The 56,697-nt window shown below is 57.7% G+C and carries 54 protein-coding genes, 4 tRNA genes and 1 other RNA gene (2 of these 59 only partly in view); 25 read left to right on the top strand and 34 right to left on the bottom strand.

What is annotated here, in order from left to right; genetic code table 11:
- A protein-coding gene (locus NQF86_RS07700) for a class I SAM-dependent methyltransferase (protein ID WP_266117036.1) crosses the window boundary here: on the bottom strand, window positions 1-418 show its 5' portion. 257 nt of this gene lie to the left of the window's left edge; only the first 418 of its 675 coding nucleotides appear in the window; it begins with the start codon at window positions 416-418; its stop codon lies off the left edge, out of view.
- Window positions 419-551: 133 nt separating this feature from the next.
- Between NQF86_RS07700 and dapF the strand changes: the two genes are divergently transcribed.
- From dapF to ftsY, 3 genes are read left to right on the top strand one after another with little or no spacing between them, the layout of a single operon-like run.
- Complete coding sequence (dapF, locus tag NQF86_RS07695; RefSeq protein WP_266117035.1) at window positions 552-1,361, top strand: diaminopimelate epimerase; 810 nt, start codon at window positions 552-554, stop codon at window positions 1,359-1,361.
- Window positions 1,358-2,572, top strand: a complete 1,215-nt coding sequence (locus NQF86_RS07690) for a MiaB/RimO family radical SAM methylthiotransferase (protein WP_266117034.1) — start codon at window positions 1,358-1,360, stop codon at window positions 2,570-2,572. The genes dapF and NQF86_RS07690 overlap by 4 nt, the downstream gene beginning before the upstream one ends.
- 44 nt (window positions 2,573-2,616) lie before the next feature.
- Window positions 2,617-3,531, top strand: coding sequence for a signal recognition particle-docking protein FtsY (gene ftsY / locus NQF86_RS07685; RefSeq protein WP_266117033.1), 915 nt, complete (start codon window positions 2,617-2,619; stop codon window positions 3,529-3,531).
- 292 nt (window positions 3,532-3,823) lie between these two features.
- Here the strand turns inward: ftsY and NQF86_RS07680 are convergent, their stop codons facing one another.
- The 8 genes from NQF86_RS07680 to NQF86_RS07645 all read right to left on the bottom strand — a co-directional run bounded on the left by NQF86_RS07680 (window position 3,824) and on the right by NQF86_RS07645 (window position 11,208).
- On the bottom strand, window positions 3,824-5,113 hold the full coding sequence (locus NQF86_RS07680) for an adenylosuccinate synthase (protein ID WP_266117032.1): 1,290 nt from the start codon (window positions 5,111-5,113) through the stop codon (window positions 3,824-3,826).
- A 48-nt stretch (window positions 5,114-5,161) separates the two neighbouring features.
- The gene (locus NQF86_RS07675; protein ID WP_266117031.1) at window positions 5,162-6,307 is read right to left on the bottom strand and encodes an ATP phosphoribosyltransferase regulatory subunit; all 1,146 of its coding nucleotides are present in this window, start codon (window positions 6,305-6,307) and stop codon (window positions 5,162-5,164) included.
- Entirely contained in the window at window positions 6,304-7,470 is a 1,167-nt protein-coding gene (locus NQF86_RS07670) for a phosphoserine transaminase (protein WP_266117030.1), read from the bottom strand. The genes NQF86_RS07675 and NQF86_RS07670 overlap by 4 nt, the downstream gene beginning before the upstream one ends.
- A gap of 188 nt (window positions 7,471-7,658) precedes the next feature.
- Window positions 7,659-7,743: transfer RNA gene (locus NQF86_RS07665), tRNA-Leu, on the bottom strand.
- Between the two features lie 106 nt (window positions 7,744-7,849).
- Window positions 7,850-8,761, bottom strand: coding sequence for an N-acetyl-gamma-glutamyl-phosphate reductase (gene argC, locus NQF86_RS07660; protein WP_266117029.1), 912 nt, complete (start codon window positions 8,759-8,761; stop codon window positions 7,850-7,852).
- 48 nt (window positions 8,762-8,809) lie between these two features.
- A complete protein-coding gene (locus tag NQF86_RS07655; RefSeq protein ID WP_266117028.1) occupies window positions 8,810-9,319 on the bottom strand; it encodes a GNAT family N-acetyltransferase in 510 nt (169 codons plus the stop codon).
- 21 nt (window positions 9,320-9,340) lie between these two features.
- Window positions 9,341-11,020: an energy-dependent translational throttle protein EttA gene (ettA, locus tag NQF86_RS07650; protein WP_266117027.1), complete on the bottom strand. Its 1,680-nt coding sequence runs from the start codon at window positions 11,018-11,020 to the stop codon at window positions 9,341-9,343.
- A gap of 114 nt (window positions 11,021-11,134) precedes the next feature.
- Window positions 11,135-11,208: transfer RNA gene (locus NQF86_RS07645), tRNA-Ile, on the bottom strand.
- 203 nt (window positions 11,209-11,411) lie between these two features.
- Between NQF86_RS07645 and ppa the strand changes: the two genes are divergently transcribed.
- On the top strand, window positions 11,412-11,936 hold the full coding sequence (gene ppa / locus NQF86_RS07640) for an inorganic diphosphatase (RefSeq protein WP_266117066.1): 525 nt from the start codon (window positions 11,412-11,414) through the stop codon (window positions 11,934-11,936).
- 139 nt (window positions 11,937-12,075) lie between these two features.
- Here the strand turns inward: ppa and NQF86_RS07635 are convergent.
- Together NQF86_RS07635 and NQF86_RS07630 are read right to left on the bottom strand one after the other, a co-directional pair.
- Window positions 12,076-12,150 (bottom strand) — tRNA-Gly (locus NQF86_RS07635).
- Between the two features lie 38 nt (window positions 12,151-12,188).
- A tRNA-Gly gene (locus NQF86_RS07630) sits at window positions 12,189-12,263 on the bottom strand.
- A 175-nt stretch (window positions 12,264-12,438) separates the two neighbouring features.
- Between NQF86_RS07630 and NQF86_RS07625 the strand changes: the two genes are divergently transcribed.
- The 3 genes from NQF86_RS07625 to NQF86_RS07615 all read left to right on the top strand — a co-directional run bounded on the left by NQF86_RS07625 (window position 12,439) and on the right by NQF86_RS07615 (window position 14,366).
- Complete coding sequence (locus tag NQF86_RS07625; RefSeq protein WP_266117026.1) at window positions 12,439-13,359, top strand: tetratricopeptide repeat protein; 921 nt, start codon at window positions 12,439-12,441, stop codon at window positions 13,357-13,359.
- Between the two features lie 80 nt (window positions 13,360-13,439).
- Window positions 13,440-14,117 (top strand): LON peptidase substrate-binding domain-containing protein, encoded by a 678-nt coding sequence (locus tag NQF86_RS07620; protein WP_266117025.1) that lies wholly within the window; start codon window positions 13,440-13,442, stop codon window positions 14,115-14,117.
- A 66-nt stretch (window positions 14,118-14,183) separates the two neighbouring features.
- The gene (locus NQF86_RS07615) at window positions 14,184-14,366 is read left to right on the top strand and encodes a Trm112 family protein (protein WP_266117024.1); all 183 of its coding nucleotides are present in this window, start codon (window positions 14,184-14,186) and stop codon (window positions 14,364-14,366) included.
- 107 nt (window positions 14,367-14,473) lie between these two features.
- On the opposite strand, the gene NQF86_RS07610 is transcribed toward NQF86_RS07615, so the two are convergent.
- Window positions 14,474-14,872 (bottom strand): hypothetical protein, encoded by a 399-nt coding sequence (locus NQF86_RS07610; RefSeq protein WP_266117023.1) that lies wholly within the window; start codon window positions 14,870-14,872, stop codon window positions 14,474-14,476.
- Between the two features lie 64 nt (window positions 14,873-14,936).
- On the opposite strand from NQF86_RS07610, the gene NQF86_RS07605 reads away from it, so the two are divergent.
- The gene (locus tag NQF86_RS07605) at window positions 14,937-15,599 is read left to right on the top strand and encodes a fused DSP-PTPase phosphatase/NAD kinase-like protein (RefSeq protein ID WP_266117022.1); all 663 of its coding nucleotides are present in this window, start codon (window positions 14,937-14,939) and stop codon (window positions 15,597-15,599) included.
- A gap of 12 nt (window positions 15,600-15,611) precedes the next feature.
- Here the strand turns inward: NQF86_RS07605 and NQF86_RS07600 are convergent, their stop codons facing one another.
- From NQF86_RS07600 to NQF86_RS07560, 9 genes are all read right to left on the bottom strand, one after another.
- A complete protein-coding gene (locus NQF86_RS07600; protein ID WP_266117021.1) occupies window positions 15,612-16,067 on the bottom strand; it encodes a helix-turn-helix domain-containing protein in 456 nt (151 codons plus the stop codon).
- Between the two features lie 101 nt (window positions 16,068-16,168).
- On the bottom strand, window positions 16,169-17,647 hold the full coding sequence (gene lnt, locus NQF86_RS07595; protein WP_266117065.1) for an apolipoprotein N-acyltransferase: 1,479 nt from the start codon (window positions 17,645-17,647) through the stop codon (window positions 16,169-16,171).
- Window positions 17,648-17,717: 70 nt separating this feature from the next.
- Window positions 17,718-18,587: a GNAT family N-acetyltransferase gene (locus NQF86_RS07590; RefSeq protein WP_266117064.1), complete on the bottom strand. Its 870-nt coding sequence runs from the start codon at window positions 18,585-18,587 to the stop codon at window positions 17,718-17,720.
- 89 nt (window positions 18,588-18,676) lie between these two features.
- Window positions 18,677-19,210 carry a Fur family transcriptional regulator gene (locus NQF86_RS07585; protein WP_266117020.1) on the bottom strand — a complete coding sequence of 178 codons (534 nt, stop codon included), beginning with the start codon at window positions 19,208-19,210 and terminating at the stop codon, window positions 18,677-18,679.
- A 92-nt stretch (window positions 19,211-19,302) separates the two neighbouring features.
- A complete protein-coding gene (locus tag NQF86_RS07580; protein ID WP_266117019.1) occupies window positions 19,303-19,725 on the bottom strand; it encodes a MucR family transcriptional regulator in 423 nt (140 codons plus the stop codon).
- Between the two features lie 450 nt (window positions 19,726-20,175).
- Window positions 20,176-20,697, bottom strand: coding sequence for a ribosomal protein S18-alanine N-acetyltransferase (gene rimI / locus NQF86_RS07575; RefSeq protein ID WP_266117018.1), 522 nt, complete (start codon window positions 20,695-20,697; stop codon window positions 20,176-20,178).
- The gene (gene tsaB / locus NQF86_RS07570) at window positions 20,694-21,377 is read right to left on the bottom strand and encodes a tRNA (adenosine(37)-N6)-threonylcarbamoyltransferase complex dimerization subunit type 1 TsaB (RefSeq protein WP_266117063.1); all 684 of its coding nucleotides are present in this window, start codon (window positions 21,375-21,377) and stop codon (window positions 20,694-20,696) included. The genes rimI and tsaB overlap by 4 nt, the downstream gene beginning before the upstream one ends.
- Window positions 21,377-21,997 (bottom strand): malonic semialdehyde reductase, encoded by a 621-nt coding sequence (locus tag NQF86_RS07565; RefSeq protein WP_266117017.1) that lies wholly within the window; start codon window positions 21,995-21,997, stop codon window positions 21,377-21,379. The genes tsaB and NQF86_RS07565 overlap by 1 nt, the downstream gene beginning before the upstream one ends.
- 6 nt (window positions 21,998-22,003) lie before the next feature.
- The gene (locus tag NQF86_RS07560; protein WP_266117062.1) at window positions 22,004-22,567 is read right to left on the bottom strand and encodes a NifU family protein; all 564 of its coding nucleotides are present in this window, start codon (window positions 22,565-22,567) and stop codon (window positions 22,004-22,006) included.
- Window positions 22,568-22,747: 180 nt separating this feature from the next.
- On the opposite strand from NQF86_RS07560, the gene fbaA reads away from it, so the two are divergent.
- The gene (gene fbaA / locus NQF86_RS07555; RefSeq protein ID WP_266117061.1) at window positions 22,748-23,878 is read left to right on the top strand and encodes a class II fructose-bisphosphate aldolase; all 1,131 of its coding nucleotides are present in this window, start codon (window positions 22,748-22,750) and stop codon (window positions 23,876-23,878) included.
- Here the strand turns inward: fbaA and NQF86_RS07550 are convergent.
- Together NQF86_RS07550 and thyX are read right to left on the bottom strand one after the other, a co-directional pair.
- Window positions 23,875-24,192 (bottom strand): hypothetical protein, encoded by a 318-nt coding sequence (locus NQF86_RS07550; protein ID WP_266117016.1) that lies wholly within the window; start codon window positions 24,190-24,192, stop codon window positions 23,875-23,877. The two genes, fbaA and NQF86_RS07550, sit on opposite strands and share 4 nt — an antisense overlap.
- A gap of 2 nt (window positions 24,193-24,194) precedes the next feature.
- A complete protein-coding gene (gene thyX / locus NQF86_RS07545) occupies window positions 24,195-25,100 on the bottom strand; it encodes an FAD-dependent thymidylate synthase (RefSeq protein WP_266117060.1) in 906 nt (301 codons plus the stop codon).
- A 134-nt stretch (window positions 25,101-25,234) separates the two neighbouring features.
- On the opposite strand from thyX, the gene ssrA reads away from it, so the two are divergent.
- The 3 genes from ssrA to NQF86_RS07530 all read left to right on the top strand — a co-directional run bounded on the left by ssrA (window position 25,235) and on the right by NQF86_RS07530 (window position 27,417).
- Window positions 25,235-25,554, top strand: a transfer-messenger RNA (tmRNA) gene (gene ssrA, locus NQF86_RS07540).
- Between the two features lie 118 nt (window positions 25,555-25,672).
- A complete protein-coding gene (locus tag NQF86_RS07535; RefSeq protein WP_266117015.1) occupies window positions 25,673-26,305 on the top strand; it encodes an SspB family protein in 633 nt (210 codons plus the stop codon).
- 14 nt (window positions 26,306-26,319) lie between these two features.
- Entirely contained in the window at window positions 26,320-27,417 is a 1,098-nt protein-coding gene (locus NQF86_RS07530; RefSeq protein ID WP_266117014.1) for an AbrB family transcriptional regulator, read from the top strand.
- A gap of 117 nt (window positions 27,418-27,534) precedes the next feature.
- Here NQF86_RS07530 and NQF86_RS07525 read toward each other — a convergent pair whose 3' ends face one another.
- Window positions 27,535-28,398, bottom strand: coding sequence for a hypothetical protein (locus NQF86_RS07525; protein WP_266117013.1), 864 nt, complete (start codon window positions 28,396-28,398; stop codon window positions 27,535-27,537).
- An 81-nt stretch (window positions 28,399-28,479) separates the two neighbouring features.
- Entirely contained in the window at window positions 28,480-28,698 is a 219-nt protein-coding gene (locus tag NQF86_RS07520; protein WP_266117012.1) for a hypothetical protein, read from the bottom strand.
- A gap of 306 nt (window positions 28,699-29,004) precedes the next feature.
- Between NQF86_RS07520 and NQF86_RS07515 the strand changes: the two genes are divergently transcribed.
- Window positions 29,005-30,168, top strand: a complete 1,164-nt coding sequence (locus NQF86_RS07515) for a transglycosylase SLT domain-containing protein (RefSeq protein ID WP_407652890.1) — start codon at window positions 29,005-29,007, stop codon at window positions 30,166-30,168.
- A gap of 23 nt (window positions 30,169-30,191) precedes the next feature.
- Window positions 30,192-30,779 carry a DUF1643 domain-containing protein gene (locus NQF86_RS07510; protein ID WP_266117010.1) on the top strand — a complete coding sequence of 196 codons (588 nt, stop codon included), beginning with the start codon at window positions 30,192-30,194 and terminating at the stop codon, window positions 30,777-30,779.
- A 24-nt stretch (window positions 30,780-30,803) separates the two neighbouring features.
- On the opposite strand, the gene dld is transcribed toward NQF86_RS07510, so the two are convergent.
- The 9 genes from dld to NQF86_RS07465 form a co-directional block, all read right to left on the bottom strand.
- A complete protein-coding gene (gene dld, locus NQF86_RS07505) occupies window positions 30,804-32,519 on the bottom strand; it encodes a D-lactate dehydrogenase (RefSeq protein ID WP_266117009.1) in 1,716 nt (571 codons plus the stop codon).
- Window positions 32,520-32,695: 176 nt separating this feature from the next.
- Window positions 32,696-34,579 carry a DNA mismatch repair endonuclease MutL gene (mutL, locus tag NQF86_RS07500; protein ID WP_266117059.1) on the bottom strand — a complete coding sequence of 628 codons (1,884 nt, stop codon included), beginning with the start codon at window positions 34,577-34,579 and terminating at the stop codon, window positions 32,696-32,698.
- A gap of 71 nt (window positions 34,580-34,650) precedes the next feature.
- Complete coding sequence (locus NQF86_RS07495) at window positions 34,651-35,160, bottom strand: DUF3035 domain-containing protein (protein ID WP_266117058.1); 510 nt, start codon at window positions 35,158-35,160, stop codon at window positions 34,651-34,653.
- 103 nt (window positions 35,161-35,263) lie between these two features.
- A complete protein-coding gene (gene lspA, locus NQF86_RS07490; protein ID WP_266117008.1) occupies window positions 35,264-35,797 on the bottom strand; it encodes a signal peptidase II in 534 nt (177 codons plus the stop codon).
- Window positions 35,794-38,763, bottom strand: a complete 2,970-nt coding sequence (gene ileS / locus NQF86_RS07485) for an isoleucine--tRNA ligase (protein ID WP_266117007.1) — start codon at window positions 38,761-38,763, stop codon at window positions 35,794-35,796. Before ileS ends, lspA begins: the two co-directional genes overlap by 4 nt.
- 71 nt (window positions 38,764-38,834) lie before the next feature.
- Window positions 38,835-39,767 carry a bifunctional riboflavin kinase/FAD synthetase gene (locus NQF86_RS07480; protein ID WP_266117006.1) on the bottom strand — a complete coding sequence of 311 codons (933 nt, stop codon included), beginning with the start codon at window positions 39,765-39,767 and terminating at the stop codon, window positions 38,835-38,837.
- 45 nt (window positions 39,768-39,812) lie between these two features.
- Window positions 39,813-40,100 carry a twin-arginine translocase TatA/TatE family subunit gene (locus tag NQF86_RS07475; RefSeq protein ID WP_266117005.1) on the bottom strand — a complete coding sequence of 96 codons (288 nt, stop codon included), beginning with the start codon at window positions 40,098-40,100 and terminating at the stop codon, window positions 39,813-39,815.
- Window positions 40,101-40,204: 104 nt separating this feature from the next.
- Window positions 40,205-40,708, bottom strand: a complete 504-nt coding sequence (locus NQF86_RS07470) for a CHAP domain-containing protein (RefSeq protein WP_266117004.1) — start codon at window positions 40,706-40,708, stop codon at window positions 40,205-40,207.
- A gap of 70 nt (window positions 40,709-40,778) precedes the next feature.
- Window positions 40,779-41,384 carry a regulatory protein RecX gene (locus NQF86_RS07465; protein WP_266117003.1) on the bottom strand — a complete coding sequence of 202 codons (606 nt, stop codon included), beginning with the start codon at window positions 41,382-41,384 and terminating at the stop codon, window positions 40,779-40,781.
- Between the two features lie 91 nt (window positions 41,385-41,475).
- Here NQF86_RS07465 and NQF86_RS07460 point away from each other — a divergent pair, with 91 nt between their 5' ends.
- The 11 genes from NQF86_RS07460 to NQF86_RS07410 form a co-directional block, all read left to right on the top strand.
- Window positions 41,476-43,104 carry a D-aminopeptidase gene (locus NQF86_RS07460; RefSeq protein ID WP_266117002.1) on the top strand — a complete coding sequence of 543 codons (1,629 nt, stop codon included), beginning with the start codon at window positions 41,476-41,478 and terminating at the stop codon, window positions 43,102-43,104.
- Window positions 43,105-43,325: 221 nt separating this feature from the next.
- On the top strand, window positions 43,326-44,501 hold the full coding sequence (locus NQF86_RS07455) for an aspartate aminotransferase family protein (protein ID WP_266117001.1): 1,176 nt from the start codon (window positions 43,326-43,328) through the stop codon (window positions 44,499-44,501).
- A 12-nt stretch (window positions 44,502-44,513) separates the two neighbouring features.
- Window positions 44,514-45,482 (top strand): ornithine carbamoyltransferase, encoded by a 969-nt coding sequence (gene argF, locus NQF86_RS07450; RefSeq protein ID WP_266117000.1) that lies wholly within the window; start codon window positions 44,514-44,516, stop codon window positions 45,480-45,482.
- An 84-nt stretch (window positions 45,483-45,566) separates the two neighbouring features.
- A complete protein-coding gene (gene hslO / locus NQF86_RS07445; protein WP_266116999.1) occupies window positions 45,567-46,538 on the top strand; it encodes an Hsp33 family molecular chaperone HslO in 972 nt (323 codons plus the stop codon).
- Window positions 46,539-46,543: 5 nt separating this feature from the next.
- Window positions 46,544-47,608, top strand: a complete 1,065-nt coding sequence (locus NQF86_RS07440) for a hypothetical protein (RefSeq protein WP_266116998.1) — start codon at window positions 46,544-46,546, stop codon at window positions 47,606-47,608.
- Window positions 47,595-48,446 (top strand): hypothetical protein, encoded by an 852-nt coding sequence (locus NQF86_RS07435; RefSeq protein ID WP_266116997.1) that lies wholly within the window; start codon window positions 47,595-47,597, stop codon window positions 48,444-48,446. Before NQF86_RS07440 ends, NQF86_RS07435 begins: the two co-directional genes overlap by 14 nt.
- A 141-nt stretch (window positions 48,447-48,587) precedes the next feature.
- Complete coding sequence (locus tag NQF86_RS07430) at window positions 48,588-49,367, top strand: gluconate 2-dehydrogenase subunit 3 family protein (protein ID WP_266116996.1); 780 nt, start codon at window positions 48,588-48,590, stop codon at window positions 49,365-49,367.
- Window positions 49,368-49,373: 6 nt separating this feature from the next.
- A complete protein-coding gene (locus NQF86_RS07425; RefSeq protein WP_266116995.1) occupies window positions 49,374-51,167 on the top strand; it encodes a GMC family oxidoreductase in 1,794 nt (597 codons plus the stop codon).
- Between the two features lie 59 nt (window positions 51,168-51,226).
- A complete protein-coding gene (locus NQF86_RS07420) occupies window positions 51,227-52,540 on the top strand; it encodes a c-type cytochrome (RefSeq protein ID WP_407652889.1) in 1,314 nt (437 codons plus the stop codon).
- Between the two features lie 273 nt (window positions 52,541-52,813).
- On the top strand, window positions 52,814-56,083 hold the full coding sequence (locus tag NQF86_RS07415; RefSeq protein WP_266116993.1) for an efflux RND transporter permease subunit: 3,270 nt from the start codon (window positions 52,814-52,816) through the stop codon (window positions 56,081-56,083).
- A protein-coding gene (locus tag NQF86_RS07410; protein WP_266116992.1) for an efflux RND transporter periplasmic adaptor subunit crosses the window boundary here: on the top strand, window positions 56,083-56,697 show its 5' portion. Its footprint extends 585 nt past the window's final position; only the first 615 of its 1,200 coding nucleotides appear in the window; its start codon is at window positions 56,083-56,085; its stop codon lies off the right edge, out of view. The genes NQF86_RS07415 and NQF86_RS07410 overlap by 1 nt, the downstream gene beginning before the upstream one ends.

Here is a 56,697-nt window from a genome sequence, read left to right as displayed (position 1 = left end):
CCTGCTGCGGCTTTGTCAGATAGGCCAGACCATCACAGAGCAGGGCACCGTCAAAACTTGCATCATCAAAAGGCAGGACCGGCGTGCTGTTGAGGTCCTGCTCCACAAAGCTGCTCAGAGCCTGATTGGCTTTGAGCGCCGTCTTGCTGACATCCAGCCCGATGAACTCCTGAAAGGTGGCATCTTCTGGCAGATGGCTCATGGCACCACACATCAGGTCCAGCGTACGTCCCCCTACCGGCAGGGCTGTGCGATAAAGGGCGGTAATGGCCGTACGGGCCCCCATATCCATCAGGGAATCCAGATTCTGACGGGCCCAGAAGGCTTCTTCCGCCTCTGATGATGCCTGTGTGAATGCTTTTTTGTGTAAGCCCTGCACGCCGTCCCCTTTTCTGCTGTCCTTTATCAGGTGCCCCATAATATAGGGCGGCCAGACCCATGAACAATGGCCTACCAGACGGGAAAGACTTCCCGAAAACCAAGGCTCCATTTTACCCCGGCGGCACAACATTATAGAAGGAGGCGGTTTCATCACGTCTCAGAGGGGCATCATGGGCGTTTCCTTCACGAAAATGCACGGGCTGGGGAATGATTTCATCATTCTGGATGGCAGAAACACGCCACTTTCCCTATCCACCGCTCTCATCAGCCGTCTCTGCGACCGCCGCACAGGGATCGGCTGCGACCAGCTCGTGACACTCTCACCTCCCACACGGGACGGGGCAGACGTGCTCGTACGATTCTTCAACCCGGATGGCTCAGAGGCGGGAGCCTGCGGCAATGCCTCCCGCTGCGTTGCAGCCCTTCTGGGCGGCAACCCGACCCTTCAGACACAGAATGGCCTGCTTCCCACCTCGCAGGAAAACGGGCTGATCTCCGTTCTCATGGGGAAACCCCATCTGGACTGGCAGAGCATCCCCCTCGCCCATGATTGCGACACAGCCCATCTTCCACTCCATGATGGCGCTGCCTGCTCCATGGGCAATCCCCATCTGACGCTGTTCCGCTCCATCGAAGATGCCACCTCCATGGGCCCGGCGCTGGAGACTGATCCTCTCTTTCCGGAACGGGTCAATGTCGGTTTTGCTGATATTCTGTCCCGTACTCATATCCGCCTGCGTGTCTGGGAACGTGGCGCTGGGCTGACACTCGCCTGCGGGTCCGGTGCCTGTGCGGCGGTCGTCAATGCAGCACGGCGGGGGCTCGTGGAACGAACCTGCCGTGTCACCATGGAATGCGGGTCTCTGACCATCACATGGCAGGATGATGATTCTGTCCTGATGACCGGTCCGGCGCAGACCGTCTTTACCGGTACGCTGGATGAAAACTGGCTGAATGACGGGCTGACAGCCACGCCATGAGCGTCACCCTTCTCACCTTCGGCTGCCGCCTGAACGCCCATGAAAGCGATGCGATGGAGCATCTGGCCCGTCAGGGGCAGGCGCAGGATGGAGAGACCATCATCGTCAATACCTGCACGGTCACGGCGGAAGCGGAACGGCAGGCCCGCCAGACCATCCGCCGTGCCCACCGAGAGAACCCGAACGCCCGCATCATCGTAACAGGCTGTGCCTCCGAGCGGGCAGCGGACGCATGGGCGGCCCTGCCCGGTGTCAACCGGGTCATCCCCAATACGGAGAAGACACGCCCTTCCACATGGGGGCTGCCAGAGGAAGCAGGCCATACTCCACCACCATCCCGCTATATCCGAGCCCTGCTTCAGGTTCAGCAAGGCTGTGACAATGACTGCACCTTCTGCGTCATCCCGGCAGGCCGAGGGCAGTCCACCTCCATGCCGCCAGAGGAGATTATTCCGAAGGCCCGTGCCCTGACGGAGGCTGGCCATTGCGAAATCGTGCTGACAGGCGTTGATATTGCTTCATGGCAGCAGGGAGAGATGGGGCTGGGGCAGCTCTGCCGTCATCTGCTGGATGAAGTACCCGACATTGCCCGCCTGCGCCTCTCCTCCATCGACCCCATGATCCTGACCCCCGATACGGGCGACAAAGCCCTATGGGACCTGATTGCGAATGAACCTCGCTTCATGCCCCATCTGCATCTGTCCCTTCAGGCGGGGTCGGACCTCATTCTCAAACGCATGAAGCGCCGCCACAGTACGTCTGACGTAGCCGGACTGATCGGACAGGTCCGCCGCCTGCGACCTGATACCGGCTTCGGAGCCGATATCATCGCCGGTTTCCCGACCGAAACGGATGCGCTTTTTCAGGAAACACATGATTTTCTGACAGAACAGGCCATTCCGTTCCTTCATGTCTTCCCCTATAGCGAACGCCCCGGAACGCCAGCTGCCCGAATGCCCGCCATGCCGAAAGCCATACGGCAGGAACGTGCTGCCAGACTGCGGGCACTGGGCCAGACCGTGCGGGATGACTTCCTCGCCCGCTTTGTCGGACAGGAAAAGACTGTTCTCATGGAAAGCCCGACAACAGGCCACACCCCGGAATTTGCCGCCTTCACCCTGTCTGAAGCGCAACCCTCCCACCGTGGCAGGCTGGAGCGCATCCGCATCACCGGGCTGAAAGACGGGATGCTAATGGCAGAAATCCCCTGAGAAGGACTTGACGACTCCCCCCTTCTCGCACCAATTCGACAGACATGGCTGGATTTTTTTCTCGACTCAAACAGGGTCTGTCCCGTTCAAGCGCACGCCTCAATGCGGTGTTTGTCAAACGGCAACTTGATGATGCAACTCTTGAAGAACTCGAAGACGAGCTGATCGCCGCTGACCTCGGCCCCGCCGTGGCCGGGCGGATCATTGAACAGTTTCGTGAAAAGAGCTTCGGAGAAAACATCACACCCGAAGAAATCCGCCAGACACTTGCCAAAGAGATTTCCCGTGTGCTGGAGCCCGTTGCCCAGCCTTTCGAGCTGGACAGCAGCAGGAAACCGCATGTCGTGCTCGTGGTCGGGGTTAATGGTGTGGGCAAGACCACAACCATCGGCAAAATGGCCCATCAGTACCACCAGCAGGGCAAGTCCGTCATGATGGTGGCAGGCGATACCTTCCGTGCGGCGGCAGTCGAACAGCTCCAGATTTGGGGAGAACGGACGGGCGCCCCTGTGATTTCTGGCAAGCCGGGAGGTGATGCTGCCGGGCTGGCCTATGACGGGCTACAGCGCGCTACGGAAGAAAAAGCTGATCTTCTGCTCGTAGATACGGCAGGCCGCCTGCATAACCGTCAGGCCCTGATGGACGAGCTGGCCAAGATCATCCGTGTGATGCAGAAGTTTGATCCTTCTGCACCGCACAGTGTCCTGCTGGTTCTGGACGCCACAACCGGACAGAATGCCATTGAGCAGGTGCGTGTCTTCCGTGAACTCGTCAATGTCAGCGGTCTGGTCGTGACCAAGCTGGATGGTTCTGCCCGTGGCGGAATCGTGGTGGCGCTGGCCGAACAGTTCAAGCTGCCCGTGCATCTTGTCGGCGTTGGCGAGCAGGCCGAAGACCTGCGCCCCTTCTCTGCTGAAGACTATGCCCGTGGGCTGGTCGGTGATGCTAAAGCGGAGTAGCGTATTTTTCGTCCAACCATCTGAGATGGACAACGCCTAGTAAGGAGAGCTCTTTCATGATTAGAGCATTATCACGATTTGCTGTCGAAACCGTTGTAACAATCGTCTTTGGCAAAATACTGAAAAAGATTCTGGACAGAACCTTCCCCGATAACCGAGCCTGAAGAACAGGATGGTTCAATAAAAAAGGGAGTGCCCTATAAGAAGCACTCCCTTTTTTTATGCAGATGCAGATACGAAAAAGGCCAGCCCGTGACAGGCTGGCCTCCTCATCTCATCCATTCAGGATCAATCAGCCCTCAAACGGGTCTGTTACGAGAATGGTATCCTCACGCTCCGGGCTGGTGGAAAGCAGCGTAACAGGCGTGCCAATCAGTTCCTCAATACGGCGAACATACTTGATTGCCTGAGCCGGCAGTTCCGCCCAGGAACGGGCACCGCCTGTTGTTTCATTCCAGCCCGGCATGGTCTCCAGAATCGGCTTCACACGAGCCTGTGCTCCCGGTGCGGACGGGAAGTTATCAATCCGCTTGCCATCCAGCTCATAACCGACACAGATGGACACTTCTTTCATACCATCCAGAATGTCCAGCTTTGTCAGGGCCACACCGCTGACACCGCCGACACGCACGGCACGGCGCACCATGGCGGCATCAAACCAGCCACAGCGGCGGGGACGGCCTGTTACGGTACCGAACTCACGACCACGCTCGGCCATGCCCTTACCGACTTCATCAAACAGCTCGGACGGGAACGGACCTTCGCCAACACGGGTTGTATAGGCCTTGGCAATACCCAGCACGAAACCGACCGATTTCGGGCTCATGCCACTGCCGGACGCCGCAATAGCCGCCACCGTGTTGGAGCTGGTCACGAACGGATAGGTTCCATGATCCACATCCAGCATGACAGCCTGTGCGCCCTCAAACAGAATGCGCTTGCCAGCCCGGTCAGCCTCGGCCAGACGATCCCATGCACAGCAGGCATAGGGCAGAAGACGGGGGGTGATTTCCTTCAGGAAGGACAGAATGTCTTCCTTCGTGAAGGTCTCTGCCCCCAGACCGGCCAGAAGCGTGTTGTGATGCAGCAGCAGCTCGTCAATCTTCCAGTCCAGCGTTTCAGGCTCGGAAAGGTCACAGATGCGGATAGCACGGCGAGCCACCTTATCCTCATAGGCAGGGCCAATACCCCGACCTGTCGTGCCGATCTTGTGATTGCCACGAGCAGCCTCACGGGCACGATCCAGAGCACCATGAACAGGCAGAATCAGCGGAGCGGTCTCAGCGATCCAGAGTGTTTCCGGCGTGACGGTAAGGCCCTGCTCCGTCACACGGTCGATCTCGCTCATCAGCGCCTTGGGGTCCACCACAACGCCATTACCGATGACGCCGATCTTCCCACCGACCAGACCGGAGGGAAGCAGGGAGAGTTTATAGACCTGATCGTTCACAACCAGCGTATGGCCGGCATTATGCCCACCCTGAAAGCGGACAACGATATCGGCCCGGCTGGCCAGCCAGTCCACAATCTTGCCTTTACCCTCATCGCCCCACTGGGTTCCGATTACGGTAACATTGGCCATAAGAATGTCTTCCCTTAACGTCTCACAATGGCGGACCCTGCCAGCACCTCAGCGTGCCAGTATGGCAGGTTTTCCATCTCTCCAGATATGGCTGCACCGCAGATGATGCGCCTCCTGCTCCATCTCGCCTGATTCCCCAAGCGATGCGATCGTGGCATAGCCTGCCTCATGCAGGCTGGACAAGTCTTTCTGCGCCATCGCAGGCGGAACAAGGCACCGTTTCCGCCGCTTCGGCTTTTCCGCCACCCGTAAGAAGGCCTGCGGATTGAGGGTCAGCCCACAGGCAGGCTCATCACCGGCCAGATAACGACCACCACGTCCCAGCTCCTCACGAGAGTGCATGGCAAAAACTGTCACACACACACCCGTATGATACCGCCAGCCCCGGAAATCCACCGGGTCCACTGTCAGGCGGGCATCCGGCAGACGAGCCAGAATGGCAGCTACATCTTCCTTCAAACGGGCCACATGCGGCCTGAGCATGGCGGGGAAGTTCAGTGTTTCAAGCTTCTTCAGAGCGATGGAGGCCGGACCGACCGCTTCCATCATCCCCAGCAGAAGCTCAGCCCATGGGCCACCGTGCTCCCGCACGGCAGCCGCATCGCGGCGGTCCAGCGCATGAATGATGCTTTCCCGCTCGATACCGGAAAAACTGTCATCAATCAGGCTCCAGACCATGACAGGCATGGAAAGGTCAAAGGACACATTGGCGATGCCCAGACGGGCCAAAGCCTCAGCGCCCAGCGCAATCACCTCAGCATCTGCCTCAGCCTTATCCGGGCCAATCAGTTCGATGCCAGCCTGTGATATCTGCCGCTGCCCTTCACGGCCCAGCGTGCCGATCACGACACAGTCCCCTGCATAGGAGAGACGCAGCGGGCGGGGACAATCCTGCATCCGCACAGCAGCGATACGGGCGATCTGGGTCGTCATATCCGGCCGAAGGGCCATCATGCGATGAGAAGACGGGTCCAGCAGACGAAAGCTCTGCTCTGCCAGTGCCTCACCAGCACCGCTCAGCAGGGAGCCTTCAAACTCCAGAAGGGGCGGGCGGACACGCTCATAACCATGGCATGAAAACACGTCCATGACCTCGGCAAGACCACGGGCTTCCGCCTCTGCCTCGGCAGGGAGGAGGTCCACGAACCCCATGGGCAGCAGGGCTGGGCTGGATGTCTCGGGACCGTTAATCATGACGCAGCACACTTTTCTTCAATACGGGCAAAGGCCCAGTCCAGCCATGGCAGGAGAGCTTCGATATCTTCAGCATCGACCGTAGCCCCGCCCCAGATACGCAGACCTGCCGGCGCATCACGGTAACCGGCAAGGTCATACCCGGCCTTTTCTTCTTCCAGAAGGCCCGTCATAGCCTTGATGACCTTGGACCGTCCGGCATCATCCAGTGCCTCGAACCACGGAGCTGTGATTTTCAGGCAAATGGACGTGCAGGAACGGGTTTCTTTCTTTTCACTCAGAAAAGCCACCCAGTCCCGTTTGGCAACCCAGTTCTCCACAATGGCCAGATTCCGGCGGGAACGGGCCTTGAGGGCCTCCAGACCACCAACAGACTCAGCCCAGCGCAGGCCATCCAGCGCATCTTCCACGCAAAGCATGGACGGCGTATTGATGGTATCACCCCGGAAGATGGCCTCATTCAGCCCCTTTTTACCCGTCAGACGGAAAATCTTGGGGAGAGGCCGCTGGCTTCCTTCCTCCAGACGTCTGACAGCTTTCGGGCTGAGTGCCACCATACCGTGAGCGGCCTCACCACCGAGTGCCTTCTGCCATGACCATGTAACGACATCCAGCCGATCCCACGGCAGCTCCATCGCAAAGGCGGCAGAAGTAGCATCGCAGATCACAAGGCCATCATGCTGCACTGGGACACTCTCAACAGACGGAATGCAGACACCGGAGGTCGTGCCGTTCCATGTCAGCACCACATCACGGGACCAGTCGATCTGCGCCATATCGGGCAGCTCACCGTAAGGGGCTTCCAGAACACGCAAATCTTCCAGCTTCAGAATATCCTTCAGGTCCTGTGCCCATGTGCCGGAAAAACTTTCAAAAGACAGGACATCCATGCCCCGCTGTCCGGCCAGTGCCCAGAGAATCATCTCCACGGCACCCGTGTCGGAGGCTGGAACAATACCGACCTGCCAATCTTCCGGCACACCCAGCAAAGCAGCAGACCGGGTAATGACTTCATTGAGCCGTGCCCGCCCTTCCGCTGCACGATGGGACCGCCCCAGAAAGGCCCCTTTCAGCGCCTCCGGTGTCCAGCCCGGACGTTTGACGCACGGACCAGATGAAAAATAGGGTCGCTGGGGACGATGCGAAGGCTTGGCTGCGGTCATGATTGGCAGGTCATCCATGGTTCAAAAAGCGCAGGAGGCCGCTCATCCCCGCAGAAACGGGCAAAAACGGTACCTGACGGCAAAAGATTTACTTTTTTCTTAGGTGTCACAGGCATCAGGAGGGGTCAAGCCAGCCTGCTCATGAGCATCACAACGTGTGGCTCCGGTCTCCATCATGTCCTGAAAAATGGTGCGAAAGAGGGGACTCGAACCCCTATGCCTTACGGCGGTCGATTTTGAGCCGACTGCGTCTACCAGTTCCGCCACTCTCGCCCATTATGGTCTGTACCGCCTAACGGCACAGAAAGCGTTTCGCTTATAAAATATCTGGCCAGAAAGAACCAGAGAGGGACCGGAAAAAAAATCCGGCCCCTTATTCTCAGGGGATATCCTGCCCGCTCATCAGCAGAATGTTACGCATCGCCGCACCGGAGGCCCCCTTCCCCAGATTGTCCAAAGACGCCGTCAGCAAAGCCTGCCCGCTATGGCCACTCACACGCAGCTCCATATCATCCCGCCCGGCCATGGTCTCAGCCACCAGCTTCGGCTCAGACTCCACGACACGAATGGTCTTGGCATCCTTGTAAAACGCCTTGAGCACGGCTGTGACGTCTTCAATCATCGGCACACCGGGGAGTGACACCAGATGCAGCGGGATGGACACAATCATGCCCTGTGCAAAATGCCCCACGGAAGGCACAAACAACGGGTTGCGTGTCAAACCGCTATATTGCGTCATTTCCGGCAGATGCTTGTGCTGAAGATTCAACCCGTACAGGAAGAAAGCAGGACCACCCGCCTCCTCCTGCTGCTCGATCATCGTGCGGCCACCACCACTATAGCCAGACACCGCATTGATGGAGACGTGGGCATCCACCGGCAGCACACCCGCCTGAACCAGCGGACGCAGCAAGGCAATAGCCCCGGTAGCATAGCAACCCGGATTGCTGACAAAACGAGCTTTCCTGATCCGTTCCGGCTGGGTGGCATCTAGCTCCGGCAGGCCATAGACCCAGTCCGGATTGACACGGTGAGCCGTGCTGGCATCCAGAAAACGGGTACCCGTATCCTGCCCCAGAGCCACCGCTTCACGGGCGGCATCATCTGGCAGGCACAGTACGGTGATGTCCGCCTGTGCCATAAGCTCATGACGAGCCTGCGGGTCTTTTCTCCGAGCGGGATCAATGCTGAGCAGCTTCAAATCGTGGCGATCCGCCACAGCCTCAACACGGCGGCGAATCCCCAGCCCTGTTGTTCCCGCTTCGCCATCAATGAATATGTGCGTTGTCATCGTCCCGGCTTCCCTGTTGCCTGTCCCCTGTAACCGGGGCGGTGCCATTCACCATTGGAACAGCATCCGTCTTTTTTCGTACAAGAGCATGATGTGCCCGTCACGCTCGAACTGGTCAAGCAGGCTCATACCGATGCTGCCCAGCACAATACGGGAAGGGCGATTATCCTGCCGGGCTACAGCCACCACACGCTCCACACCGGCATCCAATACGAAATTGAGAGCCGTACCGGCGGCCTCACGGGCAATGCCACGCCCAGCCGCCCATGGGAACAAGGCAAAGCGCAGGCCGATCCCCTGGCCATCAGGGCGCTCATGCACGCCCGTCATGCCGACAAAACGCCCTTGCTCAAGAATAGAGAATATGCCGATGCCACGCTCAGCCCAGAAGGCCACATCCTCAGCCATTTCGGCCTCGGCCTTCGCACGGGTGCGTACGCCGCCCAGCATGGTCCCGAACGCTCCGACATCCGCTTTCAGCCTCGCCATGTCCTCCATGTCCGGCCAGTTGACCGGGCGGAGAACAAGACGTGCTGTCCGCAGCTCATTGCCTAACACAACTCGCCGCCCGAAAGGCGATCAGCGTGTGATGGGACGGTAACGGATGCGGCTTGGCTCCGTGGAATCCGGGCCCAGACGGCGGCGCTTGTCTTCCTCATATTGCTGGAAGTTACCCTCGAACCATTCCACATGGCTGTCACCCTCAAAGGCGAGGATGTGCGTAGCCAGACGGTCGAGGAACCAGCGGTCATGGCTGATAACCACGGCGCAGCCTGCGAAGGATTCCAGAGCATCCTCCAGCGCACGGAGCGTATCAACGTCCAGATCGTTGGTCGGTTCGTCAAGCAGAAGAACGTTGTTGTCTTCCTTGAGCATCTTGGCCAGATGCACACGGTTACGCTCACCACCGGAGAGAACGCCAAGACGCTTCTGCTGGTCCGGCCCCTTGAAGTTGAAGGCCCCCACATAAGCACGGGACGGCACAGCCCGCTTACCCAGATGAATAACATCCGTACCGCCGGAAATTTCTTCCCAGACGGTTTTACTGTCATCCAGATCGTTACGGGACTGATCGACATAGCCCAGCTTGACCGTATCACCGATCTTCAGGGAGCCGGAATCAGGCTGTTCCTGCCCGGTAATCATCTTGAAAAGCGTGGACTTACCGGCACCATTCGGCCCGATAACACCAACGATACCACCCGGCGGCAGCTTGAAGTTGAGGTTGTCGATCAGCTGGCGATCACCGAAGCCCTTGCAGAGATTCTCAGCCTCGATGACAGTCTGGCCCAGACGGGGACCGGGCGTAATGACGATCTCCGCCGTGCTTCCGGCAGCTTCCTGCCCGGCAGCCAGCATTTCCTCATAGCGGGTGATACGGGCCTTGCTCTTGGCCTGACGGGCCTTCGGAGAGCTGGCGATCCACTGCTGTTCAGCGGCCAGAGCACGCTGACGGGAGCTTTCTTCTTTCTCCTCCTGTTCCAGACGCTTGCGCTTCTGTTCCAGCCAGGAGGAGTAGTTGCCCTCGAACGGATAGCCACGGCCACGCTCGATCTCAAGAATCCAGTTCGTGACATTATCAAGGAAGTAACGGTCATGGGTGATGACCATCACGGTACCCTTGTACTCACGCAGGGTCTTCTCGAGCCATGCCACGCTCTCGGCATCCAGATGGTTGGTCGGCTCATCGAGCAGCAAAATGTCAGGCTTTTCCAGCAGCAGGCGGCACAGGGCCACACGGCGTTTCTCACCACCGGAGAGCTTATCTACCGGGCTGTCCGCCGGCGGGCAGCGCAGCGCATCCAGAGCGATTTCCAGATGGCGGTCCAGCTCCCAGCCATCTTCCGCATCAATCTTTTCCTGAAGCTCGGCCTGCTCAGCGAGAAGATCATTCATCTCCTCATCGGACATAGGTTCAGCGAACTTCATGGAGATTTCGTTGAAACGCTCCACAGCCTTCTTCAGCGCACCGAAGCCCTGTGCGGCGTTCTCACCCACGGTCAGGTTCGGGTCCAGCTGCGGCTCCTGCTCCAGATAGCCAATGCGGACGCCCTCGGCGGCCCATGCTTCACCACCGAATTCTTTTTCAATCCCGGCCATGATCTTCAGCAGGGTGGACTTACCCGCACCGTTCACACCGAGGATACCGATCTTCACACCCGGCAGGAAGGAGAGCGTGATCCCCTTGAATACCTCACGACCGCCCGGATAGGACTTTGTGACGTCCTTCATGACATAGACATACTGATAGGCGGCCATGGAACGGTCTCCTCTAAAACACACGAACGAAAAGGCAGGAAGCAGGGCTATGCCCCCTCTCGCCCGGGGCGTTTCCCAACAAAACAGGCTGCTCCACATTGTGGAGGTGTCACCTGCGCCCGGCAGGACTCGAACCCGCAACCTAGCCGTTATGAGCGGCCAGCTCTAACCAATTGAGCTACAGGCGCACAGACATCCCGCCACATTGCTCATACGCAACTTTTTTTCAACCCCTTAACAGGCAAAAACATGCCATGCCGGGTAAATAATACGCTTTCCCTTTTCTGTCAGTCCGCCGCCAGAGCACAAGAAGCAATACGCATATACAACACTGTGCATATTCATTAATAATGCCTCATCATATCACCATAGATTACGGATGGAGCAGACGATGGATGTGACCAAGCTTTCCCCCGGCAAAGATGTGCCGAATGACGTCAACGTCGTGATCGAGATTCCGCAGGGTTCTCAGGTCAAGTACGAAGTGGATAAGGACAGCGGCGCCATTTTTGTTGACCGTTTCCTGTTCACACCTATGGCCTATCCGGCTGCTTATGGTTTCATCCCCAACACGCTGGCTGCTGATGGCGACCCGGTGGATGCACTGGTGCTGACACCGGCTGATGTCCTCCCCGGCAGCGTCATCCGCTCCCGCCCGATCGGCGTGCTGAAGATGGAAGATGAAAGCGGACAGGACGAGAAGCTGATCTGCGTACCGCACGACAAGATTCATCCGCAGTTCAGCAAGATCGACTCTCTCGACCAGCTGCCGGAAATCACGCTGAAGGCCATCGCTCACTTCTTTGAGCGTTACAAGGACCTTGAGCCCAACAAATGGGTGAAGGTCTCCGGCTGGGGCGACAAGGCTGAGGCTGGCAAGGTCATCGAGGCTGCCATCGCTGCTGCCAAGAAGTAAGACCGTAACGGCCTTACTGAACACGGGCGGTTTCCTGACCGGAGGCCGCCCGTTTCTACATCCGCTGTTATGCGTGCGATAATGGCAGATACAAAAAAACCACCTCGCCTGAACTGACAAAGTGGTTCTTTCATCTATCTGGAGCGGGCGATGGGATTCGAACCCACGACCCCAACCTTGGCAAGGTTGTGCTCTACCCCTGAGCTACGCCCGCATCACATTTTCACCAGCAGCTCTCCAGAGTTCGAAATCTGGAGCGGGCGATGGGATTCGAACCCACGACCCCAACCTTGGCAAGGTTGTGCTCTACCCCTGAGCTACGCCCGCATGCTGTCGGTGGGAGGCTTATGCCCCAAACACGCCCCTGATGCAATCCCCCTCCTGCATTTTATTTTCCTTTTTTGAAGGTTCCTTCCCCCTTGCCTCCGTGGAACACGGGAACAATCTTATTTAAAAAGATCGTAACATAGGCCCCTTCCCAGACGACATAAGGTAACCAACCATGACAGACGCCCTTTTCCCTTCCAGCGGACAGTCCCACGTGCTGGAGGTGGATCAGTCAAGCTTCATGAAGCAGGTTGTGGAAGCCAGCAAGGACGTGCCGGTTCTGGTGGAGTTCTGGGCGGAATCATCTGCCTCTTGTAAGAAACTGTCCCCTGTGCTGGAGAAAGTCACCCGTGCCACGGAAGGGCGGGTCAGGCTGACACGGTTGGATGTAACAGCTAACCGATCTCTGGTTGCCCAGCTGGTGCAGATGGGCCTTCCTCTACACTCTGTTCCGATGGTCGTTGCCTTCTGGAAAGGGCAGGTACGTGACCTTTTTCAGGGTGCGCAGCCGGAAAGTGAAATCCGGACCTTTGTGGAACAACTCCTGAAGGATAGCGGGCAGGCTATGCCCGTTGCCGAGCAGCTCAAAACGGCTGAAGCTGTCTTCAAGGCTGGTGAACTCGCCGAGGCCATCAACATCTATGCCAGCGTGCTGGAAACCGAACCGGAAAATCCAGCAGGCTGGGCCGGTCTAATCCGCTGTATGGTCACCATGGATGACCCGGAAGGTGCCAAAGAAGCAGCCTCCCAGATTCCAGAAGGCCTTGCCACAAACGATCAGATCGTCAGTGCCCTGACGACCCTCAAACTCTATCAGGAAGGCCGGGAAGCTGCCGGAAAGATTGATGACATCCGTCAGAAACTGGAACAGGCCCCAGACGATACCAGCCTTCTGGAAGACCTCGCCAAAGCCCTGAATGGGGCTGGCGACCGGGAGGGCGCCGCACAGATTCTGCTGGATATCATCGCCAGAGACAGGGATGGAGCCGGACAATCCGCCAAGGCCGAACTGCTGAAATTCTTTGACGCATGGGGCATGACCGACCCTGCCACCCTGACAGCCCGCCGCAAGCTGTCTTCACTGCTTTTCTCATGAAGGAATAGGCACCGCCTGACCCATATGCAGGGAGACGCCCATCCCCGTGGCCCCCTGCCCCTTGCAGAAGCATATGTCCGATGTCTGATACGCAGAACCCTACCTACACACGACAATCCACAACCAAACGCCGCATACCGGCCCTAACAGACATGACACTGGCGGATATTCCGCCACGAGTCGGGCTTCTACCATTGGGAGACACCATTCTTCTTCCACGAGGCCAGCTTCCGCTGACCATTTTCGAGCCCCGCTATCTGACATTGCTGGAAGACTGCCTGTCTCACCATCGTCTGATCGGCATCATCCAGCCCTGCGAGACAGCCCGTTATGGCGACATGATGCCCCCGCTGGAACCTGTCGGCACCATTGGCCGGGTTACCTCCTTCATGGAACAGGAAAGCGGCCAATTCTTCATCACGCTTACGGGCGTATGCCGCTTCCGCCTATTGCAGGATCAGCTGACGGAACGAGGCTGGCGGGAAGGACGCATCAACGCCACCCCCTTCTCCCACGATCTTCTTGAAAGCCCGACCCTTCATCTGGACCGCAAAGACCTTGCAGCCGCACTGAAGGGCTATAACCAGCGTCATGCCCTTTCCATCAACTGGGACAGTCTCAGAAAACTTGATGACGGTACCCTGCTAACCATGCTCCCCATGCTGCTGCCATTTCCAGCCACAGTAAAACAGGCCATGCTGGAATGTAACGGACCAGCAGAACGGGCCCATCAACTGCTTGAAGAACTCTCCCGCTAGTCTTTCATGCAGGTTAATCCGGGCCGCTCCCGGCCCTTCCTTTCATATTCAACAGGAAGCCCTACCATGACCAACACCGCCCCCTCTCCCGAACTTCTGGCCCGCCTCGTCTGCCCAGTCACCAAAGGGCCGGTTCATTATGACAAAGAGAGCAACAGCATCATCAGCCCACTGGCAAAACTTGCTTTTCCTGTTCGTGATGGCATCCCCGTCATGCTGCCGGAACAGGCAACACCCCTGAAGGACTAAGCACGGTCTTTCTTTCCTGAGGGAAAAGCATCAGGACCGCCTGTGCGATCCTGCCCTGCTTTACAGCCTGCCTGACCTGTCAGACAGGCATCCCGTTCGTCAACTCACTATTTCTGCTGGGCCACTGGCGGCCCGTAGGACACATCGGTCTGTGTCTGTGCGGGGAAATGAGGAACACCATTACCACCACCGCTGCGACCACCACTGCCACTACCGCCGCTGCCATCAGCGGTACGGAAAGCACGCCCAGAAATCTCATCCGGCGTTGGCTGAATAACCTGCACCATTGGAACCATTCCCCCCGAATAAGGCGGCATAGGGTGATGAAGCTCCCGGAATGGTTTCTTCGGGTAAGCTTCCGTCATGTCCGCTTTAGGGAGATGATGTTTAGGGGCATCATCATCCTCTCCCGCACAGCCTGTCAGCAGGGCAACGCCCATCAGGCAAAGCCACAGAACCCGGCAAAACGGGCGGGCATACAGGGAAAGAGAATGATACAGCCGCATGACCCTCCCTCTATAACACGTCCACGGAATTGACGAAGGCCCACAGGCGTGAAAAGAGACAACCATGTTCAAAGGCCCTCTTTCCTCTCCCCTACAACGCCTTCGTGCCTGGTATGATGGGCTGTTTGTGGATCACGCCATTTTCCGCCTGGTCTGGACCAATCTGGCCCCTGTCGTGCCGGGGCGTGTCTGGCGCAGCAATCACCCCACACCAGGGCGGCTACGCCGCTGGCAGAAAAAACTAGGGCTCGTCATGGTCATCAACTTACGAGGTCACCGGCAATGCGGTGCTGATGCCCTTGGCCGGGAAGCCTGCACAAAGCTCGGCCTCCCCTATCTGGACATGGCCTTTGAGAGCCGCAATGCCCCTCATAAGGAACGCATTCTCCGCTTCCATAAACTCTACAGCACGGCCCGCTTTCCCCTGCTTTTACACTGCAAGTCCGGTGCGGACAGAGCTGGCCTTGCCAGTGGCCTCGTGACCCTCTTTGAAGGAGGAAAAGCCGAAGATGCTCTGAAGCATCTTCACTGGCGCTTCCTGCATTTTCGCCGGTCCCGTACAGGCATTCTTGATGCTTTCTTTCTGCTTTACCAGAAAACAGCCGAAGGCCGTCTCTCCTTCATGGACTGGGTAGAGCAAGAATATGACGAGGATGCCCTCCGCAGCGCTTACCGGGCAGGGCGATTCAGCTCCTTCCTCAATGACATGATCTTACGGCGGGAATAATCCCCCCTGCCATCATGGCCGGGTAGCAATCGCTTTGATGAAATTGAGAAGCTGCTGACGGGTCTTCTCATCCTTGATGCTGTAATAGGCCTGAGCAAGCTCCAGCGTCTCCGGCTGCATGAGCAGCTCGATTCTGCAATCCTTCTTCACCTCAGATGGTGTATCCTTTTCCTCCTTTTCTGATCCGCTCTGAAAGCCCGCCTGCTCCTCGTGCAATCCAACTCCATGAGCGGTAGTAAAACCCTCTAGACCATCAAAAAAGAAACCAACCGGGACATCAAGTATCTGCGCCAGATCATATAGACGACTTGCCCCTACCCGATTCGTACCACGCTCATATTTCTGCACCTGCTGAAATGTGATCCCCAATGCCTTGGCCAGCTTCTCCTGTGAATATTTCCGCAACCCTCGAAGAAGACGAATACGCCTTCCCACATGTTCATCAACAGGTGATACCTTCTCTACCATCAACCGCAACCTCTATAAAAAACGTCTGGCATTTTATTGTTTCTTTATAAAAATTAACACTTAATTACCATGATCACACACTTCCTTGTGATCCTGCCTTTTCAGCGGCGCTGATTCCTCCCTCCCTTTCTGCCTGCCCCAAAAGCAAGGCCTGCCAACAAAAGGGACAGCAGACCCGGCACCAGACGATGCCCCATCATAGCGAACATGGTTGGTTTTTCTGGTCCCGGCAAAGGTCTGACAAGCACCTCCTCCTTCCCCCAGCCTGTACGCCCTACCTCTCGGCCACGACCATCATAAATGGCTGACACACCACGGTTATTGGCAAACACCACAGGCAACCCTTCCTCCACCGCACGCATCCGACCTGTGGCCAAATGCTGACGGGGCCCTGCACTATTGCCGTACCACGCATCATTGGAAATGGTCAGCAGCCAGTTCGGCCTTTGCCCCGGCGCCACCACACTGCCAGAAAACACGATCTCATAGCAGACCATGGGGCCGACCCGACCTATCTGTGGCAGATTCCACGTCTTCAACCCCGGACCGGGCACCACCTCGGCAGGCAGAAGATGGAAAGGCACGATCCAAGGGTCATATTCCCCAAAAGGAACAAGGCGACTCTTGTCATATATCGCCTCAATATGCCCATCTGGGGCCAGAGCCATCAGGCTGTTATACCAGCGCCCTTTCCCCTGGGCACGCCGATCTGAACCAAGCAAGACGGGTGCCCCGGCCGCTGCCAAGGCAATGTCCCGGCGAGCCCAGTCATCTTCATCCAAAAGCCCCGGGAAAGCCGATTCAGGCCAGACAACCACAGCATGACGATCCGGCACGATCATGCGTGCCTGTTTCACACCGGCAGCCGTTAAATCCAAATAGCTATTAAACTGCGCTACAGCCCCGTCACGCTCCAGCACCTCTGTCTCGGTGACGTTCCCTTGCACGATTACGACAGCCGGGTTGACCTGACCCGACACGAAATCTGCATGTCCTGCACGCCACATCCCCCAGCCACACCAGCACAGAGCGCAAACAGCCACCCCAATCGCCGCTTTCCGGCCCTGCCATAGCATCAATGATGCCAGAACTAGCATAAGGGTCAGTCCATCCACCCCTATCAAAGAAGCAGGTTGAATCAGCCAATCCCCGACCCTGCCATACAGTTCCAGAGCACTGCCAAGGGGATTCCATGGGAAGCCAGAAAAATAGAAAACCCGTGCCATATCAGCCAATGTCCAGCTGCCAGCAAACAGCAGGATACGAGGCCAACCTGCTGGCACCAGACGACACAACACCGCCGGAATCATCACCAGCGGGGCAATCAGCAACGCTACACCTGATGAAGCAAATGGCAGCACCCACCAGAAGTCCTGCACCCGTGTCAGAACAGCATTGGTCAGCCAGTAAAGCCCTGCCGTATGAAACCCCATACCAAACAGAAAGCCCCACCACGCCGCCTGACGATGGCTGGAAGCCTCACATGACAGGCGATAAAGCAACCCCATCGCCACAGGCAGAACCGGCAGAAAACAAAGAGGCGGCAAAGACAGAGCGGCCACGGCGCCCAGTGCCAGCATAAAAATGACACTGCGCCACCCTCCCTTCTGCGGGAAGGCACACACCGCCCCGATAATCTTCAAGGAGCCTTTAATCCAAAGCGTCTTTAAGACGGCGCTCGTAATGCCGGTAATATTTGTCTGCCAGCAACTCACTTTTCACCAGCACGGCAACATCTGTCGTATTGAACTGCTCATCCACCACGGCACCATCACCAATATACCCGCCAAGACGCAGATAACCCTTGATGAGAGGCGGCAATTTGCTGAGACATGTCCGCCGGTCCAGAGTAGCCGGGTCTGTCCGACACATGCTCACATAACGTTCCGGCAGAGCACGCACACGCAAAGCGGGCGGAGCCAGATGATTATGATACAGCCATGTCAGCTCATCACTCATCGTCTCAGGGGATGTGCCATGCAAACTGGCACAGCCAAACAGCACATCAATACGATGGAGGAAAATATAGGACGCAATACCCCGCCAGAGTAGCTGCATGGCAGCCCGCCCACGATACTCCCGTGCCACGCAAGAGCGACCAACTTCCAGCAGGCGCCCCGGGAAGTCTGTCAGGCAGGAAATATCATACTCGTCAGCCGTGTAGAAACGCCCATTCTCTCCCAGCACATCAGAGCGCAGAAGGCGGTACGTTCCCACCACACCGGCCGCACCGGCACCAAGGGCATGATCCACAACCAGAAGATGATCGGCAATTTCATCAAACTTGTCGGCATCAAGACGGGTCTTCAGCGCTTCCTCACTGGGATGCGCTCCCATCTCGTCAAAGAAGACACGGTACCGCAACGCCTGTGCAGCACGGATCTCCTCCTCGCTTGTAGCCAGACGAACGCCGAGACTCCCCCCACGCAGCTCCTGAAAGCCGCCTTCCCGATTAAGAGCCAGTGTCGCCAGAGTATCCATCTGCCGCTGCGTTTTCTCGCTGCTGACGATACCCCCCATATCCAGCTTTTCAGCAGGGCTGGCGGGGGTTTGCATATCCTCGATGGTATCGGACAGGCTCTTTCCGGTCATATGAAATCAACTACTCCTTATGCCCGGCTTGGGGGGGTGGTTTCATCCTCGCTTCCACTACCGGAAGCAACATCTTTCTTCTTACCAGAACTGGTACGCCGACCAAATAGCTCCGCACGATGGGACATGAGATCAAACCCCAGCTCTGCGGCAATCCGGGCGAGCAGCCCCACCAGCTCATCATTCTCGAACTCGATAACATTGCCGCTATCGATGTCAATTAGATGGTAATGATGCCCATTCTCACTTGCTTCATACCGCGCACGCCCACCGCCAAAATCGCGGCGCTCCAGAATACCTTTTTCTTCCAGAAGGCGAACCGTCCGATAAACAGTAGCCACAGAGATGCGGCTATCCAGCTCGGAGGCACGGCGATACAGCTCCTCCACATCGGGATGATCTTCCGCTTCGGAAAGAACACGAGCGATCACACGCCGCTGCCCGGTCATTTTCAGGCCATGCTTGACGCAAAGTCGCGCGATGGGAGAATCTCCCACCGCACTGTCGGGCGCAGCACTCCCGCGCCCCGCTTTTTTTGTGCTCATCACCATATTGATGATCTATCCGATTATGATGCGGTTTGTCCAATCCGCATCATAAAGCCGGAAAGCACTCCTCCTTTTTTCAGATCGTAAGGGGGCGCTTACTGCTGCCCTTCATTCTCCTCACGGCGGCGACCCAGACCGATACGCCGTGCAAGAGAGGAACGATGGTTTGCGTAATTGGGGGCCACCATCGGATATTCAGGCGGCAGACCCCAGCGCTCACGATATTCCTGCGGGGTCATGTTGTACGCAGTCTTAAGATGGCGGCGCAGCAGCTTCAGCTTCTTACCATCTTCCAGACAGATGATGTAATCAGGGAAGACGGATTTGCGTGGCGGCACAGCCGGAACGGGCTTTTCTGGCTCGGCCTCAACCGGGGCACCAGCACCAGCCAGCGCACCATGTACAGACCGGACGAGATCTGGCAGAGCCTCAGCAGCAACATCATGGCTACTTACATAAGCGGTGATGATCTGTGCGGTTAGCTGGCGCAGATCCTGTTTTTCTGTCTCAGACGACATAAAAAAGTTATCTCCCAAGAAATTTAGTTCGACCTATAACGGATTGCAGGAAAAGACAATAAGAAAAAAAACATCTCTGTAATAGTAACTACTTGTTGATGGTATAAGGACCTCCCTGCTGCATATAAAATGTACCATAAAAGTTCAGTGTTACATGAGAAAACTGGTTTCGTTTCAGCTACTATAATAACACTATATTTTATCGGTAATTATCCACAACGCAAAGATTTCCCTGTTTTATCCAAGCAAGTCCTTACCACTTGGAGCCCCAGCATAACCTATGCAGGGACATAGAAAGAAAAATTAATTAAAAGTTACTGTGAAATAATAATCTGCCACAGAGACCATCTGGACCGCCTCATCATGCAGAAGCCATTCCGGCATCCCATGCCTATACCCTCTATCCATTCCAGAATGACAGGGCATGAATATCAAAATGACCTGTTATCTTTACTCTGGCAGCCACCGTAAGAGGCGAGCATCTTCGCCATCTTCATAATAGCGTGATCGTACAGCAACCTGCTGAAATCCAGCACGCTCATATAATGTTGCAGCCGCCTGATTACTGACCCGGACTTCCAGAAAAAGCGTCTCTCCGGCTTTCTGTGCTTGCTTCAGAACATGCTGCAGCAACGTACGTGCGACCCCACGACGCTGCTTATGGGGGTGAACTGCCAGACTTAAAATTTCACCTTCATCCAGCACATAGCGGGTGATGATAAACCCGGCAGGCACCATCTCCCGCTCTGGCAGGCGATCCTCCACGCAGGCCAGCCACGCCACAACACCCGGCATCTCCAAAATTTGCCGAAACGCAACCTCATCCCAAGGCTCTTTCCCTGCAAAAGCAGCATGATGCACTAGTGAGAGCAAAGACGCTGCCTCCGGCCCTACCTGTCTTGGTGCAGTGACAGGCAAATCAGACGAGGTAGGGTCCCCGCCTTCAGCCGGAAACGCCTCCTCTATCTTCATCGTGGCGCAGGACGCAGGCCACCCGCCGGAAGCTTGGCCTCAGGCGGGTCAACATAAAGAGGCTCCAGCGGATAGGCCCGATCACCCTGTACAAGCGCCTGACAGGCTGCCCGGAAGATACCCCCCGCTGAAGGAACAGCATAAGGAAGACGGACCGTCTGCCGCCCCAGAAGACAGTCACCCGGCTCCCCTGAAAGCTCCGGCAGGGCATCATCTCCATAAACAGCATCGCCAGCCACAGCAGGCCAGCTATCAGGGCGGATATCCTCTACCGGCAAGGCATAGGCCGGACGACCGGGAGGGTCCACAAACACACGCCCCCGGCGGGCCAGACAAAGAATGGCGGCCTCATCATGCTGCATAGTCGCTCGCAGCGCATCGCCCAGCCTCACTCCAACACCACGGCAATTCCACCCTCGCACGAGCCCGGCAGCAAGAGACAGGGAGGCCCGCAGCCCGGTAAATGATCCCGGCCCCACGATGGCCGCCACGAGCTCCGGCGGCTGCTGCCAGCCAGACCGTGCCAGCAACGCCTGTACGGCAGGCGCAAAACGCTCGGAGGCTCCACGGCCTGAAAGAACTTTTTCTTCCACCACGATGCCACGCTCCAGCACGGCAATCAGGTTGCTCTGCCCTCGCCCTGCACCAGCTCCATTCAGCACAAGGCACCGTTCCGGCATTACAGCCACAGACAGACCTCCTCATGGGGCAAACGAGGAAGACGTGGTGATGCTGGTTCTTCCCCTTCTTTCGGGTAACCCAGCGCAACGAGGAAATTGGCCCGCCAGCCTTGCTGCCGGAAGCACTGTTCTTCCACCATGATGGAATCGAAACCGGACATGGGCCGTACAGCCAGCCCCAACGCGCGGGCTGCCATGATGAGATAGGCCCCCTGAAGGGTCCCGTTACGGAAAGCCGTCTCATCACTCAGCCCGACATCCGCTGCAAACCAGTCCCGCAAGCCCGGCATGGGGTTGAGCGTTGCCAGTTTCTCAAAAAACAGCGGATCGTAACCGACAATCACCAGAACGGGGGCCGCCATGGCCTGCTCGACATTCCCAAGGGACAAAGCCGGACGGATTTTCTGCCGGGCTTCTTCCGTCTTCAGGAAGGCAAAACGTGCCGGAGAGCAGTTACCAGAGGTCGGCCCCAGCTTCAGCAGGTCATACAAACGAAGCAGCACATCATCACCCACCGGACGGTCTGAAAAACCCTCCGCCGTGCGGCACTGCGTGAACAGCTCCTCAGCCAAAAGCGTACTGGCCGTGTGATCTTCTACTGAATCCGGTGATGTCGTCATCAGCCATTACTCCTCAACAGGCTCCACTGCTGACACCTCAGGGACGTAATGGCGCAGCATGTTCTCCACGCCATGACGCAGCGTGGCACGGGAAGACGGACAGCCAGAACAGGCGCCCTGCATGCTCAGATACACCACACCTTCACGATAACCACGGAAGACAATATCCCCGCCATCGCTGGCCACAGCCGGGCGAACCCGTGTATCAAGCAGCTCTTTCACTCTGGCGACAATATCGGCATCTTCAGGGGAAATAACAGCCTCTGGTGCGGCAATATCGGCGGCCAGAACCTGCTTCCCTGCCCGGAAGAAATCCGTCAGGGTGACCAGAATCTGCGGGCGCAGCGTAGCCCAGTCCGCAGCGTCATCCTTGGTGACAGAGACAAAGTCGCTGCCCAGAAACACACGCCTTACATCCGCCAGAGCAAACAGGGCGTCAGCCAGAGCGGAACGCCCGGCCACAATACCAGCCTCGGCAAAATCAACCGGGTCCCGGTCACCTGTTACATCCCGGCCTGGCAGAAACTTCAGCGTTGCCGGATTGGGGGTGTCTTCGGTTTCAATCAGCATAAGGTCATTCTGTGTCATAGCAGCCTCTCTTATCAGATACCCATGAGATGAGCACCCTTTAACGCAACGCAAGAACAATGGACCTTCATGGTCCTGTTTTTCTGCATTATGTATATCGAACAGGCAGAACAGACTATGCTTTTCAGACCAGCCTTTTCCTTCTTTCACCAGAGACCCGACATGCTTTCCTCTCCCGCTTCCTCCTCATCCCGCCTGTCAGCCATCCAGCCAGGCGTTGTCAGCGGAGAAGAATACCGGGCCCTGCAACAGGCCTGCCGTGCGGGAGGCTATGCTCTCCCTGCCGTCAATGTCAGCAGTTCCACAGCAGCAAATGCAGCTCTGGCAGCGGCCCGAAAAAATGGTTCTGACATCATTATTCAGATATCCGCTGGCGGTGCCTGCTTCTATGCTGGCCAGTCCTTCCCGAATGAGCATCAGGCGCAGATTCTCGGAGCAACGGCACTGGCGCAGCATGTCCACCTTCTCGCCCAACATTATGGTGTGGCGGTCATTCTCCATACCGACCATGCTAATCGGTCCCTACTGGGGTGGATTGATGGGCTTGTCGAACAGAGTCGGCGGCATCATGAACAGACAGGGCGGCCTCTCTTTTCATCCCACATGCTGGACCTCTCGACAGAACCCGTCTCGGACAATATCAGCACCGCCGCCACACTGATGAAGGCTCTGACCCCCTTGGGCATTGGTCTGGAAATTGAGCTTGGCATGACAGGCGGTGAAGAAGATGGCATCGGCATGGAGCTGCACCCCCATGAAACAGCCTGCAACCCATCCCTCTATACCAGCCCGGAAGACGTGCTGAGAGCTTGGAAAACCCTGTCCCCCTTGGGGATGCTCTCCATTGCGGCCTCATTCGGCAATGTGCACGGTGTCTATAAACCGGGCAATGTCTGCCTCAACCCCGATATATTGCGCCAGTCCCAGACGCTCGTGGCGCAGGAGCTCCAGACGTCACCCAATCCCGTTCCGCTGGTCTTTCACGGGGGTTCAGGATCAGAAGAACACGACATCAGGAAGGCTGTGGATTACGGTGTCTTCAAATTCAATATTGATACAGACACGCAGTTTGCCTACGCACGAGGCGTTGCCCGGTATGTTGAAGACCATAAAACAGCTTTCACCCATCAGGTCGACCCGGACACGCACCGTCCGCTCAAGAAATATTACGACATAAGACGCTGGATGCAGGCTGGAGAGGAAAGCTTCATCCAGAGACTGGATGAAACATTCCGGGTTCTGGGAGCCCGTGGGCGCAGCATTGCTGCCCCTGCCAGAACGACCACTCCCTAATGAGCTACGCCACCGCCAGATGATGCTGGTGGCGCAGCAACCTGCTGGCAGGAAACCGTCCCCGCCGGGACCTGCCCACAGGCAGGCAGAGGCCCGTGCCGCCCCGGCAAAGGCCAGAAAATTTCTATCCCCAGAGAGATAAGAACCAACAGCCCCGCCAGCAAAGCCCACGGCAGAAAGCGGGGCTTGTGCCCCAGAAGGGCGGGAATGTTATTTTCCATCTGGAAGCGCCGCCCTTCCCGCAACAAAGATTCAGAATCCTGTACGGGCCCCAGCGGCCTGTCTTCATCATCAAAAGGGTCGGGAGCGGACAAGATCAGCCTTCCAGAACGGCCTGCATTTCGGTCCATTCCCGTTTTGTCAGGCCGGATGTTTCCTGCGTGACCGTCTCACCAGCAAGGCGGCGGCGCAGCACCTTCAGCATCCCCGCAGAAAAGCTGTATGCCCCAAGACGGTACTCCTCAAAAGCCTGTGCCGTGTGCGGCACCCATGCCTTGAGAATCTCAATCATTTTCTGAGCATAGACACGGATTTCATACTGAGCATGAGAATCAGCCCGCAATGCCAGAAAATGCATCAGGTTATGCAGGTCAATTTTCCAGTACCACTGCGTATAGGTGTTGAGTGTCAGATTGATCCGGGCCAGCTCACGGGCAACACCCAGCCCTTCCGGGTCGAGCATCTGCTCATAATCGCCATAACACTGCAACGCATCACGCTGAAGGATAGACAGAACCTCCTGCGCTGTCTCGACGCTAAGAGTATCCCCACGGCCCTGATTATTAACCTTACTCTGTGCGGCAATCTGTGACGCATCTGGCAGGTAGAACTCCTTGTCCAGCACGGAGTAGCGAGCAGAATATTCATTAACACTGGCCATGCGATGGCGAATCCACTGGCGAGCGACAAAAAGCGGCAGTTTCACGTGAAACTTGATCTCGCACATCTCGAACGGTGTGGAATGACGATGACGCATCAGATAGCGGATCAGCCCAGCATCTTCGGATGTCTTTCTGGTCCCCTTGCCGTAAGAGACACGAGCAGCCTGCACAACTGCCGAATCCCCACCCATATAATCCACAACACGGATGAAACCATGATCCAGTAGAGGGAACGGCTCAAAGAGGATCTCCTCCATGGCCGGAACCGTTGGCCGGACCGTCTGGTGAGGAGCGGCACGCAAGGCCGTGATTTCCGAACGCTGATCTTCTGTCAGGGCCATAAGTTTCTCTCCTACCTCTCTCAAATCATCCGTCTGATTCAGAATGACGGGCCTCAAAAGAGGCCCGTATCTTCCGCTCATGATGTAACCGCCTGTCAAGCAGACAGCAAGACGCATACAGCGCCCCGTGCAATCACCTTGTCATGACAGGGAGAAAAGCCTATATCTCTCCGTGCCGGAGGCTTCGGCCTTGGCTATGGCGATAAACGGTAGATGAAATAAGTGTTGTGGACCCGGGGGCAGTGCCCGGCGTCTCCACCATCAGCCTCAAGGCTGGCGCTATGGGGACGAAACAGGCTCGACACGCATGGTAAAGATCTACTTTTTGCCCGGTATTGTTCCGCCGTCATCGGGCTGACTTTACAAGTGCCAACGATAACTCTGAGGTGCTCGCTGTTGCTGCATAAGCGATAAGCGCGGTCCGGGGGGCACCGGGCAACAGAAGCCCCCCACCCATTCCTCCCCGTACATCATCTTTTAATGAAAGAATATCAGGCACAGCCCTTGCGATTTTGTGCAGGCTGTCGCACACCTGAAAGACTTTCTGACGAAACAGATAATGGTCTTCCTCAATGAGTGATGATACCACTGGCCAAGACGGCTTTGACCCCTCCATTCCTGCCAGCCTTCTTCCTTATGATGTCTGGCTGGAAAATGCCCAGCGCGAGGTCATGCTCAAGGCACTGGATTATGTCAGTGAGCACGGTCTGCCGGGGGATCATCATTTCTACATGACCTTCCTGACCAACATGCCCGATGTGGACATTCCCGCCCGCCTGAAGGAACGCTACCCTGAGGAAATGACCATCGTTCTGCAACATCAGTTCCAGAACCTGACAGTGAACCGTCAGGCGCAGTCATTTTCGGTGGGGCTGTCTTTTGGTGGGATTCCCAGCACGCTGCATATCCCCTTCCGGGCCATTACGGCATTTGCCGACCCCCATGTTCATCTCATCCTGCGTTTCAACCCGCACCACAAACCGGAAGATGGCCTTGCCTCAGCCGATGCGGATGAACAGCATGACAGCACCCCGGCAGAAGTGCATGACTTCCGCTCCGTAGCAAGTGAACATAAAGCCACCTCCTCCACACCGGAACAGGGTGGAGATTCCAGAACAGAAGGGGCTGAAGTCGTCAGTCTGGCTGCATTCCGCAAAAAACCATCCGATGAGTCTTCTGAATCACCAGATGACAGACAGAGCTAAGTGAGGTCAGGCGTGTGAATCTGTCGTCCCTCCCTTGGCGATCCCACGGTATGCGATGGGCGGGGCTGACTGCACTCTCCGCTATAATTTCCGGCCTGTTCCTTCTGCTGCATCTGACAGCGGGCATGATGCTCGGCCCCATGATTGCGGGCATCATCATGTCGATCAAAGGGCGTGGCGTTACCATCCGGCCAACCTTTTTCACACTGGCGCAGGCGATCCTTGCCTGTGTGGTTGTCAACAGCCTGACGATGTCTGTCCTGCACCATATCCTGTCCCACTGGATTCTGGTGCTTTTCAGTGTAGTGTCGGTCATCCTCGTCAGTTTCGGCACGGGGGCGGCACTGGCATGGTTCGGTATCATGCCCGGCACGACAGCCCTGTGGGGAACATCCCCCGGCGCAGCCTCCACTATGGTCATGCTCTGTGGCTCCTTCGGTGCCGATACGAGACTGACGGCGTTCATGCTCTATTTCCGGGTTATCATGGTAGCCGTTGCCACATCTCTGGTATCGTGGATTGTCATCCGGACCCATCACAATGTAGCCATGCCTCCCCCTGTACGGGGTGACCTGATTCCTACCCTGCTGCTGATCGCTACCTTCACCCTCATCGGGGTCAGGCTGAAAATGCCAGCTGCTGCCCTACTGCTGACCATCCTCACCGGCGCTGCAGCACAACTCAGCGGTATTCTACAGATCAGCGCCCCGTTTTGGCTTCGGATTCCAGCCTATCTCATTATTGGCTGGTCCATTGGTCTGCGCTTCACGGCGCCCGTTCTGCGCTATGCGCTGCGCTCCATCCCGGCCGTAATGCTGTCTTCGCTCACACTCATTGCTATCTGCGCTCTGCTGGCCTTCCCTGTCGCCCATTTTGCCAAAATAGACCTGCTGAGCGCCTATCTGGCCACCAGCCCCGGCGGATTGGACACTATCATCGTCATCAGTGCCAATATCCCTATTGCTCTCCCCTTTATCATCGCCATGCAGACAGCCCGCATGATCGCCGTCATCACGCTGGGGCCTGCCATAGCCCGCCCGCTTGGCCGCTGGTTAGAACGCCATGCCCGCACCCCTCTGACAGAAAAACTGCTCCAGTCCTCTGGAGACTGAACAGATCAAACCGGATACCGCGACCAGCTCTGGACATGAAAAAAGGCCCCATCAAGGGGCCTTTCCATTATCCTGATCCCAAAAATCTTACCCCAGAATAACCGGGGGGGCAGAAGGTCAGTCTTCTCTCAATGCGTCAAACTCATCAACCATGTCAGGGGTATAAGAGGACTTAGCCTTTTCCAGATACTTCTCCCATTCCGGGACATAGTAGCCATACCCTGCCGGATTCTGGAAGAACCAATGCCGCCATGCATGAAAGACATGATCGTGCTCACGATAAGACGGATCATCCAGAAGATGACGGGCAGCCGGCGGCTTGGCAGCGTGGAAGTGCACAATCGTGGCCCGGTCATCCACACCCCAATAGGGCTTCCAGTTGAAGCGGGCGGACAGAGGGCTCCAGTGTGCATTGTAGAAAATGCGGAGCAGCTCCTGATCGTAACCAGACACATGGTCCAGATTATCACAAAGGAAGTCCACCATCGCAGGCAGGTCACGGCGCATGCGCTCAAGGTTCATCACCATGACGCCTGAATTCATGTCCGTATAGTAATCCTGCTTGCCGAACTGACCACAGGCCGCAAAAATCTCAGGTTTGCAGAACTCAACCTGCGGGTCTTTCAGGAACATCACATCACAGTCCGTATAGAGGACGTACTGATCTTCCTGCTCCAACAGGGGCAGCTCCAGCCGCATGAAGGCCCCTGCTGCTGTATGGATGTAATTAGGCCATTCCGGCTTGAGGCGGCGCTGCGCATCCAGCAGACGATCATAAAAATGCAGACGGTGGAAAATAACATTCACACCGGCGGCCCGCATTTCCCTCGTAAAATCGCACTCATTGCCATCAAAGACCATGTGCGGGATCAGGGTTGTATTCTCACGAGCAGATTGTACAGCCGCCCGAATACAGTCGATAAAACCGTGATCGGGGTCGTTGGAAAGCGTATTTTCCGTAATTGCAAAAAACCACTTCATCCCTTAACGCTCCCCAATACCCAAACTGTCAGATTCATACGATCGGTCATTTACCATAGTCCAGTTCCGGCTAATGGAACCTTACCAGTTTCTGGAAATCAGCCAGAACTCCTCAGACGTCAGCGTCACTGTTCCCTGTCCTGCTGTCTCGGCAGCGGCTCTGGCAAGCGCATGCATACGCTCTATCATGATCGTCTTGCGCTGATTTACCTCAGATGCCTCTTTCTCTGCGGACAAAGTCTGCAAGGCCAGCTCAGCAGCTCGGGCCACCCGGCCAGCGTCCAGCGCAGCGTAAGACATCTTCCGTACCTCATTTCCTCAAGAGTGAACACGCGGCTCGCCATAAGTACAGGCAGAAATCGCTGTCCGGCAGCAATCACACCACTATTATGGGATATTTATGTCAACACTAAGCCTATTTCAGGCTGTTTTTCAATCCCCCGCCCTTTATGGACACCCTTTTGCAACCCTCTATTTACCTATAGAGCCAACCGGCTCTTTACCTCTCTGCCTCACATCATTTCCATGATAAAGGGGAGGCTCATGCCCGCCCCTGCACAGGAAGCCCCCATGATACGCACCGCTGCTGCTGTCTCCCCTGCCCCCATGCGTATGATCCGTCTCTGCCTGACACTGCTGCTTCCCGTCCTGCTGGCAGCCTGCGTATCACATCCCAACACCGGCCCTACTATGCCCGTCATAGAAGAACAGGCAGATTATCAGGCTCATGCCCGGTCGCATTACACGCCACCAGGCCCACCAAATGACCCATGGGGCCCCTATATTAATGAGGCATCCAGCCGGTTCGATGTCCCTGCCGCATGGATTCGAGCAGTCATGCATCAGGAATCAGGCGGGCATCTTTATGACCGCTACGGCAACTTCATCACCTCCACACCCGGCGCCATGGGGCTGATGCAGATCATGCCCCCAGCCTATGATGACCTCCGTACCCAGTACAATCTCGGCCCAGACCCGTACGACCCGCATGACAACATCCTCGCCGGTACAGCCTATATCCGCCAGATGTATGACATCTATGGCTCTCCCGGTTTTCTGGCGGCCTATAATTATGGCCCCGGCAGTCTGGACCATTACCTCCGCCAGAACAGGGCCCTCCCACGGGAAACCCGTAATTACGTTGCAGCCATCGCACCAAAAATCATGGGTATCTGGCCCCGGCAACGCTCTCAGAATGATCTCATCGTGGCCCGCCATGACAGAACAGCCCAGACAACACGCCGCATGGATATGACGGAAGATGACAGTAGCAGCTATGTTGCCAGCCCTGCGCAGGCTGTCCAGACAGCAGAGACACAGGATGTCCGAGCAGCATGGGCGGCTCGTAGTTTCTCCGCCGCACCGTCCCGGCCCGCACCACAACCCCGCCCGCGCGCGCCACAACAGAAGGCACCTCCCCCGGAAGATTCTGACGGCATATTGCGCATCCGCTCTATCCCACTGGCAGACGCTCCCGCCAGCCGGAGAGGAGCCACGGACATGGTTGCTGAATCCACCCATGACTGGGCCATCCAGCTAGGCAGCTATGCTGGCGAACGACAGGCCCTCATGGTCGCAACACAGCTGCGCCCCCGCATCACACCCATTGCAGGCGATGCTACCGTTCATGTCATGCCAGTCCATACAGTCAGGGGAACATTATACCGTGCCCGCCTGATAAACCTGACGCACAGTCAGGCAACAGGGGCCTGTAAGCGCCTGCGGGGCACCATGGATTGCCTCACCATCCCACCCGGCTCAACACCCTGAAGAACAGAAAGCAGCAATCTCCCATGTCACAAACACCCCACCATGTTGGCACGGCAAAACCGCTCCGGCTGGCCGATGATGTGACAAGCACGGCCCTCTATGCCGGGCCGGGTGACTGTTACCGCTATACGCTCAGACGGTCATGGGATGAGACAAAACCCTTCATCATGTGGATCATGATGAATCCTTCCGTAGCTACGGAATATGGTGATGACCGCTCCGTGGCCAAATGCCAGCGCTACAGCCGCCAGTGGGGCTATGGGGGCATGTTTGTCGGCAACAGCTTCGCCTATCGCTGTACGGACCAGAAGCGCCTTCTGGAAGTGAATGACCCTGTCGGCCCGGAGACCGACCATTATCTGCTGGAAATGGCCGGACAGGCGGATTTCATCGTGCTGGCCTATGGGACACCTCAAGCAAAAGAGCTCCGCTATCGTGGCCCGGAGATTGCCCGCCTGCTCCTGAAGGCAGGCCATAAGGTCACGGCCCTGCGGTTGAGCCGGAAAGGCCACCGCCCCGAGCATCCGCTTTATCTACCCGCCAGCCTGACACCCGTCCCTCTGACAGAAGACGATTTCCAATCTCCACGCAGAAAAGGCGCCCTTCTCTAAAGGACGCCTTCCTTTACCCAGATATCAGACGCTTTCAGCCGCCCAGTTTTTCTTTTTCGTCTGGCGGCCAATACCGGGATTCATGCAGTTGCAGGGATCAAGTGACCGATAATGGTCAGTCATGCTCTGCGGAGCGTGATAGAGATGACCCACATTATGCTCGGCAGGATAACGGGCGCCCCGCTTGTCCAGCAACGGCCACATCATTGTCGTTTCGACTTCCATCGGGTCCACACCGGGCCTGACAACATAGTCCTGATGCATGACATGGCAGAGGAAATGCCCATAATAGAGCTTCAGCACGAGCTGGTCGTCCACCTCCTGAGGGAGACGTTCCAGCCATTCCCAGTCATTCCGGCGTAGGGCAACATCCAGTGCCGTCATGCCGCCTGTCCGTTTACCATGGACAGCAACGTAACGATTTGCCGCTCCCGCCGCTGCGAAGCGGTGAAGAAATGCCAGCGTGCCCTCCTGAGTCGTACATTCAAAGAAGGCGCCGTCCACAGCCTGTGCATCTGCAAAGAAACTTTTCAGCCATGGGCGAACCTGTTGGGCCAACGTACCAGACACACGCAGCATGAGATGATGATCGTATTTCCGGTGATACTCCATCATGCGAGCCGGTACCTGTGAAGGCAGGAAATTGCTGCCAAACTGCATCAGCAGATCACTCAACCCATCCGGCACCCATGAGATACGGCGGGCAAAGGAGTCCATCCATGATTTCATACGGAACATGGCGGGCAGATATTTCGTCCCCAGAAAACGGATGAGGGCCACCGTATCCCGGCCATATTTATCCGCAATGGCGAAGGCATCCCGGTGCATATATTCCCCGGCAATCGGCAATTCATCAAAAGCCGTCAGCAGATGGCGGCGAACCTTCTCCAGCGTATCGGTCTTATTGCTGCCAATATAGAAAACAGCCGTATCTTTTGCCGCAGGGAACGTATCCAGCCGCACAGCAAAGACAATCAGCTTGCCCGCATTACCGGAAGCCTCGAACAAACGGCCCGGATCAGCATTGTAACGCCCCGGTGATGCTTCATCGACCTGACGGATGCGATTGACATAGTCATCATCATGAGCCTTCTGCTTGCCAGACCAGTCCACATCGTCCGGGCTGTAACGGCCATGTTCCAGCGCATCCAGCACGGACTCAGCCACATCCTCATTCTGAAAACGGATGCCCAGATGATTGACCAGATGCAGTTTCCCCTGTGCATCCACCTGCCCATAAAGGGCCATCTCCGTATAAGCGGGGCCACGCTGAACCAGCGCCCCGCCGGAATTGTTGCTCACCCCCCCAAGGACAGACGCCCCAATACAGGATGATCCAATAACAGAATGAGGCTCCCGCCCCAGCGGAGCCAGTTTTTCTTCCAGCTCATACAGGTCCGCTCCCGGCAGGCAGACAACCTGCTTCCCTTCTCCCAGAAGCTGAATGCCTTTCAGCCTGCGTGTGCTGATGAGAATGATCGGCCTGTCGTAATCATCACCATCCGGTGTGGACCCTCCCGTCAGCCCGGTATTGGAAGCCTGCATAAGAACAATACGCCCGGATTCCACAGACAGCTTCGAGACACGCCACAGCTCCACAAGGGAACCAGGAATGACGACCGCTTCCACCTTTCCATCCCCGAAGCGAAACCCCTTGCGATACCCATAGGTCGCACTTTCTGACGTCAGGACATGTCCGGCTCCGACAACAGACTTCAGATCATCGACAATATCGGCCATTCCATCCTCTTTCTGTCCTTTCCATCATCTGGGGCATCCCCGGAAAGAAAAGGTCATCTCCGTGAAATAAGGCGTGATATTACCCCTCATCTCATCCAGATAACCATAGACAGTCCCGAAAGGCAGGGCTGTTTTTCTGTCAAAGAAATGTGAAAAAGGCCCGTAAAGACGAGGCGTTATTTGGTCCGGCCGAACAGTTTTTCCAGCCCATCCTTATCCAGCTTCAGCCATGTTGGGCGACCATGCGGGCAGGTATTGGCCCGAGGATGCTGTTCCATGCCCCGCAAAAGGGCATCCATTTCTTCCTGTTTCAGAAGACGCCCTGCACGGATGCTGCCATGACAGGCCATCCGGGCCATGATGGCCTCAAACCGTCCATCAAGACTATCCGTTTGTCGAGCTGAAAGATCCGGCATCTGGACGAGTTCTTCCGCCACATCCCGCAGAAGACCGGCCACATCGCCCCCACTTAACGGAGCAGGAATGCTACGCACCAGCACGCTGCCACTGCCGAATGATTCAATCTCCAGCCCGAAGCCAGCCAGTTCCTCCGCACAATGTAGAAGGGCCTCGGCAGATTCATGCGGCAGGTCTACCACTTCCGGCATCAGCAGGGCCTGTGCCCGCACGGCTCCTTCTTCAAAACGGGCCCGCAGACGTTCATGAGTCAGACGTTCATGAGCGGCGTGCTGGTCTGTCAGGATCAGGTCACCATCCGGGGCAATGGACAGGATGTAGGTGGCATGAATCTGGGCAATTGGCACACCGAGCGGCTGGACAGGCTGTTCCGTCTCCACCGGATCGGCTGGAACAGTCTGAAAAACATCTGCCGCAGCAGCCCGACCAGATGAACCATAATCACGCTGGTTCTCGGCAAGACCAGCCACCGGCATCTTCATGCTTCCAGACGATGAAGAAAGCCGCCGGACAGACGTGCCAAACCCAAAATCAGCCGGTGGCACCTTGCTGGCCCCCGTATGCATGTAGGAATAAGACGTCCCCGGCACCTTCTGCCCGATGGAAGACGCACGGCGACCAATAATGCCAAGGTCCGCCTGTATACCGCCCCCTTCTCCAGCACTGCGGGCCAGAGCACGCCCCACAGCACCGATGACAAACCCCCGCACCTCAGCTTCATCCGCAAAGCGCAGTTCTGTCTTGGCGGGATGGACATTCACATCCACACGATCCAGCGGAAGCTGAAGATGCAGCAGCAGGACAGGGAAACGCCCTTTCTCAATGACAGGCCGATAGGCCACACGCACGGCTGTCCTCAGAATGGGGTCCACCACGGGCCGGTGATTGACGAGCATGAACTGCCCGTTCCCTGTCCGTCTGGTCTCCCCCGGCCCACAGACATAGCCCGTCAGCCGCATGGCTCCACGCTGCTCATCAAGCGCCAGAAGTCCATCCGCAGGCACGCCCAGTATGGTAGCAACACGGGTCTGCATGTCCTGCGGCGGAAGATTGAACACCTCCCGCCCATCCATAATAAAACTGATGGCACAGTCTGGAGCGCTCAGTGCCACACGCCGCATGACGGCCTCAGCGTGGCTGCCCTCTACCCGTGCCGTTTTCAGGAATTTCCGGCGGGCGGGGGTCGCAAAAAAGAGGTCCCGCACCACAACACGGGTCCCCACGGCGCCAGCCGCCGGTATGGGACCTTCAACCGCACCACCCTGCACGGAGAGCTCCCAGGCGGTTTCTGAAGTCTCGGTCCGTGATGTCAGGAAAAGGCGGGCACTGGCCCCGATGGAGGGCAATGCCTCCCCACGAAACCCCAAGGTTTTGATCGCCGTAAGGTCATCATCTGGCAGTTTAGATGTGCAGTGCCGTTCCACAGCCAGAAGCAGCTCATCAGCCTCCATCCCCCGGCCATTATCGATGACTTCGATCAGCTCGCAGCCACCACCCCGCAGGGTGACCTCAAGGCGGGTGGCACCGGCATCCAGAGCGTTTTCCACCAGCTCCTTGAGTGCGGCAGCCGGACGCTCCACCACCTCACCCGCAGCGATGAGATCCACGACATGATTGGACAGACGGCGGATGACAGGCCGCATCACAGACTCCTCCTCAGGCAGACAGGCAGGGCAGAGCAGGACGGGTCAGAGACAGAAGGCAGAACGCCCCCTTATTTGCCGCCTTTCCGCAGGGTCGGCGTTGCCCCCTCGGTGAAGCTCTGTCCCAGAGCTTCATTCTTCTGAATACGGCGGTTTTCAGCTTCACCATCCACGACACTGCCCGCACGGCCACCCTGCCAGAACAGCAGGCTGTCCACAAAGCCAGCATCAGCATCGCCCAGCTCGGCATTGTTCGGGCCATGTGCAGCAGATGTAGCGCTCTGGACAAGAGCCGTCTGGCCAGCGCTGCCCGTTCCCTCATTCGGGTGCAGAGCAATATCCGGGTCCAGCGTTTCCAGTGCCTGCATACGAGGGCTTTCATCCGGCCGGTTGGCATTGGCAGCACCCGGAAGGGCCAGCTGCTCGGAAGGCGGCATGGAAAGCGGTGCACGGGTTGTCACGGTGTATTCATCCGGCAGGCTGCGCTGAAGGCCAAAACCACGTGCCACATCGCTACCGGAGCACCCAGCCAGCGCCAGCCCGAACGTGGCCAGAACACCCAACCGGACCCCATAACGCATAACTGAAGGAGCAAAAAGCCGCATGACAGGTTCCCGCACTGCACTCACAAGAAGATGGCCAATCCTATAGAGCCCGTCTGCAATGGGCAAGCCGGTTATCGTTTTATACATGCCGGCTGCGCCGTTCCACCAGCAGAGAGTCCAGCAGCCAGAGCCCTACCCCACACACGATGGCAGAATCAGCAATATTGAAGACATACCACGACCAGTCTCCGACATGGACGTGAAGGAAATCCACGACAGCCCCATAGCGGAGACGATCAATCACATTACCGACAGCCCCGCCAATAATTCCCCCACAGGCCAGACTGACCAGACGGCGCCGGGAACGGGCCAACGCCACCAACAGCCCGACCACAGCCAGCAGGGAAATGACGATGAACAGCCAGCGCCCATGCCCGCCGAACATTCCGAATGTCACGGCATGGTTCCAGACCATCGTGAAATTGAGACCCGGCATTATAGGCACGGTCCGCCGCAGGGGCAGGTCCAGCCAATACAGCACCCATTCCTTGCTGACCTGATCCACAAACAGGACGATCAGGGCTGTAGCCAGCCCAACCAGCCGCCACCGTGGGAAAGAAGGTGAAGCAGACGCTCCACCTCCCTTTACGCCTTCAGTCCCGGCCTGCTTCATGCAGTTACCGCATCAAAGCAGCGTAGACAGAGATGGCTGTGATCCTCATTCTGCCCGACATCCGGCAGGACACGCCAGCAACGGGCACATTTCTGCCCATCTGCACGGCTGACCTTCACCTCATCCTCGGCCTGCCCTTCCTGAACATGCACCTCTGAAGCAAGACAAAGCTCTGCCCAGTCAATCCCTTCGGACACGACCTGCTCCTCGGCCGTCAGCGGCAGATGAACCTGCGCCTCCAGCGAAGACCCGATCATGCCCTCACGGCGAGCCCCTTCCAGAGCTGTGGTCACACGGCGGCGTATCTGGCGCAGGCTCTCCCAACGCTCAGCCAGTTCAGGATCATACCAGCCTTCTTCCGGAACAAAGAGACGTTCCAGATGCACACTGCTTTCCTGACCAAAACGGGCCTGCCATGATTCTTCCGCCGTAAAGACCAGAGCCGGGGCCAGCCATGTCGTCAGGGCACGATGCAGCACATCCAGCACGGTACGGGCTGCACGGCGTGTATGAGACTCTGCCGGATCGCAGTACAGGACATCCTTACGGATGTCGAAATAGAAAGCCGACAGCTCGTTATTACAGAAATTATGCAGCAGCGGATAAACGCCATTCCACTGATGGGTCTGCACGGCCTCCTGCACACGCTGATACAGCTCATACACACGATGCAGGATATACTGCTCCAGCAGTGGCAGAGCCTTACGGGCCTTTACCGTGGCCTTCTGGCGAAGGGCACGGGCGGCCTCGTCCGGGACCAGCCTGTCCAGCATCACATCCACCGGGGCAGACACGTCATCCCAGCCCAGAGGCAGAGCTTCTGCCTCCGTAAAGCCATCCAGCGCTCCCAGCAGCCAGCGCAGCGTGTTCCGCACACGGCGATACAGCTCGCCCTGCTGCTTGAGAATCTCCTGACTGATCCGCAGGTCTTCATTCGTATCGGAGTTCAGAACCCACAGGCGCAGCACATCTGCACCCAGTGTCTTCGTCACATCATCCGGCACGATGGTGTTGCCGAGGGACTTGGACATCTTGCGCCCCTGCCCGTCCAGCACGAACCCATTCGTCACGACCGTTTTGTAAGATGCTTCGCCCTCAGCCCCTACACTCTCCAGAAGGGAGGACTGGAACCAGCCACGATGCTGGTCAGAACCTTCCAGATACAGGTCAGCCGGGTAGTTCATCCCCTCCTGATGCAGGACGAAACGATGGCTGCATCCGCTCTCGAACCAGACATCAACAATATCGAAGACCTGATCATAATCATCCGGGTTGCGGCCTTCACCGAGATAGACGGCTGGGTCCGTATCGTACCACGCATCAGCCCCACGCTCCTTGAAGCTCTGCACGATGCGGGCCATCACGTCTGCATCCCGCAGGACTTCGCCAGTGCGCTTCTCCACGAACACGGCAATCGGCACACCCCATGAGCGCTGACGGGAAATACACCAGTCAGGCCGCTGCTCAATCATGCTCGTCAGACGGCGACGTGAGCTGGCCGGGACAAAGCTGATGTTATCAAGGGCCTTCAGGGCACGCTCACGCAAACCGGGGCCGCCCTCATCCCCTTCACGGGGTTCCATGGCAATGAACCACTGAGGCGTGGCCCGGAAAATCACCGGCTTCTTGGAGCGCCATGAATGCGGATAGGAATGGACAATCTCTGCACGGGCCATCAGACCACGGGCCGGAGCCTGCTCCTGCCGGGCCTGTTCCCGCACCTGTGTCAGCAGATCACAAACGGGCTGCGTAGCCTTGAAGACATGAATGCCACCCAGCTCCGGCATCCACTCAACATAGGTGCCGTTGTCGCAGACTTCTTCCGTCACTTCCACGCCATGGGCACGGCAGAGCATGAAGTCATCATGACCATGGGCCGGAGCCATATGCACCAGACCCGTACCGGCATCAGTCGTAACGAACTCACCAAGCAGCAGAGGCACATCATAATCGAACCCACGCCCCCGTAGCGGATGGGCGAATACTGCCCCTTCCAGCGCACTGCCGGGGAGGGTGTGCAGCACCTCGTGCCCGCTGATGCCTGCCTCGGCAAGGAAGCCTTCCAGACGATCCTCGGCAATGATGAGCTTTGCCTCGACCGGTACGAGGCTTTCCTCTTTCACGCCCGTGACACGGATGACGTTATAGGTAATCTCCGGCCCCGCAGCGAGCGCACGATTGACGGGGATCGTCCACGGGGTCGTGGTCCAGATCACCGCTGAAGCGCCAGAAAGAACCTGCCCTTCTGTCGGGTCCTTCACATTGGGGAAGGCCACGAACAGGGTCGTTGATGTAATATCGTGATATTCAACTTCCGCCTCAGCCAGAGCGGTCTTCTCGACCGGACTCCACATCACGGGGCGCAGCCCACGATAGAGGCGGCCATTGAGCAGGAACTTGCCGATCTCCTCCGCAATCTGTGCCTCGGATGAGAAATCCATCGTCACATAGCGGTTATCCCACTCTGCCTGAATCCCCAGACGCTTGAAGTCCTCCCGCTGGGCTTCCACCCATTTTGCGGCATAGTCCCGGCATTCCGCACGGAACTGAAGGACCGGCACGGCGTCCTTATCCTTGCCCTTCTTGCGGTATTCTTCTTCAACTTTCCATTCGATCGGCAGGCCGTGACAATCCCAGCCCGGCATGTAGCGCACCTGTGCCCCATTCATGCGCTGAGCACGGTTGATGACGTCTTTCATCACCTTATTGAGGGCATGGCCGATATGAATATGCCCGTTGGCATAGGGCGGGCCATCATGCAGTGTGAAGACACTATCCGCCTTACGCCCTGCTTCGCCTATCTGGCCGTCCAGCCCCATCTCTGCCCAGCGAGCCAGCATTTCCGGCTCCTTCTTGGGCAGATTCCCCCGCATGGGGAAAGACGTTTTGGGCAGGAAGACCGTCCCCCGGTAACGCTCCTGCTGCTCACGGAAAACGGTATCGGTCTTTTCTACAGGCTCAGACATGGAATAGGTGCGCCAGCTCTCAGTATCGGAATAAAAATACCTCTACTTATGGAGAGAGTGACCCCGCCCGGTCAACCCCTTGTCTTGCTGAGCACCTGCTTTGCTTGTGCAGCATCAGCTGCAATATGGGCCTTCAGTTCATCCAGTGAGGAAAAGCGTTTTTCATCCCGTAATAGGGCAACAAGCTCTACACTGAGTATCTGGCCGTAAAGGTCTTCATCCACACCAAACAGATGCGCCTCCAGCCGGCTCTCACGCCCGTCATTAATGGTCGGACGGCGGCCAATATTGGCAACACCGGGCACGAGCCTGCCATCTGGCATCCGCACACGCACGGCATAGACCCCTCTGGCGGGCTCCATATGTTCACCCAGAGCGATATTCGCTGTCGGGAAGCCCAGCAGCCGCCCCCGCTGATCCCCTTTAACGACTTCCCCCGTGATGGCCCAGTTGCGCCCCAGAAGCTCCGCCGCTTTCTCCGGGTATCCTTCCTGAAGCAGGCGGCGTATCCGACTGGAGGAAACCGGCCCAGCGCCATCAGCCAGCTGAGGGACGATACTGACACCAACCCCATGCTCGACCAGAAGCTGCTCCAGCAAAGCAACATCACCTTCCCGGCGATGCCCGAATGCAAAGTCAGCACCACAGGCCACATGAGCTACATGGAGCCCTTCAATCAGCACATCCCGGACAAAAGCCTCTGCCCCCAAATGAGAGAAATCTTCATCAAAATCGGCCTGCACCACACAGCTCACGCCTTGTTCCTTCAAGGCCGCTGCCCGCACTTCCGGGCGCATAAGACGGAAGGGCGGATCCTGCGGGCGGAACAGGGACCGGGGATGAGGCTCAAAAGTCAGCACGCCCAGCCGACAGCCGGGGCGAGCCATCTTCAGGCTCTGCAACAGATGCACATGACCACGATGCACACCATCAAAATTACCCAGAGCGACTGCCGCCCCCCAGCAAGAACGGGGCACGGCCCGCCAGTCTGTGCAGAAAGTCATATCAGCATCATCGGGTCGTCATGAACGGGGAGTGTCCTATGCCGGTCAGTGAGACCGATGGCTCTCATCATCAGCCATACGGGCATCGGGCTGCTGTTGAGCAGGTGCCCCCTGCGTCTGGCTCGTAGCCTGCTGGTGCTGTGGAGCAGAAAGACGCTCGTCAGCCGGCTTCTGGCTGGCAGCATCGCCATCTTCCTCAGCCATACCTTTCTTGAAGGATTTGATCCCCTTGGCAAAATCACCCATCAGGCTGCTGATCTTGCCACCACCACCGAACAGCACCAGAACAATAACGGCAAGGATTATCCAGTGAATCGGACTCATGCTGCCCATAGGACCATACTCCCTAATAAGGTTAAGGCGTTCTTCATGTGGCAAGGGCATGCAGATTGTGCAACCCCTCAGGCCGTACGCACTTTTTACGTCACGGCTGCATCCTAGCGCATCGGCAGGATAAAACCATAGGTAGGATACGCACGCCTGCCCATACTTCCCACCGGGGCCCACCAGACACGGACAAGCGACCAGTCCCCCCGGGCAGACACATCCTCCACAGGAACATCATGTTCGATGCGCCCACCGACCCAGTTAGCATGATCCACCTCAATCCGCCGTTTCGTACGGATGCGCCGCACGACCGATACATGACCATCCGGAATGCGGGAACTGGCCCGAAAAACCAGCACACTCCCTTTCTGTGGCTGGTGGCTGCGCTGGTAATGGCCCCGCGCCTCCCACCACCAGCTCGCCGCCCGTCCCCGCAGGTTGATGCCACTCACCTTGCGGGCATAAGGCGCACACTGCACCGGCCCATGATAGGACCCGACTGAACTACAGGCACCAAGAGTGAAGCAGGCAACAAGAACGGTCAGCACGCCCCAGCGGGTATGACCCCGCTGTCCTTGCCCGACAGACTGCCCTTCTTCCATATTCCGCCTCACACCATTCTTCCTTTCTGAAAGCGGCCTATCCAATCATTACGGCTAAATCCGGCCCTTGCCAGAACGCCCCTCACAGAGACCGGAACTCAATAATGAGGTCTTCTGCTTCTTCCCTGTCCATCGCAAGAGCCTTCACGGCAACGTCCTGCGAGAAACCATTACGGGCAAAGATAGCCAGCACTTTCATGCGGTCTTTCTCTGGCCTATCCGCCCGGTGGAACGGTCCGACTGTTCTCTTGCGGGCCAGAACCAGCGCAGCGGCCAGCTCGGCCTGACGGGCACGATCTTCTCCAGCCTCTCCAAGGCTTTCATCCACAGCCTGCCGGACGGTCTCGCCATCCACACCCTTTGCCTGAAGATGCGCCTGCACAGCCCGGCGGGACCGGCCGGAGCGGGTGAGATTACGAGCCTTGGAGCGGGAAAAACCAGCATCATCCACAGCGCCAAGCTGTTCCATCTCCTCCACAATCTGCCCGATCAGAGATTGGCAGGCTTCTTCCTGCATGGCGACTTCTTCGGCAAACATGCCTGCCCGCATAGCCCGCACACCCCAACGGCGGACACGCCGCTGCAACATCTGCCGCAGGCTCTGCCGTGTCGTAGCAAAACGTGCCAGATGAGCCAAAGCCGCCTCTCTTAAGCTCTGATAATCCGGTGAAGGTGGGATAACATCCATGCGATCAGTCCATAACCTGCCTTGCCCCGCCTGCCCAAAGTCTTCATCACTAGAAGCAGGCCCCGCCCATATTACCTGCCAGTGAGTTCCCATGCACGCACAACGCTCCTCCCTACCCCGAACCGAGCGCCTACAGGCAGAAATACACGCCATCGCCGCCCGCTATCCCGGCCCCGGCGGTGCTGTGGCCGTCCTGCATGAAGGGCAGGTGATTGCCCAGCACTGCTGGGGTTATGCGTCTCTGGAACACCGCCTTCCCTTCACGTCATCCAGCCTGTTCCGCATCTGCTCCATCACCAAGCAGTTCACCTGCGCCACCATGCTGGACCGCTACGAAGACCCCGAAATCCTCGCTCCTTATATCAGCAAACGTTTCCCGCATCTCCGGTCCGATCCCCCCACGGTCGCACAGCTGGCGAATAATCAATCCGGCCTGCGGGACTACTGGGCCGTAGCCATGCTGCATGGTGCCGCCATTGAAGGCACATTTGGCCCGACAGATTCCGACCGTGTCATCGCTGGAACCCGCTCCCTCCAGTTCCTGCCCGGTACGTCCTATTCCTACGTCAACCAGAATTTCCGCCTCATCTCCGAGGCCATGGAGGAAGAAAGCGGGCTGAGTTTTGCCGAGCTGCTCCAGCAGCATGTGTTCGACAAAGCAGGCATGAAACGAGCCATTCTCGCCGCAGAAACCAGCGCCCTCCCCGATGGCACAACCGGCTATGAAGGCACACAGGAAGGCGGATACTGGCCCGCCCGCAATCATATCTACTGGACAGGCGATGCCGGAATGGCCGCATCTCTGAATGATATGATCGCTTGGGAACAGTACATCGACCAGCAACGTGATGACCCGAACGGCCTCTACAACCGCATGAGCCAGCCTGTGCAATTCGATAACGGACACAAGGCCCCTTATGGCTTCGGGTTGCAGCACGGCAAGATCGCAGGGCACGAGATCACCGCCCATGGCGGTGCATTGCGAGGCTGGCGCTCCAACCGGCTGCACTGTGCGGCACTGCGCCTCTCCATTGTCGTACTGTTCAACCACATGTCCCCAGCCCATCAGGCAGCGGCAAGCCTGTTCCGTGCCTTTCTGGGAGAGGCTGAAAAACCCTCCATCAAAACCACACTACCCGACAAGCAGGAACCACACGCTCTTGAAGGTCTCTGGCTGAATGAAGAAACCGGCCTGTCCACCCGCATCACGGCGGCAGAAAAAGGCACATTGCAGCTCCGCTATCTCATGCTGCCCGAAACTCTGGACATCATCACCCCACACCTTGCTGAGGCTGGTGCTGTCCGTGTCCGTCACATTCAGGCTGAGGAGGACACACAAGAGACTGCCGGCCCCCAGATTATCATGGGGCGACCGGGGGAAAACCGTCATGTCATTCTCCGTCCCTACCCCGACACACCCCAGCCTGAACCGGCAGAACTGGTCGGAGACTATGTCTGTGAGGAGCTGGATGGCTCCCGCTTCACCATCACCAATCAGGGCGGGCTGTTGCATGGTGGCTTTTCCGGTTTTCTGGGCACGGGACGCATGGAACGGCTCACCAATCTGGGGCCAGACCTGTGGACCTTCCCCTGCCCCCGTGCCCTCGACCACACTCCACCCGGAGACTGGACGCTGCACTTCCAGCGGCGCAACGGGCGCATTCATCAGCTACGTGTCAGCTGTTGGCTGGCACGAAACCTTGTCTATCAACGCCTGTAAGGTTATCGTTCCACTTCCGAACCATAAGGCCATGACATGAAGGCTCCGTCATTGCTTCCCTGAAAACAGGGTTTGACGATTCCCCTTTCTGCAAGCAGTATGGTTCGGCAGTCTCCCCCTGATCTACGGACAGGGGCGTTTCCTGTTGGGGGCACATCCTATGCCATACAGCGAAATGCAGGCTGCACGTCGTTATTTTTCAGACTGGGAACGCGTCCACAATGATCGCCTCCATCATGCCGAACTACAAACGCTTCGACCTTGCCTTTGAGCATGGTGAAGGCCTCTGGCTTACCGGCACGAATGGGCGACGCTATCTTGATTTCGGGGCCGGAATTGCCGTGTCCTCCCTTGGTCACGGCCACCCCGCCCTCGTGGACGCCATCACCACACAGGCAAAGAAGCTCATCCACGTCTCGAACCTCTATCAGGTGCCGCAGGCCAAGGCTCTGGCAGACCTGCTGGTCGCAAACAGCTTTGCGGATTCCGTCCTGTTCTGCAATTCCGGGGCAGAGGCCAATGAAGGCCTCATCAAGCTGATCCGCCGGGCACAGTACAAAAACGGTCATCCAGAACGCACACGGATCATCTGCTTCAACAATGCTTTTCATGGCCGGACGCTGGCCACCATCTCCGCCACCGGCAACCCGGCCTATCTGGAAGGGTTCGGCACGCCAGTAGACGGGTTCGACCATGTCCCCTTCAACGACATTAATGCCGTCCGTGCAGCTGTAACAGACCAGACCGCCGGTATCCTGCTGGAACCCATACAGGGAGAAAGTGGCATCCGGGCGGCAGATCATGAGTTCCTCCGTGCTCTCCGGGCCCTGTGTGATGAAAAAGGTCTCTATCTGGGCATTGATGAAGTACAGAGCGGCATGGGGCGTACTGGCACGCTCTTTGCCTTCGAACAGGCAGGCATCACGCCGGATGTCGTGTCTTCCGCCAAAGGCATCGGGGGCGGCTTCCCGCTCGGAGCCGTACTGGCCAAGGCAGAGCTCGCCCAGCATCTCACCCCCGGTACACACGGGACCACCTATGGCGGCAATCCGCTGGCCTGTGCTGCCGGTCTTGCTGTCGTGAAAGAAATACTGGCACCCGGCTTTCTGGACCATATTCGCAAGACCGGCGAGGCGTTCGGGGCCATGCTCCAGAAATGCGTGACAGACCATCCCGACATCTTCGAGGATGCCCGTGGCACCGGGCTGATGCGGGGGCTGCGCTGCCGCATCCCTGCCGGTGACGTGCTGGCTGCTGTCATGGAGGAGGGCCTTCTGGCCATAGGCGCAGGGGACAACGTGCTGCGTCTGGTTCCGCCCCTCATCGCAACTGAGGCTGACTGTCAGGAAGCCTGCACCCGCATCGGGCGTGCTGCTCACGCCCTCGCCAACACATAAGGAGACCACTGCGTGAGCACCACCAACGCAGCATCCCCCCGCCACTTCCTCGACATCAAGGATCACTCCACCGAGACACTGCGGCACATCCTCACACTTGCTGCACGGGTCAAGGCCCTTCAGCAGGGGCGCAAGCACCCGCTCTGCCCCGGCCTGCCGCTGGCTGGTCGGGCGTTGGGACTAATGATGTCCCGCCCCTCCACACGCACCCGTGTCTCCTTTGAAGTCGGCATGAAGCAGCTTGGCGGGACCGTCAATGTCCTGTCCCCTTCGGAGATGCAGCTTGGCCGTGGAGAATCCATTGCCGATACGGCCCGTGTCCTCTCCCGTTTCGTGGATGTCATCACCCTGCGCACGGGCACCGATGCCAACCTGCGGGAACTGGCCCGCTGGAGCAGCGTGCCGGTCATCAACGGGCTGACGCCGGTATCCCACCCCGTGCAGATTCTAGCCGATATCCTCACCTTTGAGGAACATCGTGGCCCCATTACTGGCAAGAAGCTCGCATGGATCGGCGATGGCAACAATGTGGCCACCTCCATGATTGAAGCCGCCGCCCGTCTGGGCTTCTCCCTGCACATCGCCACGCCGGAAGGCGAATTCACGCCGTCTGAAACTGCTGTGGCATGGGCCCGCGAACATGGCGCTGACATCCAGCTGACACACGACCCCAAGGAAGCCGCCAAGGGTGCCGATGCCGTCATCACCGATACATGGGTCAGCATGGGGGACAAGGATGCGGAAAAACGCCTCAAGATTTTCCGTCCTTATCATGTGGATGAAGCCCTGATGGCACTTGCCGCACCGGGGGCCCTGTTCATGCACTGCCTGCCTGCCCATATAGGGGAAGAAGTCAGCAAGGCCGTGTTCGAAAGCCCGGCCTCCGTTGTGTTTGATGAAGCAGAAAACCGCCTGCACGCCCAGAAAGGGCTACTGCTCTGGTGCCTGAAAAAGGATGACCTTTCAGCCTATCAGGGTTAAGCCCCGCATCTGTTCCTCACCCTGACGCTGCCTCTACCGGGGCCCTGTCAGGGTAGGAAACGGACAGGCCGGAAAGAGAGAATTATGACCTCGGTGACAGAGACCACCACAACAGCCCCCCGTCCGCATGACGTGCCGGACCTCACGGTCGCCCATGCCATCACCCCCTTCCATCTGGGCCATGTGCCTGTTCGTGGGCGGCTCATCACGCTTGGCCCGCTGGCCGGTGCCATCCTTTCCCGTCATGATGAGCTACCAGAGCCGGTCCGTCTGCTTGGTGGGCAGGCTCTTGCCCTCGTGGCGGCCATGGCAACGGCTCTTAAATTCAAAGGCTCCTTTTCCCTTCAGGTGAAAGGTGACGGGCCAGTTTCCCTCTTTCTGGCAGACTGCACAGACACGGGTGAGCTGCGCTTCACGGCCCGCATGGCCGAGGACTACACCACCCCCCTGCCAGAAGATGCACCCGGCCTGCTGGGCAAGGGATACATGGCCTTCACCGTGGATCAGGGGCCGAATACGGAGCTGTATCAGGGTATCGTAGGGCTGGAAGGCAAGGACCTGTCTGAAATGGCTGTCCATTACTTCCAGACCAGCGAACAGCATGACTGCGCCATTCATCTCTTTTCCCGCCATACGGATGCAGGCTGGCAGGCCGGGGCGCTGGTGCTGGAACGCCTGCCTGACAGCACGCCTCTGGCCGGCAATGACGACCAGAAACATGCTGAAGCCACTATTCAGGACCTGTGGGAAACGGCCCGGACATTTGGCCACACCCTCACGGCTGATGAGCTGTTCGACCCGGCCATTTCTCCCGCCACGCTTATCAACCGTCTTTTCGGGACGCTGGATGTAGAGCTCTCCCCGGCCAGACCGCTCTCCTTTGGCTGCCGGTGCAGCCGGACACGGCTTCAGGGTGTGCTGGAACGCTTCAGCAAGGATGACCTTGACCATATGGCGCAGGACGGCGTGATCTCTATGGAATGCCATTTCTGCAATACGGCCTTCACCTTCGACCGTGACAGCCTGCCCGCTGGTCATGCCGAAGGTAACGCCTGAGCACCATGATGGCAGAGCTTCCGCCTTCACTCCACCGGGATGGGCAGCCTGTAACACGGCTTTATCCCGGCTGGCAGGCCAGCGGGCGCCATCATGGCCCTGCCGGTCTGGAGGCCCTCAGTCTCTATCATACCAAAACAGGGCAGGAAGCCTGCTGGTGGCTCTCCTCTGATGGCGAGATTCTGGCCTGTCACTCCCTTGCACTGGACAGCCACTGGAATAGCCTGATTCTGGAAGCTATCGGTCCCGCACTCCAACAGGTCAGCACCACCCTGCTGAGCGGCGGAGGTCCTATTCCAACAGAAGCCGACCTCCCCCATGAAGCACTGGCCCCACTTACTGGCCTGCCACTCATGGCCCGTCTTCAGCTTATCGGCCTCTGGTGTCGGGCCAGCAGCACCGGCCTGCGCATTCTGCCCCTCGCTGACCTGCTGAAACAGACTGAACAGGACAATACAGAAGACGCTGAAACGCCTTTTTCAGTCACCCGCCTTAAAAGCCTGTTTGATACACGTCCAGCCGGGCCACATACTCTAGCCTGTTCTCCCTTCACAGGTCGCACCCTACGGGCCGAACTGACCATGCCGACCGATAAAGGCGTGGCCTGCCGCTTTAGCGATGAGGAAGACGGCCAGACCTTCTATCTTTTCTGGCCGGCCCCTGCAGGACAAACCGTCCCTACAGAAAAGACGACACCTTTCTTCTATTACCCGAAAGGCCATCTTCTGGCTGGAGACGGACCTTTCACGCCGCTGGTCCCTGTTTTCGTACTGACATGGCTCATCAGCAACCCTCACTGCACCGAGGAACTGCGCCATGCCCGTCCGTTCCGACTGGAAGATTATGGCGTGGGTCATGCATCTTCCCTCTGGGAAGACGTGAAGCCCTCTACCGGCATGTCGCAAGAGACTGGACAAATGCCATCATCTTTTCCATTTTTGTCTCCATCTTGGGGACGGTCCTCCTTGTTCAGGGCCAGCCCATCCCGTAGGTCTCAGGACCACCTCCCCCGTGGTGCAAAACACGACAGAGCAACAGGCGCCAGACATGAAAGCCATGATGAATCATAGTGCCAGAATTCCCACTCTGGTCAGCCGCATGAAACCACGCTCCTCTCTCTCCACTCTGGGGATGCTCTGCGGGCTGGCCCTGCTGGCCGGCTGCTCCAGCACACCCCCTGAGGAAACCTTCCCCAAACCAGATTACAGCTATCTGCCGCCGCTCAATCTGAGTGTCAGTCAGGTGAATGTCAGCGATAACACTCACCCCGATGGTGACGACCTTGCTGTAAAAAGCCCAACCAGCCCCACCAGCACACTGGCCCTGATGGCACATCAGCGCCTACATGCTACAGGGTCGTCCGGCACGGCCAGCTTCACCATTACACGGGCAGACATGACCAAAGCCCCCCGCCATACTCTAAGCGGGAGCTACACAGTCCAGCTCCATGTGGATGACGCCGCCCATAACCATCATGGCTTCATCACGGCCCATGTTCAGCGCACGATAGATGCCCCCAGCAAGTTGGGGCTGGAGCATAACCTCCACACGCTCAACACCCAGCTGATGGACGACATGAATGTCGAGCTGGAATATCAGGTGCGCAGCCATCTTTCTTCATGGCTGACAGATGCTACGGGTACGCCGCTTAATGCCGCCACCATTCAGAGTCAGGAGCTGAGCAGCACAGACCTGTCCGCTCCGGGCACCGCTCCTGCCCAGCAGGCCACAGACAGGGGCCTTTCCACTGCAGGAACCTTCACCGATCGTGCCACCAGTAACGCCACCAGCACGGTCAATACGGCAGCAAGTAACGGGCAGAAACGGGTCGATGCAGGAATGGATAAAGCATCTTCTGCCACACGCCTCCATTCGCCCCAGCCGGGTTTTCTCAGCCTCCCGCAATAATAGAAAGTAGCGGAACAGGCAGAACACCAGACGAAAAGATATATGAATGACAGCGGTTTCACTTGTGTTCCGCTGTCATTTTTTCCATCCTGCCATTCCCATGAGCTTCTTTTCACATTTCCGGCTGGGCCACACTGTGCGATGACATCATCTCCCGTCTTTTCTTTCCATAGTGTCAAAGCCTCACTATCCCGCCGTGGCTTCATGGGGGGAGCAGCCTCCCTCTCCAGCACACCTCTGCTTGGCCGTGCGGCACAGGCCAATCCCGACCAGCCCGCTCCTCAGCCACAGGATGATGGCGACCCGGCCCATTACAAGCCCACCTTCTTCAATCAGGAAGAATATCTTTTTCTCTACCATGCCTGCGAACGCCTCTTTCCGCAGGATGAGAATGGGCCGGGAGCGCAGGCACTCGGCGTGCCCCGCTTCATCGATAAGCAGATGAACACACCCTACGGCCTTGGTGCTTTATGGTACATGCAGGCCCCTTTCGTGGAAGGACCGCCTGAGCTGGGCTATCAACTCCCTTACACACCGCGGGACCTGTATCGAGGGGCCATTACGCCAATCAATACCCATTGCCTGATACGCTATAACGCCCTGTTCGCTGCACTCCCCCCAGAACAGCAGGATAACGTGCTGCACGCTCTGGAGAGCAACACGCTTCGCTTCAACGACATTCCCGGCGCTGCCTTCTTTGAGCAGCTTCGTACCAACACGCTGGAAGGCGCCTTCTCCGACCCTGCCTATGGGGGCAACCACAACATGGAAGGCTGGAAGATGATGGGCTTCCCCGGGGCACGGGCCGACTTCATGGACTGGATTAATCAGGAAGGTGCTCCTTACCCGTTTGGCCCAGTCGGGATGCCGCCCAAAGCGAACCCGTACAGCCCTGCTTTCCAGAATGACGAGGAGGGCTGACCCTTCATGACAGACGAGACATCTCCCCCGAAACGGCCGGACGTCCTGATTATCGGAGCGGGCTGGGCTGGCAGCATCATGGCCAAGGAACTGACCGAGGCCGGACTGACCGTTACCATGCTGGAACGTGGGCACGACCACAGCACCGCCGTGGAAGGCACCTATCCGAGCTCAATTGATGAGCTGCGTGGGGCCGTGCGTAAACGTCTGTTCCAGAAGCTCTCCCGCACCTCCCTGACCATCCGCAACCGCCCTGACCAGACAGCCCTCCCCTACCGCCAGTTAGCCGCCTTCCTGCCCGGAGAAGGGGTTGGTGGAGCAGGTCTGCACTGGTCAGGCTGCCATTTCCGGGCCACAGAGGATGATCTGCGCCTGCGTAGCGCCACCATCGAGCGCTATGGGCAGAAATTCATCCCCAAAGACATGCATCTTCAGGATTACGGGGTCACTTACAAAGAGTTGGAGCCCTTCTTCGATAAGGCTGAAAAAGTTTTCGGCACGTCAGGAGAAGCCGCCTCCGTACGAGGACAGAAGACCGGGAAAGGCAACATCTTTGCCCCGGATCGCTCCGACCATTTCCCTCTCCCCCCAATGGCTGATACTTTCTCAGCCAGCGTATTCCGCAAGGCCGCTGCCGAAACAGGCTACCATCCTTTCAGCATTCCTGCTGCCAATGCGTCCCAGCCTTACACAAACCCCTATGGCTGCCAGATGGGGCCATGCAACTTCTGCGGTTATTGCAGCGGCTATGCCTGCTATCTCTATTCCAAAGCCTCGCCCAATGTGAACATCCTGCCTACCCTACGGCGGGACAAACGCTTCACACTCATTACTGAAGCGCAGGTTCTGGAAATCATGCTGGATGATACCCGCAAGAAAGCCACTGGCGTGCGGTATGCCGACCTTAAGATCCAATCCGAAAAAACACTTGAAGCCGACCTCGTCATTCTCAGTGCCTTCCAGCTGCATAATGTCCATCTCATGCTGGTTTCGGGCATCGGCAAACCCTACGACCCCGTCACCCAGACCGGCACGATTGGTCGTAACTTCACCTATCAGACCATCACATCCTCCCGCATCTGGCTCCCGAAAGACCGCTTCACAAGCCAGTTTGTGGGAGCAGGCGGGGCCGGTGTCGCTATTGATGACTTCAATCAGCCCGGTTTCGACCGAGGTAAGGCAGGCTTCATCGGCGGGTCACCCATCTGGGTCAATCAGGCCGGGCTGAAACCCATTGCCGCTGCACAGGGCAGCGGCGGCAAGGGAGAACCACGCTGGGGCAGTGCCTACAAGTCCGCAGTGATCGACCAATACAGGCACTCATTCGGCATTGATGCTCATGGGAGCAACATGGCCTACCGGGATGTCTATCTCGACCTGGACCCCACATGGCGCAACGCTTATGGCCAGCCCATGCTCCGGATGACCTTCACATGGAAGGACAACGACATCCGCATGAACCAGTATGTCGTCAAGCATATCGGCGACATTGCTCAGACCATGGGGGCCACACGCATCGGCCTGAACAGCCTCCAGCAGGGTCAGCCTTTCGATAGCCGTGTCTATCAGACAACCCATCTCAATGGTGGTGTCATTATGGGGGAAAATCCAAAAACCAGCGCCCTGAACCGCTATCTGCAAAGCTGGGATGTCTCTAATCTGTTCGTCATTGGCTCCAGCGCCTTTCCGCAGGGGATGGGCTACAACCCGACCGGGCTGGTAGCCGCACTGGCGTACTGGTCCGCCTATCACATCCGCCGGACCTATCTCCGTAATCCCGGCCCGATGGTAAGCGCATGACCTCCCTGTTCTCCCGTTCCTCCAGCAAGACGCTCTCATCCGCTCTCCGCCCGCTCTTGATGGCTGGGCTTGGCCTGCTCGGTCTGGCTGGCGCCGCTCTGCCTACCCGCACGGCACAGGCAGCGGATGCCCCTCTCCCTGCCGGGCTGATTGAAGAAGGCCATTACCAGGCCATTCTGGGAGACTGCGCCGCCTGCCACAGCCAGCCCGGCCGACCACCCTATAGTGGTGGAATGCCCTTCAAACTGCCCATAGGCACCATCTATTCCACCAACATCTCACCAGACCCGGTCCATGGTATTGGCCGTTATACAGAGGCAGAATTTGCCAGAGCTGTTCAGCTCGGCATCCGCAAAGATGGCAGCGCCCTTTATCCCGCCATGCCCTATCCCTCCTATGCGAGGCTGAGCAAAGCGGACATTCATGCACTCTATGTCTATTTCCAGCGAGGGGTTACACCACAGCCTGTTGACCCTCCGGCCAATGGCATCATCTGGCCACTTTCCATGCGCTGGCCACTGCATATCTGGCGCTGGCTGTTTTCACCCTCCATCCAGTCGGCCCAGCATAGCACAAACAACCAGTTCTCCGATCCTGTTCTTGCCCGTGGGGCCTATCTGGTGGAAGGGCCGGGCCATTGCGGCGCCTGCCACAGCCCCCGCAGCATTGCCCTCAATGAGAAAGCCCAAACCGCCAAGGATGGACCACTCTTTCTTTCCGGTGGTGGCGTAGTGGAACAATGGGTCGTTCCGTCCCTCCGGCAGGAAAACCGTACGGGGCTGGGCCGCTGGAGTGAACAGGACATTGTGGACTTCCTCCGCACAGGGCGGGCACGGACCGGCGCCAGCTTTGGCGGCATGTCGCCTGTCATCGTGCATAGTGCTCATGCCTTCAAGGATGATGACCTCCACGCCATCGCCCGTTACCTGATGCAGCTCGCTCCTGCCCGGAAAGAAACACCATGGGTCTATGACCCCACAACAGCCGAGAAGCTGCGCCATGCCGATCTGTCCCAACCGGGTGCACAGATTTATGTGGATCGCTGCGCCGCCTGCCACCGCACGGATGGCGCTGGCTATGGGTCAGTCTTCCCTCCACTGGCCGGGAACCCGGTTGTCATGACGGATGATGCGACCTCCCTCATCCACATCATTCTGGCCGGTGACAGCACACACGCCCTGCATACAACACCTTCTGCCTTCGCCATGCCGAGCTTTGCAGATACACTCTCTGATAAAGAGATTGCCGATGTTGTCAGCTTCATCCGGCAGAGCTGGGGAAATAACAGTAAGGGCGTGAAAGAAGGGGCCGTGCGGCGCATCCGCAAAAACCTTCCACAATTGGAAACACCGGCTCAGCTCCCCAAGAACTGAGCTTCATGAAAACGGGGCGGCCCGGCACCTTCATGCTACCGCCCCCTCATGAATTAGTGACATTCCTGTAATATTAGCGGAAGCAGAGACAGCACCGGCAGGGACGTTTCCATACTGAAAGAGACCTTCTCTCTAAGCTAGGGACAGTAACGGCTTTTCTTACAGAGCCGTCATAAAGCAGACTAAAACAGTATTTAATACGCCTTCCCGCCATTTTTGCCTAAGTTGTTCCAACTTCCTTCTGCCTCTGGAATAACTGGAACAGTTCTGCCCATGAATGCCATTGTCGTAACCGCACTAAAGCGGCCTCTGACCTTTGTGGTACTGTCCATCCTGATCGTGATGTTCGGGGTGATGTCAGTCTTCAAAACACCGACTGACGTCTTCCCGAATATCAAGATCCCGGTGGTCTCCGCTGTCTGGACCTATGGCGGGATGCTGCCTGAGGAATTTGCTGGCCGTATCATCTATAATTACGAGCTGATGGTGACCTCCACCGTGGAGGGCATCGAGCATATGGAATCCAACTCCTATTACGGGCGTGGGATCGTGACGATCTTCTTCCAGCCCGGTACGGAGATTGGTGAGGCAGAAGCAGAAGTGACCGCCATTTCCCAGACGGTCATCAAGCAGCTTCCGGTGAATATTCCAGCGCCAATGATTATGAAGCTGGATGCATCTTCTGTTCCGGTCATCTCGCTCCAGATCACATCAGACAGGCAGACACCTTCCGACCTCTACAAGCTGGCCATGATCCGGGTCCGCCCGCTTCTGGTGACGGTGGAAGGGGCTGTGGTACCGCATCCTTATGGCGGGATGGACAGCTTCGTGATGGTCACGCTGAATCAGGACCAGCTGCGGGCGCATCACCTCTCGGCCATGGACGTGCAGAACGCCATGCATGACCAGAACATCGTTCTGCCTGCCGGTGACCAGAAAATTGATGCCGTGGACTGGATGGTGCAAACCAACGCCACCCCCAAGAGCATGAAGGCCATTGGCAATATTCCGGTCAAACGGGTCGGTAATGCCATGATCTACGTTCATGACGTGGCCGATGTGTACCGGGGCGGACACCCGCAGACCAACCTTGTGCTCGTCAAAGGGCGTCAGGGTGTCGAAGTGGTCGTCATGAAAAGTGGTGAGGCCTCTACGCTGGACGTAGTGGATGGCGTGAAAAAAGCCCTCCCCCGCCTGCGGGCTGTCCTGCCGGATGATGTGAAGGTCAGCATCCTCACCGATGCCTCCATCTTCGTGAAGGACGCCATCAAAGACGTGGTGCGGGAGATGGTCACTGCCGCCTTCCTGACCGGCATCGTGGTTCTGCTTTTCCTTGGGTCGTGGCGCTCCACCGTCATCATTGCCACCTCCATTCCACTGGCCATTCTCTGCTCGGTCATCGGGTTGAGCTGGGCGGGTGAATCCATCAACGTCATGACGCTTGGTGGACTGGCTCTGGCGGTCGGTATCCTTGTGGATGACGCTACGGTGATGATCGAGAACATCGACACCCATCTTGAAATGGGCAAAGAGCTCGAACCCGCCATCATTGATGCCGCCAACCAGATCGTGACGGCGACCTTCGTCTCCACCACCTGCATCTGTATCGTGTGGCTGCCGCTTTTCGAGCTGGACGGCGTAGCGGGCTATCTGTTCCGCCCGATGGCAGAGGCCATCATCTTCGCCATGATCGCCTCCTTCGTCCTGTCCCGGACACTGGTCCCGACCATGGCAAAATATCTGCTGGCCGATCACAGTCACGGCCACGGCATTCCTGATAAAGAACAGCATATCGCCGATGCCAACGCCGCCGCTGTAGCTGCCGGGCACCCCGCCCAGCGTGGGGATGGAACGGACAGCCACAACCGGCCTGCTCCCCTGCCGCCACGCAGCGGTGTGATGGGCTTCTTCATCCGCTTCCAGCAGGGATTTGAGGAAAAATTCAACAGCTTCCGGGACAGCTACTACGCCCTGCTTGTCCGCTGTGTGGAACAGCGCAAGGTTTTCGTAGGTGTCTTCCTCGGTATTTCCGTCCTGTCACTGGGGCTTTACTTCACAGCAGGACGGGACTTCTTTCCTGAAACGAAGTCCAATGCGCTTCAGATGCATATGCGTGCCCCGCTGGGGACCCGTATCGAAGTAGCCGGACGTATTGCCGCTCTGGTCTCTGACCGTATTGAAGCCGATCTGCCGGGTCAGGTTGAAGAAATCGTCAGCAACTGTGGTCTGCCAGAAGGCGCCCATAACCAGGCCTTCATCCCCACCCCGACCATCGGAACGCAGGATTGTGACCTGACCGTCACGCTGAAGAACGAGGCGTCCCCTGTCTGGGATTACCGTGCCCTGCTGCGCAAGGACCTGTCCGCCCACTTCCCCGGGACGGTCTTCACCTTCCAGCCGGCAGACCTGACAGCGAAGATTCTCAATTTCGGTTCTCCCTCTCCGATCGACATCCAGATCAACGGGCCGGATATTGCAGACAATTATGATTATGCCCGCAAGATCATAAGCCGCCTGCGCCATATTCCGGGTGCTGCCGATGTTGTCATCCAGCAGACGATGAAGACGCCGACCCTGATGATCCGTGGCAACCGTACCTTCAGTCAGGCCACGGGTCTGACAGAGGCCGACCTCGCCAACAACCAGCTGATGACACTTTCCGGCTCCAGCACGGTGGACCCACAATTCTGGCTCGACCCCAGCAATGACGTCACCTTCCCGCTGAACACCTATGTGTCTCAGGACCAGCTCACACATCTGAGCGACCTTCTGACCATTCCGGTGGATAAGGGGGATGGCAATCCGACCGGCACAGGCGATCAGCTTCTCGGCAGCATCAGTACCGTTGTGCCGACAGGAACACCGGGTGAGGTCTCCCACTTCAACTCCATGCCGGAAGTGGACATCTATGTCTCCACCGAGGGCCGGGACCTTGGGGCCGTGCTGACGGACGTGAAGAAGGTCATCAGCGACACGAAACCGCTGCTGCCCAAAACGGCCGCAACGGAGATTCACGGTGCCGCTGTGACCATGTATAGCGCCTATGGCCAGCTCATCATCGGTCTGATGGTCTCCATCGTGCTGATCTATCTACTGATTGTCGTCAACTTCCAGTCATGGACAGACCCATTCATCATCATCACCGCTCTACCGGGGGCACTGGCAGGGATCGCCTGGGCCCTGTTCCTGACCGGGACACGCCTGTCCGTTCCGGCCCTGACAGGTGCCATCATGTGCATGGGTACAGCCACAGCGAACTCCATCCTTGTGGTGTCCTTCGCCAGAGAACGGATCGAGATGCATGGTGATGCCCTCCGGGCCGCAACGGAAGCCGGACGGGAGCGTATCCGCCCCGTGCTGATGACCGCCCTTGCCATGATCGTGGGCATGATCCCCATGGCCACCTCCAACTCCACCAATGCCCCACTGGGCCGGGCCGTGATCGGCGGGCTGATTGTCGCCACGCTTTCCACACTGCTCTTTGTTCCCTGTGTCTATGCAATCATCCACAACCGTAATGCGCGTCATAAGGAGACCGTCTGATGGCCAGCATGCCCCGCAAACGTAAATTACTGCTCGGCCTGATCGCCCTGGTGCTTGGCCTTTACATCATTGTGCTTCTGCTTGGCCGCATGACCCATAATGCCCACCTGCATGAGGTAGCCGAGCAGAATGCTGTACCCAATGTGGCCATCATCCTGCCCCACAAGGCCGACAGCAAGGTGAGCCTCACACTCCCCGGCACGATTGATGCCTGGTATCAGGCTCCGATCTACGCTCAGGTCTCCGGCTATGTGAAGATGTGGTACAAGGATTACGGTGCCATTGTTCATCAGGGTGACGTACTGGCCGAAATCAACGCCCCGGCGCTGGATGCCCAGTACGCTCAGGCACTGGCTGATCTGGATGCACAGAAGGCCAAGTATAATCTAGCCTCCGTCACTGCCAACCGCTGGCGGGCTATGGGGCACTCTCAGGCTGTGTCTGGTCAGTCCGTCTCTGTTGCCACAGCGGATGAACAGGCTGCCTATGCCAAGATGGAAGCCGCCCAGCGCAATGTGGACCACTTCGCCGCCCTAGAGAAATTCAAGCAGATCGTAGCGCCCTTTGATGGTGTCGTGACAGCTCGTTCCATCAATGTGGGTGATTACGTCAAT

Origin of the sequence: Bombella pluederhausensis (assembly GCF_026385525.1) — a bacterium.
In the GTDB taxonomy this organism is placed as follows: domain Bacteria; phylum Pseudomonadota; class Alphaproteobacteria; order Acetobacterales; family Acetobacteraceae; genus Bombella; species Bombella pluederhausensis.
This window is presented reverse-complemented; position numbering and strand designations above follow the sequence as displayed.

What these genes read in the sequence shown, in the direction of transcription:
- NQF86_RS07420 (WP_407652889.1), top strand. Translation starts at nt 51,227, where the DNA reads ATGGCTGGGCTTGGCCTGCTCGGTCTGGCTGGCGCCGCTCTGCCTACC.
- ettA (WP_266117027.1), bottom strand. Translation starts at nt 11,020, where the DNA reads ATGGCCGCCTATCAGTATGTCTATGTCATGAAGGACGTCACAAAGTCC.
- argC (WP_266117029.1), bottom strand. Translation starts at nt 8,761, where the DNA reads ATGACAACGCACATATTCATTGATGGCGAAGCGGGAACAACAGGGCTG.
- NQF86_RS07430 (WP_266116996.1), top strand. Translation starts at nt 48,588, where the DNA reads ATGACATCATCTCCCGTCTTTTCTTTCCATAGTGTCAAAGCCTCACTA.
- tsaB (WP_266117063.1), bottom strand. Translation starts at nt 21,377, where the DNA reads ATGCCGGAACGGTGCCTTGTGCTGAATGGAGCTGGTGCAGGGCGAGGG.
- dapF (WP_266117035.1), top strand. Translation starts at nt 552, where the DNA reads ATGGGCGTTTCCTTCACGAAAATGCACGGGCTGGGGAATGATTTCATC.
- NQF86_RS07525 (WP_266117013.1), bottom strand. Translation starts at nt 28,398, where the DNA reads ATGAAGTGGTTTTTTGCAATTACGGAAAATACGCTTTCCAACGACCCC.
- NQF86_RS07590 (WP_266117064.1), bottom strand. Translation starts at nt 18,587, where the DNA reads ATGGGGGGTATCGTCAGCAGCGAGAAAACGCAGCGGCAGATGGATACT.
- NQF86_RS07600 (WP_266117021.1), bottom strand. Translation starts at nt 16,067, where the DNA reads ATGGTAGAGAAGGTATCACCTGTTGATGAACATGTGGGAAGGCGTATT.
- NQF86_RS07690 (WP_266117034.1), top strand. Translation starts at nt 1,358, where the DNA reads ATGAGCGTCACCCTTCTCACCTTCGGCTGCCGCCTGAACGCCCATGAA.
- NQF86_RS07615 (WP_266117024.1), top strand. Translation starts at nt 14,184, where the DNA reads ATGACCAACACCGCCCCCTCTCCCGAACTTCTGGCCCGCCTCGTCTGC.
- NQF86_RS07610 (WP_266117023.1), bottom strand. Translation starts at nt 14,872, where the DNA reads ATGCGGCTGTATCATTCTCTTTCCCTGTATGCCCGCCCGTTTTGCCGG.
- NQF86_RS07435 (WP_266116997.1), top strand. Translation starts at nt 47,595, where the DNA reads ATGATGAATCATAGTGCCAGAATTCCCACTCTGGTCAGCCGCATGAAA.
- NQF86_RS07480 (WP_266117006.1), bottom strand. Translation starts at nt 39,767, where the DNA reads ATGACTTTCTGCACAGACTGGCGGGCCGTGCCCCGTTCTTGCTGGGGG.
- lnt (WP_266117065.1), bottom strand. Translation starts at nt 17,647, where the DNA reads ATGCTGGCACTGGGCGCCGTGGCCGCTCTGTCTTTGCCGCCTCTTTGT.
- NQF86_RS07495 (WP_266117058.1), bottom strand. Translation starts at nt 35,160, where the DNA reads ATGCGTTATGGGGTCCGGTTGGGTGTTCTGGCCACGTTCGGGCTGGCG.
- NQF86_RS07580 (WP_266117019.1), bottom strand. Translation starts at nt 19,725, where the DNA reads ATGTCGTCTGAGACAGAAAAACAGGATCTGCGCCAGCTAACCGCACAG.
- ftsY (WP_266117033.1), top strand. Translation starts at nt 2,617, where the DNA reads ATGGCTGGATTTTTTTCTCGACTCAAACAGGGTCTGTCCCGTTCAAGC.
- thyX (WP_266117060.1), bottom strand. Translation starts at nt 25,100, where the DNA reads ATGGCCCTGACAGAAGATCAGCGTTCGGAAATCACGGCCTTGCGTGCC.
- NQF86_RS07520 (WP_266117012.1), bottom strand. Translation starts at nt 28,698, where the DNA reads ATGTCTTACGCTGCGCTGGACGCTGGCCGGGTGGCCCGAGCTGCTGAG.
- ileS (WP_266117007.1), bottom strand. Translation starts at nt 38,763, where the DNA reads ATGTCTGAGCCTGTAGAAAAGACCGATACCGTTTTCCGTGAGCAGCAG.
- NQF86_RS07560 (WP_266117062.1), bottom strand. Translation starts at nt 22,567, where the DNA reads ATGCTGATTGAAACCGAAGACACCCCCAATCCGGCAACGCTGAAGTTT.
- NQF86_RS07475 (WP_266117005.1), bottom strand. Translation starts at nt 40,100, where the DNA reads ATGGGCAGCATGAGTCCGATTCACTGGATAATCCTTGCCGTTATTGTT.
- NQF86_RS07535 (WP_266117015.1), top strand. Translation starts at nt 25,673, where the DNA reads ATGAGTGATGATACCACTGGCCAAGACGGCTTTGACCCCTCCATTCCT.
- NQF86_RS07585 (WP_266117020.1), bottom strand. Translation starts at nt 19,210, where the DNA reads ATGGTGATGAGCACAAAAAAAGCGGGGCGCGGGAGTGCTGCGCCCGAC.
- NQF86_RS07680 (WP_266117032.1), bottom strand. Translation starts at nt 5,113, where the DNA reads ATGGCCAATGTTACCGTAATCGGAACCCAGTGGGGCGATGAGGGTAAA.
- NQF86_RS07455 (WP_266117001.1), top strand. Translation starts at nt 43,326, where the DNA reads ATGATCGCCTCCATCATGCCGAACTACAAACGCTTCGACCTTGCCTTT.
- NQF86_RS07675 (WP_266117031.1), bottom strand. Translation starts at nt 6,307, where the DNA reads ATGATTAACGGTCCCGAGACATCCAGCCCAGCCCTGCTGCCCATGGGG.
- NQF86_RS07460 (WP_266117002.1), top strand. Translation starts at nt 41,476, where the DNA reads ATGCACGCACAACGCTCCTCCCTACCCCGAACCGAGCGCCTACAGGCA.
- fbaA (WP_266117061.1), top strand. Translation starts at nt 22,748, where the DNA reads ATGCTTTCCTCTCCCGCTTCCTCCTCATCCCGCCTGTCAGCCATCCAG.
- NQF86_RS07440 (WP_266116998.1), top strand. Translation starts at nt 46,544, where the DNA reads ATGATGGCAGAGCTTCCGCCTTCACTCCACCGGGATGGGCAGCCTGTA.
- NQF86_RS07620 (WP_266117025.1), top strand. Translation starts at nt 13,440, where the DNA reads ATGTCTGATACGCAGAACCCTACCTACACACGACAATCCACAACCAAA.
- NQF86_RS07625 (WP_266117026.1), top strand. Translation starts at nt 12,439, where the DNA reads ATGACAGACGCCCTTTTCCCTTCCAGCGGACAGTCCCACGTGCTGGAG.
- NQF86_RS07605 (WP_266117022.1), top strand. Translation starts at nt 14,937, where the DNA reads ATGTTCAAAGGCCCTCTTTCCTCTCCCCTACAACGCCTTCGTGCCTGG.
- NQF86_RS07515 (WP_407652890.1), top strand. Translation starts at nt 29,005, where the DNA reads ATGCGTATGATCCGTCTCTGCCTGACACTGCTGCTTCCCGTCCTGCTG.
- NQF86_RS07510 (WP_266117010.1), top strand. Translation starts at nt 30,192, where the DNA reads ATGTCACAAACACCCCACCATGTTGGCACGGCAAAACCGCTCCGGCTG.
- dld (WP_266117009.1), bottom strand. Translation starts at nt 32,519, where the DNA reads ATGGCCGATATTGTCGATGATCTGAAGTCTGTTGTCGGAGCCGGACAT.
- mutL (WP_266117059.1), bottom strand. Translation starts at nt 34,579, where the DNA reads ATGCGGCCTGTCATCCGCCGTCTGTCCAATCATGTCGTGGATCTCATC.
- hslO (WP_266116999.1), top strand. Translation starts at nt 45,567, where the DNA reads ATGACCTCGGTGACAGAGACCACCACAACAGCCCCCCGTCCGCATGAC.
- NQF86_RS07415 (WP_266116993.1), top strand. Translation starts at nt 52,814, where the DNA reads ATGAATGCCATTGTCGTAACCGCACTAAAGCGGCCTCTGACCTTTGTG.
- NQF86_RS07670 (WP_266117030.1), bottom strand. Translation starts at nt 7,470, where the DNA reads ATGACCGCAGCCAAGCCTTCGCATCGTCCCCAGCGACCCTATTTTTCA.
- rimI (WP_266117018.1), bottom strand. Translation starts at nt 20,697, where the DNA reads ATGAAGATAGAGGAGGCGTTTCCGGCTGAAGGCGGGGACCCTACCTCG.
- lspA (WP_266117008.1), bottom strand. Translation starts at nt 35,797, where the DNA reads ATGAAGCAGGCCGGGACTGAAGGCGTAAAGGGAGGTGGAGCGTCTGCT.
- NQF86_RS07465 (WP_266117003.1), bottom strand. Translation starts at nt 41,384, where the DNA reads ATGGATGTTATCCCACCTTCACCGGATTATCAGAGCTTAAGAGAGGCG.
- NQF86_RS07565 (WP_266117017.1), bottom strand. Translation starts at nt 21,997, where the DNA reads ATGACGACATCACCGGATTCAGTAGAAGATCACACGGCCAGTACGCTT.
- NQF86_RS07425 (WP_266116995.1), top strand. Translation starts at nt 49,374, where the DNA reads ATGACAGACGAGACATCTCCCCCGAAACGGCCGGACGTCCTGATTATC.
- ppa (WP_266117066.1), top strand. Translation starts at nt 11,412, where the DNA reads ATGGATGTGACCAAGCTTTCCCCCGGCAAAGATGTGCCGAATGACGTC.